This is a genomic window from Arthrobacter sp. NtRootA1 (assembly GCF_019976975.1).
GTDB lineage: Bacteria > Actinomycetota > Actinomycetes > Actinomycetales > Micrococcaceae > Arthrobacter > Arthrobacter aromaticivorans.
Genome location: NZ_AP024630.1, coordinates 2,928,116 through 2,984,962, shown reverse-complemented (window position 1 = coordinate 2,984,962; position 56,847 = coordinate 2,928,116). Strand labels below are relative to the sequence as shown.

Here is a 56,847-nt window from a genome sequence, read left to right as displayed (position 1 = left end):
ATACAGAGAACTGTATTGAATTCAAGATACCAGCCTTGTCCGCCCTCGATGGGCTAATTGGCGGGGCACCAAGGAGTCACCATGGCAACCGTGGAGGGCTTGGAGCGCCTTCCGGAAGGGCCCGTTCGCCGGATGTTCGCCGCTTCCGGACGCCACGACCTTGACGCATTAGTCGCCGAATTCGCCGACGACTATGTCAACATCACGCCGGTTCATCCCGAACGGAATTTCACCGGCAGCGCCCAGGTCCGTGCCAACTGGACCAGCATTTTTGCCGGTGTTCCTGACTTCACACCGGTGATCGTCGACGCTGCTGAAGGCAGGCACGGAACCGTTTGGGTTGAATGGGGTTCCCGGGGTACAAGACGCGATGCCACGCCGGTGGAACTTGCCGGCGTTGCGATCTTTACTGTGCGCCAGGAGCGGATCGCCTCCGTCCATTTCTATCTCGAACCTGTGGAACGTTCTTCAGGTGACATCGACGACGCCGTCCGGGCCACAGCGGGTGCGGGTCTTGAGCCGGGGGCCGTACTTCCGACATCGCAGGCGTCGTGATCCTCGTAGTGGGCGGCACCGGCCGCCTGGGTTCGCGGCTTAACGATGAGCTGGTTCGGCGCGGCGCTTCCGTGCGGATCATGGCCAGGGGCGAATCCCAGCCGTTCCCCGGGAAGGAGGTCGACGGCGTCGAGCTAGTCCGCGGGACGCTCGCCTCAGGCGCGGACTGCGACCGGGCCGTTGCGGGATGCAGCCAAGTGGTGTTTGCGGCGTCGGGCTTTGGGCTGAAAAGGGGCGGTAACCCGCGCAGTGTGGATCGCGACGGTGCACTTCGGCTCATCGAGGCCGCATCCCGGGCGGGCGTGGAGCATGTAGTCATGATGTCGATGCATGGGGCAGCTCCCGATGCCCCTCTGGAATTCCTGCGCATGAAGTACGCCGCCGAGGAGGCGTTGAAGGCCTCGGGCATGGCATGGACGGTGATCCGGCTGGGAGCGAACCTTGACCAGTTCCTCGATTCAATGAGCCAGCCCCTGCACACGAAGGGCCGGGTGCCTGTCTTCGGTTCGGGACGGGCACCTGTGACATTTACGTCGACGCCGGACGCTGCTGCCGCTGTTTTGTTGGCGCTTTTCGGCCCTTCCTTGCGTGGAAGGATCATTGAGTGGGGATCCGAAACTCTCCCCTTCAACACGCTCGCGGAAGCTATCCTCGCGGACGCTGGAAAGGGCTCTATCCAGCGGATACCAGTGGCAGCCTTACGGGTGATGGCCGCCGTGGCACGTCCGGTTTCGCCGTTTATGGCCCGGATGGCGAGGGCAGCGCTGTGGATGGAATCAGGCGCTGCGGCCTTCGATCCGGCTGTGGCACGTTCTGCTTTCCCTGACATTCCAGTGATCGGACTGCGTGAGAGTTTGGACCAGATCAGGAACGCGTGAGTCGTGGTGCAAACCGGCCTTCGGGAGGACAATGCTAGGCACAACCCGAATCCCGTGAGGAGCAGCCGTGGGCGAGCCAACTACAGAAGCGACATCAGCGCAGTTGATGGTGGACTTGATCATATCCCTGGATGGGTATGCCTCAGCGGAGGGGTGGCCCGGTTGGTGGGGACTTGAATCCCCGGAATACCTTGCCTGGCTCGAGGAAGAAGGGAAGAAGGATTTCACCACGCTTATGGGGGCCAACACCTATCGGGTGATGTCAAGCATGTCGGAGCAGGCCGCGGGCGAAGACTCCGGGTTCTCCGAGGAAGAGGGAGCGGCCCTGACCGGGCTGGCGGCTGTGCCAAAGGTCGTTTTCTCTTCCACTCTCCAAGAACCCCTGGCTTGGCCGAATTCCGAGCTGGTGAGCGGGGATGCTGTGGAAGCTGTCAAGGAGTTGAAGCGGACCCGGACCGGCACGCTGACCACGCTGGGAAGCCTCAGCCTTTGCCGTTCTTTGTTGAGTGCCGGACTTGTGGACCGATACAGGATTGTCGTTTTTCCGGTGATCACAGGCCGCACTGGCAGGGAGCGGATTTATGACGGCTATCCTGATGTTTCGCTTGAAATGGTGAACAGCAGGACATTCGATGGCCAGCTGCAGCTGCTGGAGTACATACCCACGCTGATCAGCGGTCCGCCTGTCCGGCGGCCGTGAAAAGAGGCTCCAGGGAGTCCGAATAGCTGGACAGTATCTCGGCAAATGTGAGCAGTTGGAATCCTTCAGCGCGGCAGAGGAGTGGTTCGCAGGTAGTTCCATTAGCGGTGAGCGTCGCGATTCCCCATGGATGGGTTGGTTCGCCCACCGAAATGCCGGCTGCGTCGAAGGTGTCCCGGAGCACGTATCGCGTGACGGTCCGCCACGACTGCAGGAACGGTGACCGTAACTGCTCAACGAGTTCTTCGTCGTTGGCATCATAGGCAGCCCACAGGTTCGTGGACAGTTCGTCCCACTCCTTGGCGTCGCGGACCATGAGGTGGGCCGCCCGGAGGCGCGCAATCGTTTCGGTCAACGTCATGGTCAGTCCCCAAACTTCCTGTCGTTATGAGTACGGCGAAACGGCCGTTGTAGAGATAGCGGGCCTGTGTAGATAACGGACCGGTGTTCCGCATGATTCCCGGCCGCCGCGAAGGCGACGAAGCTGGTGCTCACGCTGGGCCGGAAGTCTCCTGTAAAGCTGCTTTGATCTTCCGCCACCCACCTGCTCGATTGTTGGCGGCTATTAGTCGAAGCATATCGATGAGGGGTGCCGTGGGTACTTCGTCATCGACGTAAAAGCTGATCATTCGGCTGGTCTTGTTATCGTGCCCGGCTGTGATGATCCCGGCAGGGTCAGGAACGATAGCGCCATCGTAGAGAAAGAGATTGATGTGGTTCTTGGCCGCCAGCAACGCGCAGACGTTTCCATCCAGGACAAAGTAGGGCTGAACCCGTCTTTTGATTGTCTCCACGATGTCCGGTTCTGCCTCGTGGATCACGTCCCGCAATTCCTCACAAACTGCTTGTTGCCAGCCCGGAAGTGCGTTGATGTAACTATCGACTCCGGGATGGCGCGCGTAGTTCCCCATGACGTTATTAGGGCACCACGCCGCACGGCTTGTCCAGACGGGCGCTTATCCAGACGGGCGCTTGAAGGCGATGAGTAGGCTTGCTTACATGATCGACGTCGAGCGGTTCCGGGTTCTGCTGGAGGAGGAGCGCGGCCGGAAGGTTGCCCTGCTGAAGGCGCTGCGCAGCGACATCACATCGGTCAGCCTCGCCCGCCAGGACTCGAACGTCGACGACGAGCATGATCCTGAGGGCACCACCATCGCCTTCGAGCTCTCCCAGGCCTCCGCGCTACTTGAGCAGAGCCGTGTAGGCCTCGAGCAGATTGAGGCCGCACTGCAGCGGATTTCCGATGGAACTTACGGGATATGTGCGGTTTGTGGTGTCGTCATTCCGGACGGTCGGCTCGAAGCCAGGCCATGGACGCCCTATTGCGTCAGTCACGCCTCAGGCAAACAGTAGAACCCGGGCAAACAGTAAAACCGGGACGGACATGAACCCGCCCGGGCGCAATTCACGCCATGTCAGGGCTGATGGGCACGAACTCGATGCCCTGCTGGACCTTCTTTTTTGGCCCTCGTTTGAAGCCCTTGGCGTCGAGGTTGTTTCCTGCCCGGAACGCGGCCAGAGCGTCGTCGAAGATCTCGTTGAGCCGCTGGCCCGGGAAAACCTTTTGGGTGCCGTCGGCAAACGTGATGGACACGGAGGCGCTGGCGGGAAAATGCCTGCTCATTCGGATGAAACCTTGGGAATCCTGCCGAAGGGAGATCATTGCTTGTCCACGCTTTCACTATCCGGTTCCACCACATTTGCGCGATGAACTCCCACTCTGTCACTCCTACGGACCCGCAGCCTCATTTACATTCCCCTGACCGGGGGCAAGAATAGCGCCCATGTCCATTCTGAAGGTGCAATCCGAGTCCGAAGCCACAGGTCTGACCGCCGAAATCTACCAAGCCGATCTGCAGTCAATGGGCTACGTTCCAAGCCATACGAAGGCCATGAGCATAAACCCGGAGGCATACAAGGCGTGGCAGTCGCTGGTTAAGGCAATCGTCTCATCGCTGGGTCTGCGACGTTTCGAGCTTGTCACGCTTGCGGCCGCCCAGGCCATTGGGTCCTCCCATTGCAGATTGGCACATGGGAAGAAGACGTTGGCCATCATCGATGAGGAGCAGTTGCTCGCTGTTGCCCGGGACTACAGGGATGCCGGGCTGCCGCCGGAGGAAGTCGCGATGATGGACTACGCGGTCAAACTCAGCACCGATGCGGCTGCAATGAACGACGACGACACGCAGCAGCTTCGCGATGTGGGCTTCAGCGACCGGGAGATTGCCGACATCACCCTCGCTGCCACGGCCAGGAACTACTTCAGCCGCGCGCTACTTGCCTTAGCCGTAGACCTCGACGTGCCACCAGGAGTGACCACGGAGCTTCAGGACGCCTTGTTGACGCCGCTGCCGGCTCAAGGAGACTGAACGGCTTCGGTGTTGGCACGGTCCGCCGATGCCCCCTGCCTACGGCTTGCCAGCAGGAATGGCACCGAAATGAGCTCAATAATGCCCGCCATGGCCAGCGACGCCGGATAGCCGTAAAGGTCAGCGCCACGGCCAAGGAGCGGCTGTACCACCACACCGCCGCTGGATCCCATGAGCGAATCGAAGCTCAGAACCGTGGCGCGCTGCTTCGAGGGGATCATGTCATTGACGTACGCCTGCCGGACCGGAGTTGCCGCAGATCCGACCACAGCCCAAAATGCCAGCAGCACCAGGGCCACCCAGAAGACACGCGTGAAGCCCAGGACCAGCAAGATCACGAATCCTGCCAAACCGCCAAGGATCAGCACAGAGGTTCGTTTATGGAACAAGCGCCGGGCGTGCGGCGCAAGCCAGCCGCCCAGGATTTGCGAGCCAGCCACAATTGCAGCGGCGAGACCGGCGATGGAATAGGCCCGCGGGTCGCCATACAGGTCAAGAAGGAATGGCTGCAGGGCGTAAAACACGTAGATCCCGACGCCGGCACTAAAGGGAGCGGCCAGCATGACATACCGGACCGGCGGGTTTTTCAGGCCGTTCTCGATCGAGGCAGAGAGCACCGCGCGGGTGGCACGGAGGGGGTGGGTGGACCGCTCAGGTGAGAACCCGACGTCGTGCATTAACCCAAAGGCAACGGCGAACATGGCAACCAGAACGAAAACCCGAATAAGGAACGGCACACCAAGGTTGGTGGCTTGGGCAATCACTCCACCAGCCACCGAACCAAGCAGCATCGCCACACCCTGCACCATCTGGCCGCGGCCCAGAACGGTTTCAAGGCCGCCTTCATAGCCGGAGAAGCGCAAGGCATCCACCAGCCAGGCTTCCACGGCTCCGGAGAAGAACGTGAAGCCCAGGCCAAGGAGCACCGACACAACTGCCCACATCCAAAACGGTGCGGAAATCTGCCAAAGCACGTAGTACAAGTAGGTGGACGCGGCCAGCGTGATCGTACCAAGGAGGAATGACGCGCGGCGGCCCCAACCGTCGGCGATGACGCCTGTGGGTACCTCGAAAAGGACCATCCCCGCTGTGAAGAAGGCGTTGGCCGCGAAGGCCTCGAGGTTGCTCAAGCCTGCATCAAGCAGGAAAAGCGTGTTGATACCCCAGATGAAGGAAGCTGCCACCGTGTTGCCCAGCGTCAGCGTGAGATAGACACGTTGAATCTTTCTGGCGGCATCGTTCAGGCTGTCGCCGCCAGCGCTGGCAGGGGTGACCACAAGCCCATTGTCGTCCGCTTGCCCGGCCTCCGCCAGAGCCCGTGGGAGCCGAGCCCGTGGAACCAGCGGCCCCGGGAAGAGTTGGCTGTCAGAGTTTGCTACATTCCGTGCGCCGTTGGAATATCCTGGCGCCCCATGAGGGATATTCTGCCCGACCCCTCCGACGCTTTGGGAGAGCGCCGTGGCACCACTGCGAATTTGCTGCCGGGAGCCTGGTCCCGCTCCCGGCAGCTGCATTCATCCTTAGGCCTGGTGGCTAACCAGATCTGCCTCGGTTGCGTTCGACTTTGCCCGCTGCCCGGAATGCACGGTGGCGAAGAACGAGCCGAGTTCCGCCGTCGCGGTCAGGGGGAGGACGTTGGCAACGTATTGGTCCGGGCGGACGACCACCACCACGCCGTCGCGGCTGAGTCCGCGCAGCTCAAAGATGTCTGCTGTCGGGTCCGTGCCGAAGACCTTCTCAAGGTAGGTGAGCTTGAATGGTCCAACGGTGGGTTTGAACGCAGCGGGTACGGCGTTGATGTCTACGTTGGTGTGGTCTTGCTGGTAGATCACCTTCACGTCGAACCACGCGTCGCGGTCAGCGTCCGACGGCGTAGCGGCCAGCGGGGATTCCGGCGAGTTCGCGATCCACTCGGCAAAGTCCGCCACAGGTCCTTGGGCTCCTGCCTGCGCTGCGTCAGCGAAGACATAGATACGCCAGCGCCCGTCTGCCTTGGCGTGGTGGCCCAGGTGCATCGGGTTCGTGTCGCAGACCCGCAGGACCGGCGCCGACTTGAAGCGCTTACCGATGGGGAAGCCCGCGGCGAGTTCCTGGTGTGTGGGCTCGGCAACAAGCATCGACGCAGCGTATTGGGTCATGAAGCCGGCAGGGAACTCGGCGGTGCGGGTATAGAAGTTTTCCAGCTCTGTGGGGTCTTCGAACTCTTCGGGTTTCTTGGCCATCAGGGTGGACCACTGCTTGTCGAAGTCGATCAGGTTCTTGGCCACCACTTGACGCTCAGCGGAGTACGTGTCCAGCAGGCTCTCAGGGCTTCGGCCTTCCAGAATGTGCCCGAGTTTCCAGCCGATGTTGAAGCCGTCCTGCATGGAAACGTTCATTCCCTGGCCGGCCTTTGCGCTGTGCGTGTGGCAGGCATCGCCGGTGATGAACACCCTCGGCGTGCGCGTCCCGCGTTCCTCCGGCAGGACGTCGTCGAACCTGTCCGTAAGCCGGTGGCCTACTTCGTAAACGCTGTGCCACGCCACGTTGCGGACATCCAGCGTATAGGGGTGCAGGATGTCGTTGGCCTTCTGGATGATCTGCTCAATGGTCGTTTTCCGCACGGCGCCATGATCCTCAGGTTTAACCTCACCAAGGTCCACATACATGCGGAACAAGTGCCCACCCTCGCGGGGGATCAGCAGGATGCTTCCGCCGGCACCGGACTGGATAGCGCATTTGGTGCGGATATCCGGGAAGTCAGTGACGGCCAGGACATCCATGACACCCCAGGCATGGTTGGCCTGGTCGCCTGCGAGATGGCACCCGATGGCCTCGCGGACCTTGCTGCGCGCACCATCGGCACCGACGACGTACTTGGCCCGGATGGTGCGCTCCCCGCCTTCGTTGGGTCCCGTGGTGTGCCCAAGGGTGACACTGACCGGGTAGTCGCCAACACCAGTCACCTGGAGACCGCGGAACTCGTAGCCATAGTCAGGCTTCATGCGCGTGGGGGAGTTGGCCATGAACTCCGCGAAGTAGTCCAGCACGCGGGCTTGGTTGACGATCAGGTGGGGGAACTCACTGATACCGGTGGGGTCATCCACTGTCCGGGCCGCGCGCACGATGCGCGAGTGGTCAGCGGGGTCCGGCTTCCAGAACGCCATTTCGGTGATGCGGTAGGCCTCCGCGGTGATGCGTTCGGCGAACCCGAACGCCTGGAAGGTCTCCACGCTGCGGGCCTGGATGCCGTCGGCCTGGCCGATTGCGAGACGCCCGGGGCGCCGCTCGATGATGCGCGTCGTGATATCCGGGAACTGGGCCAGTTGCGCCGCAGCCAGCATCCCTGCAGGACCGGTGCCCACGATGAGGACGTCAACTTCGTCGGGAAGCTCGGCCGGGCGGTTGATTCCGACGCCGGCGGCCGGCTCGACTCGAGGGTCACCGGATACGTAACCGTGGTGGTGGAACTGCACGGGCTTTCCTCACTTCTTTTGTGGGTTGAAATCTTTTGATGTTCTATAGTTGAACACCTTGTTCTATTATCGCTCACATAATCGTAATGCGGCTCACATTGAGGATCAAGTCTTTGCCTGGCCCGCAGACGAGGTTTAGCCCAGGTTCACGGTGATTCCGGGCAGGACGTGTCAGGATCAGGTATGCCTCGACTCATGCTCCTGGACACTGCTTCCTTGTATTTCCGCGCCTTCTACGGTGTTCCGGACTCCATCCGGCGCTCCGACGGCACACCCGTCAACGCTGTCCGCGGCCTGATGGACATGATTGCCCGCCTCACCACGGAGTATGAAGCCACCCACGTGGTCGCTTGCTGGGACAACGACTGGCGCCCGAAATGGCGGGTTGAGCTCATTCCCAGCTACAAGGCGCACAGAGTGGCCGAAATCGTGCCGGCGGGCCCCGACGTCGAAATCGTTCCCGATCCTCTCGAAGCGCAGATCCCGCTGATCCGCCACGTGCTGGACCTCGCAGGCATTGCTGTGGTGGGCATCGATGACCACGAAGCTGACGATGTTGTAGGAACGTACGCCAGCCAGGCGCAACTGCCTACTGATGTGGTCACGGGTGATCGGGACCTTTTCCAACTCGTCGATGATGATCGGAACGTCCGCGTCATTTACACCGCTCGAGGCATGAAGAACCTGGAAATGGTCACCGACGTCGTCGTCGTTGGCAAGTACCGCGTGCTGCCGCAACAGTACGCCGACTACGCCACACTGCGCGGCGATTCATCCGACGGCCTGCCAGGCGTTGCAGGTATCGGCGAGAAAACGGCCGCGTCACTGCTCGCGGAATACGTCTCCCTTGAGGGCCTCCTGGAGGCAGCAGAGGATCCCGACGGCGGACTCTCCAGTTCCATACGCGCCAAACTTTCCGCAGCGTCCGGGTACCTCAAGGTGGCTCCCGCCGTCGTCAATGTGGTTCGCGACTTGAAGGTGCCCACCCTTGAGGAGGCAGGCGCCCAACTGCGCCCCGTGACAGGCGGGGCACGCGCTGAGCTCGAGCGCTTGGCTACGGAGTGGAACCTGGGTGGTTCAGTCAAGCGATTGCTTGCGGCCTTGGACACCCAACCACACCTTCACAGCTGATTTACAGCTTCACAACAGCGTGGGCTTGGGTGGGCGCCTCACTGTAGTAACAGGCGATGTTACAGATCGTCTGGAAGTTACCAAGCCGTTGGGACGGCTCAGCAGCCGTTACAGTGGCGGCGGATTGAGGAGAGGCACCATGTCAAAGACCAAGAGAATTACCCTTGGCATTACAGCCGGAGCGTTGGCGCTGGGCGCGGGGCTGGGTGTCACCAGCGTTGCATCAGCCACCACGACGCCGACGCCGACGCCAAGCACAACGTCGTCAGCCGATGCCACCACGCCCGGGCAGGGCCACGGAAGGCCCGGAGGCCACTTCCGCGGCCCCGACGGCGGTCAGCTCGCAGCGGACCTGGCCGCCAAGTTGGGAGTGGACCAGGCCAAGGTCACCGACGCGTTGAAGGCCTTCAGGGAAGCGAATAAGCCCACCACTCCACCAACTCAAGGCACCGAGGGAACCAAACCGGACCGAACGGCGCAGGAAGCAGCCTTGGCCAAGTCCCTGGCCTCAGCACTGGGCGTTGACGAATCCAAGGTCACTGCCGCCCTGGAAGAAATCCGTACTGCCGCCCAGGAGAAGCGAGCCGCTGCCCTTAAGACCCGGCTGGACAAGGCCGTGGCGGACGGCAAGCTCACACAGGCCGAAGCTGACGCCGTCACCAAAGCGGTTGAAGCCGGAGTCATCGGAGGAGGCGGCCGCTAGGGCCCTGCAACCTTCAACCGCAGAAAGGAAGCACGACGCCGCTACTTGGTAGCGAGGGGTCCCCCGGAGAGTTCCAGTAACAGTTCCGGGGGATCCTTCGTGTGCACCCTTGCCACCCGTGGCCACCTTTCCGGGCCTGAACCCAGCCGCGAAAGGACACTCAAAAAGGAACCGGAAAATTCTTTCGAGAGTTTGTCGATTTCGCCTCGCACTGTTCGACCCATGAATGAGAGGGTCGAAGGGCGACCTTCCACAACACAGGAGATTGAGTGCAATGGCCAAGTACATGCTGATCATGCGGGCAACCGACGAGTCGTTCGCCAAGTTCGAGAACATCGACTTCAACGAAATCCTCGAAGCGATGGGCAAGTTCAATGATGAACTGATTCGCGCTGGAGTGCTGCTGGCTGCTGAAGGACTGGAAGATGCAAAGGAAAGCGTCGTGGTCGACTTCACCGGCGACACCCCGGTGGTCACTGATGGTCCGTACGGTGAAACGAAGGAGCTGTTTGCCGGTTACTACATCCTGGATGTTGCATCCAAGCAGGAAGCCATCGAGTGGGCCAAGCGTGCGCCGATGACCGCGGGGACCAAGACGGAGATCCGGCGGGTGACCAGCATCGACGAATTCCCCCAAGACAACGAATGGATCCAAAAGGAACGGGCTTGGCGCGAGCAGACCGGACAGCTCTAGACCAGACGGCCACTGCTTTGGGAGCACCTGACATGCAGCAACTGACTTGAGCGGTAACTGATATGAGCAGCAACTGACGTGAGCAGTAACTGACATGAGCAGCAACGAGGCAAGGGCCGCCGTCGAAGCGGTGTGGCGCAGCGAATCCGCACGTATCGTCGGCGCCCTTGCCCGCTATACAGGAGACTTTCCACTGGCAGAGGATCTCGCACAGGAAGCACTCGCAGAGGCCCTCGTGTCATGGTCTGTCAACGGCGCACCTGCCGAGCCCGTGGGATGGCTCCTGACGGCGGGTCGTCGTCGTGCCGTCGATACTTTCCGGCGGCGGGCAGCCTTGGACAACAAGTACGCGCTGCTGGCACGGGACCTCACAGAGGAAGAACCGGGTGTGGATGCGCTGTTCAACCCCCAAGCCATAGACGACGATGTCCTGGCCCTGATGTTCATTTCCTGCCACCCCATGGTGTCCAGGGAAGCCCGGATTGCCATGACGCTTCGCGTTGTGGGCGGCATGACCACGGAAGAGATCGCCAAGGCATTCCTGGTCCCGGTGCCAACCATCCAGGCGCGCATTACCCGGGCCAAGAAGACGCTTGCCGCTGCCCGCGTGCCCTTCGCAGTGCCCGAAGCCGATCAAATTCCTGAGCGGCTTGGTTCGGTACTGAATGTCCTCTATCTGATCTTCACCGAGGGAGCCTACGCTTCCGGGGGAGAAAACTGGATGCGGACCGAGCTGGCAAGTGAAGCACGTCGACTTGCCCGGGTGCTGGTCCGCGTGGCGCCGGTGCCCGAAGCATTCGGATTGCTGGCACTCATGGAACTCACAGCAGCGCGGTTCCCGGCAAGGCTCAACGCGGCCGGCCAGCCGATCCTGCTGGAAGACCAGGATCGACGTCGATGGGACCAGTCAGCAATCCGGCGCGGTCGCGCAGCACTTTCGACGGCGGCAGGCTCCGGCCGCGGGCTCGGCGCCTACGGTCTCCAGGCTTCCATCGCCGAATGCCACGCTGTAGCGCATTCGGTGGAGGACACAGACTGGGATCGAATCGTGGTCCTGTACGAGACGCTCGGGCGACTCACGCCGTCGCCCATCATTGATCTGAACCTTGCCGTCGCCGTGTCCATGGCCTCTGGCCCTGCCGCAGGACTGGGACTCGTTGACGAATTGGCTGCCCGGGGCGAACTCAAGGGGTCGCATCTCTTGCCCGCAGTCAAGGGCGAGCTGCTGTCGCGGCTTGGGCGCCATGAAGAAGCGAGCGAGGCATTTCACCAGGCTCTTGAACTTTGCTCCAACGGCGCTGAGCGTTTGGCCCTTGAGCGGAAAATCCGGGACTTACAAACCAGAAAACGCCAGTAAGCGCCCAGACGGGTGCAGCCTGGCCCCTCAATATGCGCCGGGCACTCTTACGGTCGGAGGGCTCTTTTGTGTTCTGAGGCTCTTTTATGTTCTGAGGGGTGTGTGGTGGTGGTTGCGTCGTGGTGTTTGTTTGGGGTCGATGTGTGGGGGTGGGGTGAACCAGGGCACGCCGGTGGTGGTGGTGATGGTCCAGTTTTCTTTGTGGATGAGGTGGTGGTGGTGGCTGCAGAGCAGGGTGCCGTTGTCGGTGGAGGTGGTGCCGCCGTGTGACCAGTAGGTGATGTGGTGGGCTTCGCACCAGGGGGCGGGCATGGTGCAGTCGGGGAAGGCGCAGCCTTGGTCGCGGGCGGTGATGGCTTTGCGGATGTGGGGTGGGAAGATCCGGGTGGTGCGGCCGATGTCCAGGATGCGGGAGTCGGTTCCGAGCAGGACGGGGAGGATGTCGGCGTCGCAGGCGATTTTGCGGATGGTGTTGGGGTGCATCGGGCCGGTAAAGGTGGCGGCGCCGGAGCTGAGCCGGGAGTGGCGCGGGCCAGGTCCAGTCCCTGTGCCTGTGGTCTGGGTGGCGGCTGTGCCGGGTGCCGTGGGGGCTGCACCGGCTGGGGTGGCGGCGCCGGAGCTGAACCGGGGGCCGTGCGGGCCAGGCCCAGTGGTTTGTGTGCCGGGTGGCGTGGGGGCTGCACCGGCTGGTGTGGCTGTGCTTGGGGTGGGGGCCGTGCGGGTGAGTCGTTCGAAGAGGTCGTGGTGGTTGATGGTGACGGTGAGTTGGGGTCGGAGTCCGCCGTTGGAGGGCAGTTTCCCGGTGGTCATCGCGACGGCGCAGGCTCCGACGAGTCCGTCGAGGAGTTTCTGGGCCCGGGAACGCCGGTCCAGCTCCGGACCCGCTGGATTGTTCCCGCTATCGCTGTTCCCGCCCCCGTCCCCGTCCCCGTCAGTGCTCTCGTTGCTTTCCCCGGTGGCTGGGTTGTGTGCGGGGGTGAGTCGGGGGTTGGTGGCGGTGTTCATGGCGGTGGTGAGTGTTTCGTATTGTTCGGTGGTGGCGAAGATTTCCAGGTGGTGCAGTCCGTGGCGGGGTTTGCGGATGAAGGTGCCTTGGAGTTGGCGGAGGATTTCTTCGCTGGGTTCCGGGCCGTCTTGGTCGATGAGGTCGTTCCAGCGTTTGGTCATTTTCAGGACGAAGTCGGGGTCGGATTCAATGGCCGTGGCGGTGAGGGCGTGTTCCATCCGGGTGAGGGTTTCTTCGTCGGTGAGGAGCCGGGCTTTGTCCAGGGCGGCGCTGATGATGCTCGCGGACCGGGTGGGTATTTGTGTGGATTCGAGGGCTTGGGCCAGGATTTCGCGGCGGGCCGGGATGTGTTGGCCGGCGATTCCGGTCCGGGGGAGGACCTCGGAGGCCAGGGCGAGCCGGCGCCGGGCTTCGCTGATGCCGATCCGCAGGCGGGCCCGCAGGAACTGCGCGGCGTCCCGGTAACCATCATCGGCCACCGCGGCAGCGTCCGCCGCAGCAACACCACTGAACCCACCAGCAGTAGCGGATCCAACAGCAGCAGCAGCGGATCCAGCGACAGCATCGAAACCAGCAGCAGTGGCGAAACCTCCAGCAGTAGCGGATCCAGCAGCAGCAGCGGATCCACCGACAGCAGTAGACCCTGCAGCCGTGGCGGGGGCGGTGGCGGGGTTTGGTCCTGCTGCCGGGGCCGCAGGGTCTGTAGTTCCGCAGTCTGTGGTTGCGGGGTCGGTCCAGCCGGTCTGCCATCCCGTGCCCGCCGCGGAGGAGGGCCGTGCCTGCTGGGCTTGGGTACGGGTCCGTTCCACGGCGTGCGCCGCGATGACCTGCAGGTATTCCACGGTGCGGGAGATCTCCTCCACCCGCCCGGCGAACCCCGCGGCTTCCGCAAACCCGAACGACAGGGCACCGGCAACGGTGCAGGAACGCAGGCTCTCCAACGCCTCAACGCTGTCAGCCAGCGCCCCCTCAATTCCCAGCGCCCCCTCAATTCCCAGAGAACCATCAATTCCCCGCGCATCCTCAATTCCCCGTGCGTCCTCAAGCCCGTGGGAAACGCCGTGCCCGGGGAAATCGTTACGGTCCGTTTCATCGGGTTCAGGGACGGGCAGTGGTTTGACGCCGCGAAGCAGCGCCATGGCCCTTGGGCTCGCCGAATCGGTGACTGCCGCCGTCGGGCTTTCACAGCCGTCCTGCCCGTGGGCAGCACCGGAGTGGCTTCCGAGGGGAACGCGTCGGGGGCGCAGCGAGGCGCCAGTCACTGCTGCCCGCCGCGCCAGAATCTCCCCAATGCTTCCCATGAATAAACCCTCTCACCAGGGTCTGACATTATTAGGAAGCCCGATAAAAGCCCTCAGCCCGGATAGCCATACTCCTCATCTGTCACTAGCTCGCCCCACGTTGTTTCGGACCCGTCTGCGGCTCCGGTGGTTTCCCACATGGCAAGGTGGCTCATGAAATGCTCCGGAGCAGCACCGTGCCAGTGCCATTCGCCCGGCGGCGTGTAGATGGTGTCACCTTGGCGGACCACCTTCACCTCTGCTCCGCGCGCCTGGACCAGGCCTACACCGTCCGTCACGTGGAGCGTCTGACCAGCCGCGTGGGTGTGCCAGGCCGTTCTAGCGCACGGAGCGAAGCGGACGATGTTCACTCGAAGTCGGGAGGGCGCGTCTCCCTTGGCGATGACGTCGAAGTAGACGTCGCCGGTGAAGAGCCCTGATGGCCCCTTGGTGCTGGTGGTCTTCGGGGTAATGTCCATGGTTCCTTTTTCGTCCTGGAATTAGTTGCGTTTCGTCGTGCGGAGGTCGTGGCGGGTTTCAGTCGGTCCCCGACGATCGGACGCCGGAACTACTTCTTGCCGATGTAATGCTGCCGGACGTTGTGCGCCGCCAGCGAACACGGAAGTCTTCGCTGCGCCTGGACAACTCACCTACGAGGCCAGCGAGTCCACGGTCATAGGGGTTACGCCCCGCCTCGATCCGCATGTGTTTCCAACGGTATGGCTTTTGGCCTTCCAAGGGAGTCCCTGTCATTACCCCTAACAGCAGTAACTCCTTGCATTTCGGAAAAGGGGGTTAGATGGAAGCATCCACTAATCTTCATCACGCAGGAGAAACATGCCTTCCGCTAACGCTTATGCTTCACCTTCGGCCACGGGCGACCTCACCCTGACCACCATCGAACGTCGCGAGGTTGGACCTCACGACATCCACATTGACATCAAGTTCGCTGGTATCTGTCACTCGGACATCCACACGGTGCGCGGCGATTGGGGTCCCCAGCAGTACCCGCTTGTCCCTGGCCACGAGATTGCCGGCATCGTTACCGAAGTTGGCCAGAACGTCACCAAGCACAAAGTGGGCGACCGGGTTGGTGTTGGCTGCATGGTCAACTCGTGCAAGGAGTGCAGGAACTGCTTGGCGGGCGAGGAACAGTACTGCCTCAACGGCAACGTGGGCACCTACGGCGCAATTGACCGTGACGGCACCGTCACCCAGGGCGGATACTCGAGCAGCGTGGTGGTGAACGAGGACTTTGTGGTCACCATCCCCGAAGCGCTGGATCTCGACGTCGCTGCACCGCTGCTGTGCGCAGGCATCACGACCTTCTCCCCTCTGCATCACTGGGAGGCCGGCCCTGGCAAGAAGGTCGCGATCGTGGGCTTGGGTGGCCTGGGCCACATGGGTGTCAAGATTGCCCACGCCATGGGTGCAGAGGTGACTGTCCTCTCGCAGTCCCTGAAGAAGATGGAAGACGGCCTCAAACTGGGCGCTGACCACTATTACGCCACCAGTGATCCTGCCACGTTCGAGCAACTGGCGGGCACATTTGACCTCATCATCAACACCGTCAGCGCGTCCATCGACATCAGCGCCTACCTGCAACTGCTGAGCCTTGACGGCACGCTGGTGAACGTTGGCGCGCCGGCCGAGCCGCTGCCCGTGAATGCTTTCGCGCTCATCGGTGGGCGCCGCAGGTTCGCCGGCTCCATGATCGGCGGAATCCGCGAAACCCAGGAGATGCTGGACTTTTGCGCAGAGCACGGGCTCGGTGCCGAGATCGAGGTCATCCCGGCCAGCAAGATCAACGAAGCCTATGAGCGCGTGCTCGCCTCCGATGTGCGTTATCGCTTTGTCATTGACACGTCCACCATCGGCTAGCACGCCGACCGAATAGCAACACTACTGAGGGGCCACGCCTCCTCGCAGCCTTCAGGTTGATGGAGGGGCGTGGCCCTTTTAGTGCCACCAAGCAGGGACAATGGTGTGGTGACTTTCAGACTGGACACTATCGGCACAGGACTGGTCTTCGCTGATTCCTTGGGAAAGCTCACCGCCGCCCTCAAGAGCCAGGGCGACGGCGGAACGGTGGTCGTCCAGGCACCGCCCGGGACGGGAAAGACCACCTTGGTTCCTCCACTGCTGGCCAACCTTGTGGGGGAGAGGCGCCGGGGCCAGCCCCGCGTCGTCGTCACCCAGCCGCGCAGGGTGGCCGCGCGTTCAGCCGCCCGCCGCCTTGCCTCACTCGACGGCAGCCGTCTGGGCAGCCGGGTTGGTTATACAGTCCGCGGCGAGAGCAAGTCGGGTTCGGACACTGTGGTGGAGTTCGTCACTCCGGGTATTCTCTTGCGGCGCCTTCTGGTTGATCCCGGACTTGAGGGTACGCAAGCAGTGATCCTGGATGAGGTCCACGAGCGTGGCCTCGAAACTGACCTGCTCGTTGGCATGCTCGCGGAAGTCCGGGAACTCCGCGGCGACCTCACCCTCGTGGCCATGTCGGCAACTCTTGACGCCGCACGTTTCGCCGCCCTGCTGGGACGAAGCGCCGACGGCGGCGCGCCGGCTCCCGTCGTCGACTGTCCTTCCGCGCTGCACGCCCTGGAAGTCCAGTGGGTTCCGGCCGCGGGTCAGCGCTTGGACGATCGCGGCGTGGCATACAGCTTCCTGAACCATGTTGCCGAAACAACGGTGGCTGCCCACGAGGAAGCGCTCATGGTAAACCCCGACGTGGACGCTTTGGTCTTTCTCCCAGGTGTCCGTGAAGTGTCCGACGTCGCCAGCCGGCTCCGCGGGCGGGTCCAGGCCGGTGTTGAGGTGCTTGAGCTGCATGGCCAGATCGGTCCGGACGCTCAGGACCGGGCGGTTTCAGGCCGGGAACCCGGCGACACTCCTCGAATCATCGTGTCTACGGCGTTGGCCGAGTCGTCACTCACGGTGCCGGGCGTCCGGCTCGTTATAGATTCCGGCCTTTCACGTGAACCGCGTCGTGACGCGGGCAGAGGCATGTCCGGACTGGTGACGGTGTCCTGCTCAAAGGCTTCGGCCGAGCAGCGGGCCGGCCGCGCAGCGCGCCAAGGACCGGGCAGGGTGGTTCGGTGCTACGACCAGCAGGCCTTCGCCGCCGCGCCAGCGCACCAAACCCCCGAGATTTCGGTGGCCGACCTCACCAGCGCCGCTCTCGTGCTCGCTTGCTGGGGAGCCCCCGGGGGCCGTGGGCTTGCACTGCCCGACGCACCACCGCGCGCCGCTATGGATGACGCCGTCGAGGTCCTTCGGGAACTCGGTGCGGTGACAGTGGAGGGAACTGTCACGGACTTGGGCAGGACGCTCGCGAAGGTCCCGGCAGACCCTCGGCTCGCCCGCGCGCTACTGGACGGTTCTACGATGGTTGGCCGTCGCCTTGCCGCTGAAACAGTGGCATTGGTAGCCGGTGATCAACGCGCGGCTGGCGCCGATCTCACAAAACTCCTGGCGGCAGTTCGATCCGGATCACACCCGGCAGCCCGACGATTCGCCGAGGACGTCAAACGGATGGAATCGCTGGCGCGTCAGGAGACCTCCAACACCGTTGATCGACAAAGAATCGATTCACAACGGGCACTGGACGTTTCAGCGAGGGAGGCTCCGGGGTTCGTGGTCGCGTTGGCCTTCCCGGACCGTATTGCCAGGCGGGTTCCCGGCCAAGGGACACCAACGTATCTGCTGACATCGGGCACGAGGGCTGGCCTGCCCGCAGGTAGCGCCCTGGCCGGCCATGACTGGTTGGCCGTGGCGGAGGTTTCACGCGCCCAAGGCAGGGATGCCGCGGGCACTGGCGCCGTGATCCGATCGGCTGCGCCCCTGTCCGCCGAGCTGGCGGCGGCTGCGGCGCCCGAGTTGTTAGTGGAGGAAGAAACGGCACGTTTCGCCCAAGGGCGGGTGACCGCCAGGCTTGAGCGGAGGTTGGGAGCGCTGGTGCTGTCCATGACGCCCGTGCGCCCCAGTGCCGAGCAGGGCCGGCATGCTGTTGCGACTGCGCTGGAAAAGGCCGGACTCTCGATGATCGGGTGGTCCGCCGCGGCAGATGCGCTGCGCCGGCGTATGGCGTTGTTGTATCGGGAGCTCGGCGATCCGTGGCCGGATGTCAGCGAATCCGCACTGTTGGCCAGATTGGATGATTGGCTTGCTCCGGAGCTCGAATCCATGGCCACCGGCGCCCCGGCCACCACCATAGACCTCGCCGATCCACTCCGGCGCCTGCTCCCGTGGCCCGAGGCTTCCGCCTTGGACAGCCTGGTGCCTGAGCGCCTTCAGGTGCCCAGTGGCTCGCGGGTGCGAATCGAGTACCCAGAGGTCTCCGATGGCTCCGGAGGCCCGGATCGAACGAATATGGAGCCCGACGGCGGGAGCCCGGTTGTAGCGGTCAAGCTGCAGGAATGTTTCGGCTGGGACCGCACGCCTCGCCTTATTGAGGGAAGGGTACCGGTGCTTTTCCACCTTTTGTCTCCCGCCGGCAGGCCGTTGGCGGTGACAGCTGATCTCACGTCGTTTTGGTCCGGGCCCTACTCCCAGGTTCGGGCAGAGATGCGTGGGCGCTACCCCAAGCATCCCTGGCCCGAAGATCCGTGGACGGCACTGGCTACGTCCAAAACCAAGAACCGCATGTAGCCCGGCCGATCAAAGAATGCTAGGCAAGCCTTTCCAACATGAACTGGATCTCGCCGTCCACGAAAGTACCTACAACGCTGCTGGCGGCCAATTCATCCGGGGCCGTAGTCAGTGGATCGCGCTCGAACGCTGTGAAATCGGCGCGCTTGCCCACCGTGATCGAGCCCGAAACGTCCCACAGTCCTGCAGCGTGTGCCGCATGTGAGGTGTAGCCCTCAAGCGCTTGGAGCGCGGTGAGTGCCTGGGCTGGTGCGATGGGTTCCTGCTCCGGATGTCCGGAACGGCGCCGCAATTGGGCGTCTGCAATGATTGGCAAGGGTTCGTACGGAGCAATCGGCCAGTCGGATCCGATGCCCACGGTAACTCCAGCCTCGCGGAGGTCCCTGCAACGCCATGCCCGGTCGGCACGGACCTTGCCAAGCCTGGTAGACCAATTGTCACTTTGGTCTGCCACGGAATAATGCGTGCAGTGTGTCGGCTGCATACTCGCCACCACTCCGGCGTGCTGGAAGCGTTCCACCAGCTGGTCCGGCACCGTTTCGATGTGTTCAATCCTGTGAACCGTTTGGCGGAGTACGTCCGAGGGCACAACTCCGCGGAGCGACTCCAAGGCGTCCAGGACGTGTTCCACGCCCGCATCGCCAATGGCGTGGGTCGCCGTCGGGATGCCACGGGAGGCAAAGTAGCGAACCGCAGCTGTGTATTCTTCCGGCCGGGGCCAGAATGGCGCAATGGATTGGCCGTACAGATCCGGCTCGTAAAGCCACGCGGTCCCGTTGTCCACGGTTCCATCAACGAACAGTTTGATGGCCTCGATCGACCAGCGGTGTCCGCCGGTGCCTACAGTTCGGGCAAGTTCCTTCCACTCGGCCACGTCAGTGCCCGGCATGCACCACGGCGCACTCCGCAACCGCAGGGGCAGCTCGTCGTCGGCTTCCAAAGCCTGAAATAGAGCCGTCGACTCCTCGTCATGGTCCATGACATGCCCGCCGGTCAGCCCAGACCGGGCGAAGTCCCGGAGCAGGTTACCCAGGCGGGTCTTGCGTTCCTCGAACGATTCCTTGGGAATGTGACGCTGCACCAGTTCAATGGCCGCAGCTTCCAACAGCATCCCGGTAGGCACGCCATCGGCGTCGCAGACCACCTCGGCGGACTGGTCAAACTCAACACGGCCACGGATCCCGGCCAACTCCAGTGCCCGGGTGTTTGCCAACGCCGAATGGCCATCGAACAAACGGATCATCGCCGGCCGGTCTCCGGAGACTTCGTCGATCACGCTCCGGTGCAGGGGAACTGGGCCAAACGCGTTCGGATTCAGACCCCAGGCGCGCAACCAGCCGCCGTCGTTTCCTGATGCGGGATTTGCTAATGCGGGGCCTGCTGACTCTGCACGCAGCAGCGCGCGTACGTCAGCCAAAGTGGACGCGCCGGACAGATCGCAGCCAATGGTCAGGTCCAGGCCAAACACGGGGTGGATGTGGCAATCCACCAGGCCTGGCGTGAGTGTTGCACCGCCAAGATCCACTACCCGCGTGCCGGGCTTTCGCCACTGCTGGGCGTCCTCCCGCGTTCCAACGGCGGCAATCAACCCGTCGCTGACGGCAACGGCCTGAATGTCTGATCGGAAACCGTTATCCGGGTTGTCGTCGAGCGTGTGGATGGTGTCGGCAAGGACGATGAGGTCAGGAGTCATGGGTTTCGAAGCTTCCAATCCGGGCGAAGATGTCGGGACGGGCCCTGCGTAATCTGCGGGCTGTCAGCAGGCCTGCCAGGAAAACAAGGGGCGCCACCAAGAGGAGGATGGTGTTGGTGAGGGCATCGGCGAAGGTCAGGAGTTCGATGTTGATGGCGATCAGGGCCACCACGCCAAAGAGCAGGATGGCTGAAGCGATGCTCAAGGGAATGAGCAGTCGGTTGGTCACGGCCTCAGGGTTGCGCCGAAGGTAGATGAAAGCTGCCACGGACACCAGGCCCTGCAAGGCGACGATGCCGAAGATGCCGGGGGTGTTTACCCAGATCAGCAGCTGTTTGTAGGGATCAGCGCCGGCGATGGCGCAAATGATGGTGACGATGGCGGCGAGGGCTGTTTGGATCTGTCCGGCGCGGTGCGGGGACTTGTACTTCGGATGGGTCCTGGCGAGGAATGCGGGGAGGACGCCGTCTTTGGCGAGCATGTAAACGTAGCGGTTGATGGCATTGTGGAATGCAAGCTGGGAGGCATAGACGCTGGTCACGATCAGCACGTACATGACAACCTCTGCCCAGGGACCCACGTAGTGGTTGATCGTGGCGAAGAACATGCCATCGGCCAACTCACCGGCGGCGGCCATCACGTCACCATCGCCGTACGCCTGGATGACCGTCCACACGATGAACGCGTAGAACACGGACATGAATCCGACAGCAATGTAGGTTGCCCTGGGTACGGACTTGTCCGGGTTGCGGGCCTCACGGCGGTACAGCACGGTGGATTCAAACCCCATGAAAGCGGCGAAGCAGATGGCAAGGATGGCCAGGACGCCAGGCGTGAAGGCATGTTCGGGGGAGAAGGAGGCAACGCTGATGCCCTGTGCGCCGCCGTTCGCCAGAATGCCGGCACCCATGACGGCAAGAATGGCGGTCTCGGCAATGAGCAGGACACCCAGGACCTTGGCCCCAACGTCGATGCCCCGATAGCCAAGGAACCAGACGGCGGCGACGGCCACCAGTGCTACTGCGGGCCATGGGACGTCCAAGCCAAAGAGTGTCCGGAGCATGGCTTGGGTCTGGACTGCGAAGAGTCCGTAAACGCCGATCTGCAGGCAGTTATAGGAAATGATGGCGAGAATGGCGGAAGCCAGCCCCACCGTTTTTCCCATGGCAAGTGTGATGTAGGTGTAGAAGCCGCCGGCTGCTTTGACGTGCTTGGTCATGGCCATGAAAGCCACAGCGAAGATCAAGAGAACGGCGCCGGCGATGACGTAGCCCATGGGGGCGCCAATGCCCCCGATGCCAATGGCCACAGGTGCCACGCCGGCCATTACGGTCAAGGGGGCTGCTGCGGAGATCACCAGGAAGGCAATGCCGCCGGTGCCGATGGCATTCTTTTTGAGCCCGTTTGCAGCATCCGCTGCGGGAGGGCGGGTTTCGATTTCAGACATGGTGTCCTCGGAGGTCCGATGCGGGGAGATTTGATGGGGAGTCGGTCAATAAGCGAAAGGCTTTCGTTTATCGTAGGGCCTTGTGACTGGGCGCACAATACCTTTGCCCAAACTTCTGGCTAGAGTCGTAACAACACATTGATTGGAGAACCCCATGCCACGCCCGCTGGTTCCGCTGATATCCATCGACGCGCTCGTCACGGCTGCCTTGGAGCTGGTTGACGAGGCCGGGGACTTCAGCCTGCCCAAACTGGCCAAGAGGATCGGCGTCAGTCAATCGTCCATTTACAACCATGTCAGCGGCCGGGAAGAAATACTGGAACTGATGCGCGGACGGATCATCGCCGAGAACCCGTACACGCTCCATGAAGGGCAGGACTGGGAGGATGCCATCAGGGTCATCGTCCGCGCCTACCGCGACGCGTTCGACAGGCACCCCCGACTGGCGCCCCTGCTGGTGTTGCAAACGGTGCAGAACGATCAGGTACTGGCTCTCTACGAGAATTTGGCGGTTGCCCTGGAAAATGCCGGTTTCCAGGGGCAGGATGTGGTTTCGGCGATCTCCACGATCGACAGTTTTGCCTTGGGATTTGCCTTGGACCTGGCGGCTCCCGACGTCGTGTGGGCACCTCCGGTTCACGGCTACCCGGCCCTTACCCAGGCGTTAACGCACGCGGGTCCGCCGGATCAGCGTGGTGAAGCAGCCTTCGATTTCGGTTTGGAGATTCTGGTAGCCGGACTCCGTTCGCGCCTCAAATCCGGGGTGCTGTGAACGGTGCTGGGAACGCTGCTGTGAACCCTGTACAAGCCTGGTGGGCGGCTGTGGTCCGCGGCTTCACCGACGTTCACACTACTGCCGTGCCACTACCTGCGTTGTTGGTGATTCTCGCAGCAGCAACCATCTTGAGCATTCCTCGAGTCACGTGGCGATGGTTCGGTCTCTACGTGACGTTCGTCCATGAGCTTGGCCACGCCTATGCCGCCCTCATGACGGGGCGGTTTGTCCACAGCCTTCGCATTGGACTGGATCATTCGGGCCGCCTCGTCAGCAGCGGCCGAAGCCCTTTTGGTGCGGCCTGGTCAGGGTTTTGGGGCTATCCTGCGCCCGCAGTCGTGGGACTTGCCTTGATTGCTGCGTTCGCTGCCGGCCGATCAGGGGCCGCGATGTCTGTAGGCGCGCTGATCCTGCTGGTCTCCCTGATTTTCCTGCGCAACTTGACAGGGATCCTGGTGGCCGTGGTCAGCGCAGCTATCGCCCAGCTTTTGGTTGTCTTCGGATCGCCCACAACGATCAACTACGCTGTGCTGGCCCTGGGCATCGCCCTGTCAGTGGGTGCCGTGCGCGACCTTTTCAAGCTCGCCGGCGTCCATACACGGCGCCGGGACCGGCTCGGAGCATCGGACGCCTACATCCTTGGCCGCACCACGGGTGTCCCATCATTCCTGTGGCTGACAGGATTCTCCGTGGTCATCACAGGAAGCACAGTCACGTCAGCATGGTTGTTATGGGGGATGGTCCCGGCCTAGGACCCGTTGGCGGCTTCGCCGCCGGCTCTTCGTCCTCGGCTGGGGCTTGCCCTGTGGTCGCCTCAGGGTGTCCAATCCTCTTACACGTTCGAACCTTTCGGCGCGTTCGAACTCCGAGCTTGGATACGACACCAGGAGGTGCTCATGTCCGCGAAGGGCACACGGGAGACGGCTAAGGCGGCCGGACCCGGCACACCCGAGTCCCGGCGAAGCGAGAACGGCACGGCTCTGGCGGCAAGTGATCCCGCCAAGATCCGCAACGTGGCCCTCGTGGGGCATTCAGGTGCAGGGAAGTCGATGCTGGTAGAAGCGCTCTTGGCTGCGACAGGGGCCATCACCAGGATGGGCTCGATTACCGAGGGAACCACCGTCAGCGATTCAGACCCCTCAGCCATCCATCAGCAAAGGTCCGTCACCTTGTCGGTGGCCCCGATTCTGGTGGGCGACGTAAAGGTAAATCTGATCGACACTCCGGGATACACGGATTTCACGGGGGAATTACGGGCAGGATTGAGGGCCGCTGACGCGGCCCTCTTTGTCGTCTCCGCTGTGGACGGCATCGACGGCGCCACCATCGCCTTGTGGGGTGAGTGCGAGAAGATCCGCATGCCGCGGGCTGTCGTAGTCAGCCGCCTGGACCATCCCCGCGCGGATTTCAGTGCCGCCGTCGTGCGTTGCCAGGAAGCCTTCGGCGAGTCCGTCCTCCCGCTGTACCTGCCCTCTGGGGGAGAACTGGCTGGGGTGCTCCACGGGAGCAGCGATGATCCTGCCGTGGAGGAAGCCCGGGGCCCTTTGATTGAAGGGATTATTGCCGAAAGCGAAGACGAGACCCTGATGGACCGCTACCTGGGCGGTGAAGAGTTGCCGTTGGAGGATCTCATCAAGGATCTGGAGACCGCTGTGGCCAGGGGCTCCTTCTTCCCGGTAATGGCTACTTCGGCGGAGACGGGCCTAGGGCTTCCCGAGCTCATGTCACTGATGATTGATGCTTTGCCTTCGCCCCTGGAACGCACCGCGCCCCCAGTGATGAAACTCGATGGTTCGTCCTTGAAACCACTGGAATGCGACCCCGCAGGACGCCTGGCTGCCGAGGTGGTGCGGACTACAGTGGATCCGTTCCTGGGCCGCGTCTGCCTGGTCCGTGTTTTTTCCGGGACCCTCCGTGAGGATTCAGCCATCCACATAGGCGGCAGGGGATTGGCAGACAGGGGCCACGAGGACCACGACAGCGATGAGCGCGTCACCCATCTGTACTCGCCGGTCGGATCAAGCCTGAAGGCTGTTTCGCAGTGCATAGCCGGTGACATTTGTGCCATCAGCAAGCTGGCAAACGCGGAAACGGGGGACACTGTCTCGGACAAGGACGCCCCGCTGCTGATCGAAACCTGGAACATGCCTGAGCCGCTGATGCCCATAGCGATCGAAGGAGTGTCCCGTAGCGACGAGGACGCGCTGGCCAAGAGCATTGGCAAGGTAGTCGCAGCAGATCCGACGCTTCGGGTGGAACGCAATCAGGACACGCACCAGTTGATTCTGTGGTGCATGGGTGAGGCGCATGCTGAGGTGATCCTGGACAGGCTGCGCAACCAGGGCGTCAAGCTTCAAACAGTCGAGGTCATCACGCCGCTGCGGGAAACGTTCGCCAGCAAGGCCGCCGGGCACGGCCGGCATGTCAAGCAATCAGGTGGACATGGACAGTTCGCCATCTGCGACATCGAAGTTGAGCCCTTGGCACGCGGGGAGGGGTTTGAATTCGCTGACAAGACGGTGGGCGGTGTTATTCCCGGTACGTTCGTCACTTCCGTGGAAAAGGGCGTGCGTTCCCAGATGCTCAAGGGCGTTTCGGCAGGGTTCCCCGTGGTGGACATCAAAGTCACCTTGGTGGGCGGAAAAACCCACAGCGTGGATTCCTCGGACGCAGCCTTCCAGGCGGCCGGTGCGTTGGCGCTTCGCGAAGCCGCGGCAACGGCAAGGATCCAGTTGCTGGAGCCTGTGTCCGCAGTGGTGGTCAGTGTCCCGGACGAACACGTGGGGGCGGTGATGAGCGATCTGTCGGGCCGGAGGGGACGCGTGACCGGAACTACGGCAGCCAACGGCGAAGGTACTGAGATTACGGCAGAAGTTCCTGACCAGGAACTTCTGCGCTACGCCGTTGAACTTCGGGCACTGACAGCGGGTACCGGCCGCTTCCGGCGATCCTATCTGCGTCACGAACCAGTGCCGAAGTAGTTCCTCAACTGTTTTCCCTCATGAACCCCGCTGCCGCGGGTGCAAGCGAGGCACCTATTTCGGCGGCGCTGCGCTTGAGGCCCTTGACCACGAACGAATGGTCGGCGTCCTGGCTCCACTGGAGAGTCGCCGTCGGGCCAATTCTGGCAACCACAGACTCCAGGAGTTCCGGCGTCGCGAACGTATCGCGGGTGCCCTGGAGGAAGAGCATGGGCACCGTTATCCCGTAGAGGTGTTCATCGCGGAGCTTCTCCGGTTTACCCGGGGCATGCAAGGGATATCCCAGGTACACCAGGCCACTTGTGGGCATTCCCTCAGCCACGGCCATGGATGCCATCCGACCCCCAAAGGATTTTCCTCCTGCCCACAACGGTTCATCGCCTGCAAGCTCTGCGGCCTTTTCCATAACAGCGCGCCACGTGGCTATGGCTGCCGGCGGGCGGTCGGGGAAACGTCGTCCTGCTTCCCGGTACGGAAAATTGAAGCGCAGAGTACTGACGCCGTCCACCGCCATCGCCTCGGCAAATCCCTGAAGGAAGGGGTGTTCCTTTCCCGCTCCCGCGCCATGGGCAACTACGAGGGTGGCGAACGACTCCTCCGGACGGACATGGATTCCTGAGACCTTGGTGTCTCCCACGGCAACGGTCAGGGCGGTTTCAGTGTTTGGCATGTATCCATCATGGTGCAGTTTGGCCTGGAGCTGTCAGGCGCTACGTCACGCCGTCCGAAAAAAGGAACCCAGGATGCTGACGTGAACGCCCTTGACGGGGTAGCTTGTGGCCATGGCGAGCGAATCAGCAACAGTCTCCGTGCCCGGTCCCGAAGGCCCCCGCGAAGTTCGGATTTCAAGCCCAAGCCGCGTCATGTGGCCTGAGGCCGGGCTGACGAAACTGGACCTGGCCAACTATCTCGTGGACGTGGGGGACGCTTTTGTGGCGGCCAACGGCAACCGGCCCGTCAGCCTCCAGCGGTACTCGGGCAATATCGAGGGCGAGATGTTCTTCTCCAAGAACCCTCCCAAAGGTGCGCCGGACTATGTCCGCTCGGTCATGGTGACGTATCCGAGCGCCCGGACCCATCCGCAGTTGGTGATCGACGAGCCCGCCGCCGCGGTGTGGGCAGCGCAAATGAACACGGTCGTTTTCCACCCGTGGGCTTCCCGTGCCAACGATCCCGACAATCCCGACCAGCTGCGTATCGACCTCGATCCCCAGCCGGGAACCGACTTTGATGACGCCATACCGGCTGCGCAGGAACTGCGTGCGTTGTTGGACGAAGCCGGGCTGAGGGCCTTCATCAAGACCTCGGGCAACCGGGGACTGCATGTGTATGCGCCAATCCATCCCAAGCATGAATTCCTGGAAGTGCGCCACGCGGTGATCGCCGCCGGCCGGGAGTTGGAGCGGCGGATGCCCGAGAAGGTCACCACTGCATGGTGGAAAGAAGAACGCGGGACCAGGATCTTCGTGGACTTCAACCAGGCCAACCGGGACCGGACGATCGCCGGTGCCTATAGCCCGCGCGCAGTGCCGAATGCACAGGTATCCTGCCCGCTGGCGTGGGAAGAGCTGGAGAATGCAGACCCGGCTAAATACACCATCACCACTGTTCCGGACCGGCTGAAGACGACAGGCGACCCGTGGGCCACTATGCATGAGAAGCCCGGAGACATCGACGTCCTTCTGCAATGGTGGGAGCGCGACGTCAAGAACGGCCAGGGCGAGATGCCGTTCCCACCGGAATTTCCCAAGATGCCGGGGGAACCCATGCGGGTACAGCCCAGCCGGGCGCGTAAGCAGGAGGAGTAAACGCAGGAGCAGGTGTGCATCGAGGTTCACGCGGGGGCATTGTGACCGCAACGCTTGTGTGCGGCCTGTTCCTCGCTGGCTGCACGGGCGAACCGCAGCCCAATCCGCTTCCGCCGGGGCCAGTGACAAGCTCGACGCCGGCCCCTCCCACGGTGCCCGTGCCGCCATTCACAGGCACCTCTCCCGCACCACCGCCAACACCCGCCTTTCGTGAGTTGCAGGCAACCTTGGAACTCTTTAGCCGGGAGATGCTCCAGAACGGTGCGCCGGCGGTGCTGATAGAGGCCAGGGCCGGGCAACAAGTGTGGAGGCACGCGGCAGGTGTCAGGAGCCTCGGGGGAGGTGCTCCTGTGCAGGCGGATGATCCGATCCGGGTGGGCGGACTCACACGGACCATGGTTGCAGTTTCCGTGTTGAAGCTGGTGGAAGAAGGCCGGGTGGCACTTGAGGATTCGATCGCCAAGTACCTGCCGGGGATCGACGTCCTCCTTCCGCCGGAGCCAGAGTCGGTGACGGTCCGGCAATTGCTGGGCCACACCGCAGGCACTCCCTTAGCCAGTGGACTTTCGGATTATGCAGTGCTTGGTTTTTTGGTGGAGCGGCTCCGAGGCGCTCCACTGGGCGCGGTGCTGCGCATGGACATCCTGGATCCCTTGGATTTGCACTCAACCATCGTGTTGGACGAGAGCCCCCTTCCGGATGCCCTGGTCCACGGTTATGCGGTGGTGCGGGGTGAAACCGTGGACGTCACGCGTTCCGCGCAGCCAGGCGGCCCGGCTTCAGAGGGCGTCATCGCCAGCGTGGGGGACATCAACACCTTCTACGCAGCGTTGCTCAAGGGGCAGCTGCTGTTACCGCAGAGCCTCGTGGAGATGAAGGGATCGGTTTTCGCCGATTACGGATTGGGCCTGGACCACTGGAATGACACGTGCACCAACGGCTTCTATTACGGCCATTCAGGTGACGTACCTGGCTATGGCACCATCTCGATCAGCAGTGCTGATGGAAACCGTCAGCTCACCATCTCATTGGCCTACCCGCCGCTGCCCCTGTCCACACGGCCCTCGGCCATCGCCTTGGAACTGACAGGACTGGCCCAGGTTGCTTTGAACGCGAGCTGCCGCTTTCAGTTCCGCTGATCCGCCCGGGGGGATGGACGGATGGGCCCCTATTCGAACCGTGAAGGATCGCCGGTTCCGCGGCGCACCACTTCTGCCGTGCCGCTGGAGAAGTCGATCACTGTGGTTGGCTCTGAACCGGTATCGCCGGAATCGATCACTGCGTCCACTTCGTTGTCCAGCCGTTCCTTGATTTCCCAGCCCTGGGTCAGCGGCTCCTCCTGGTCAGGCAGAAGGAGCGTGCTGGACAGCAATGGTTCACCGAGCTCCGCCAGGAGCGCCTGGACCACTTTGTGATCCGGAATGCGCACCCCAACGGTCTTCTTTTTCGGGTGGAGCAGGCGCTTGGGAACCTCGCGGGTGGCCGGAAGGATGAACGTGTAGCTGCCGGGGGTGACGGCCTTGATGCTGCGGAATACATCGTTATCGATCATCACGAACTGCCCCATTTGGGCAAAATCCTTGCAGACCAGCGTGAAGTGGTGTTTGTCGTCCAGTTGCCGGATGGTCCGGATGCGATCCAGGGCTTCCCTGTTGCCGATCTGGGCGCCCAGGGCGTAGCAGGAGTCGGTGGGGTAGGCGATGAGCCCACCGCTTTGCAGCATGTTAACCACTTGGCCGATGGCGCGTGGTTGGGGATCTTCAGGGTGGACGTCAAAGAATCTGGCCATGGAGAGAGCCTACGTCAAAGCTAGGACAGGATGTCTTTGGTGGTGAACTTCCCGTAGGCCAGCGCGCCACAGACGGCAATGTACCCGGCTTGGAGCAGCGCGTTTTCGCCGAAGGATGTCCAGGAGACCGGTTGCCGCAGGAGGTCCGCGAAGCCAAGCCAGTGGTGGCTGAACAGCCAAGGATGCAGCCATTCCAGTTGTGGCAGGTTGTCCAGCACCTGCGAGACCACCGAGAGGACGATTGTGGCAGCCATAGCGCCCACGGGTACGTCCGTGAAGGTTGAGATGAGCAGTCCAATCGCCGACAAGCCTAGGAGCGAGACCGTGATGTAAGCAGCGATCAGCAGCGAACGCAGTACTGACTCGCCAACCCCGATCGTGTCACCGGAGAGTAGCGTGACGGGACCGATGGGGAAGAACACGACGCCGGCCAAGGCACCTGCGGCTGCGACCGTGGCCGTAGCGGCACAACAGAAAGCGACGGCCCCGGCGTACTTGACCAGGAGCAGGCGGATACGCCCCGATGGTGCAAGGAGCAGGTAGCGCAAGGTGCCGAGGTTGGCTTCTCCGGCGATGGTGTCCCCTGCCACCACTCCGACGGTGAGGGGCAGGAACAGCGGGACACACACCACAAGGGCTGTCACGGCAACAAAGAGGCCGTTCTGGGTGATGCGATCCAGGAACAGTGGTCCGCGGCCAGGTGTCGCTGGCCGGGACGAGAGTTTGACGGCAAGGGCAATCAGGATGGGAACGGCGGCAAGGGCCACCAGCATGGCCCACGTCCTGAGGCGACGAAACAGCACGGATAATTCCGAGCCAAGCAACGCCCACCCCATCCCGGGACGGACGGCACTGTCTTTCCGGGCGCCAGTTGTTCCGGACGTACCAGCAGCCTCCCGAGTGTCACCAGTTTCAGCCGACAACGTCAAACCCCTCTCCGGTCAAGGACACGAACCGCTCTTCCAGGGTTGCGTTCTCCACAGAGAAGCCCCTGACCCGGACGCCGTCGGCCACCAACGCTGCAACGATCTCTTCAGGCTCAATGCCGTCGAGTCCGTTTCCTTGGATCACCCCGTGGCCAGGCGCTTCGCCGGGTACCAGACCCAGGCGGGCCAGGACGCGGGCAGCACGTTCGCCGTCGGGCGTTCGTACCAGAACGTGCGCTTGCCCGGCAGACCGCAGTTCATCCAGCGGTCCTTGGGCCACCAGCCGTCCGGCACTCATCACCCCCACATGGGTACACATTTGCTCCACCTCGGCCAGGAGGTGGCTGGAAACGAAGACGGTGGCCCCGCCGGCGGCAAGGGACCGAACCAAGCTGCGCACCTCCCGGGTGCCTTGGGGGTCCAGCCCGTTGGTTGGTTCGTCGAGCACAAGCAGTTCGCGCGGCCGGAGCATGGCGTTGGCCAGCCCGAGGCGCTGTTTCATGCCCAATGAGTAGGCACGTACCTTCTTTCCGGCGGCGTGACCCAGCCCAACGCGGTCCAACGCCTCATTGACGCGGCGGTGGCGGGTGGCAGAGGATCCATGGCGGTCCGCTGAATCCAGCCGCAGCAGATTGTCCGCTCCGGAAAGAAACGGATAGAAGCCCGGCCCCTCCACCAGTGCGCCGACCTCGGGTAGCACGGAAGCCAACTGCTGGGGCATCTCCCTGCCCAGAACCCGGATTTCACCACCGTTCGCGGAAGCGAGGCCCAGCAAAACCCGGATGGTGGTGGTCTTTCCCGAACCATTGGGCCCCAGGAAGCCGTAAACCGCACCACGGGGGACCGCAAGGTCAATGCCGTCCACCGCGGAACGGTGCCCAAAGCGCTTCACGAGGCCATGGGTTTCTATGGCAAGGTCAATCGGCAGGGAGCCGGGAGCAGCTTCACGGGTTTCCGTCACAGGTTGCCGATCATGGGGCGCCGTTCATTGCGCCGTCGCGGCTGACTGCAGCCGGTCCGAAGGCACCAACCCGGCAAACACGCGGCCGTCGTCGAGAATGAGGACGCTCACCAGAGACGTAGTCAGCGCTCGTCCTCCGCTTACGGGTTGCAGGGCCTGGGCGAGTTGCGGGTTGGATGTGAGTTCGGCAGGCGCCGTTCCAGCGGGCAAGCCGACCACGGCGTCCCACCCTTTGCCGGTCACTGAAGGGCTGGGGTGGGGGAGCATGGGACTGGATGATCCCTGAGGTGTTGGAACAACAGCATCCGGTGCTGGCGCAGAGTCATCCGGAGCTGCGCCGGCAGGACCTTCCATCGGGGGCGGCAATGGCTTGATGGGGACCGGCTTCTCTGTGACAGTTGCACCGGCCGGAGGAGTGAAGTTAAACAGGGCCGCGTCAGGTGCGGAGAAGTTCACGTCCGTATAGGCAAGTGAGTAGGCTGGCTCCGGCTGGCCCTTCGCGCGGACCTCGACTCCCAGTGGCCAACCGGTCTCGGAGTCGACCTCGATCGAAACGGAATCAACCAAAGTTCCGTCGCTGCGCGGCACGAGGCTCAGCCGGTACGCGCTGCGACCCGCCACAGTGGAAGCTTCTCCCACCGTTACTTCAGTGCTGGAGTCAATGGCTGACAGGAAGTGACTGGCCATTGCCTCAGGAGTGGGCATGCCCGCATGGGTTGTTTCACTTCGAAGGGAGTCCTTCTGCCCAGTGTTTGAGGGCACAGGGACGCTCAAGTGTGTCGCGCTGTTGTCCGCGGAGTTGTAGAACCAGGCGTCGCTGCCATTGACCACAAAGTCACGTTCGGCCATCCGGTCCAGTATCTGCAGCCTGGCCTTGGAGGGCCCGTCCAGGTATACCCGTGCTGTATGCGAGCCCGTGAGCAACTCGAGTGCCGACGTAGCTCCGGGCACGATTCCCGGGCCAGCCGTGGGAACTTCAGGCAGCCCCAACTCCGCAGTCTGCACCACAGTGCCGGATAAAGCGTGCACCTCGGTGCGGGCTATCATCGCCAGGATCTCGTTAGCCGTTTTGGGCGGCAAGGAGACACTTGCGCCGGCCTGGACGGAGCCAATAAGCGCCGCCAGTGCCAATGCAAGGGGAATCAGGAGAGCTGGCAGCCACCGCTGCCTGGCCCGCGCCATTGCTACCGACCACCACGCGTGAGAGGCATGAGTCCAGACTACTCCGGTTACCTGAACGCATCATCGGTCCTCGTGGCTGGATGCGGCGTGCACATCCAGCCACGCACCCACCGGCGCCTACCAGGTTTCAGTGACCTTCAGCAGGCCTCGCGGCGCATCGGGATCGTTGCCGCGCTCCACCGACAACTGCAGGGCCAGGCGCTGGAGGGGCAGGATCTGCAGGATAGGAGAAAGCTCCTCCGGCACGCCGGCAGGCAAAGGAAGAACCAAGCTGCCCGGAGCGGCGGCAGAGGGATCGCCCACAACGCACACGTGCGCACCGCGGTCTTCGAGCCTCTCCAGGACAGGGCGCATGGCCGTGCCTCCGATTCCCTCCGGAACAACGGCAATCACCGGGTGCTGGGAGTCGATCATCGCGAACGGCCCGTGCAGGAGGTCCGCGCCAGAGAAAGCCTGGGCAGGAAGGTAGGAGGTTTCCATGAGCTTCAAGGCACCCTCCCTCGCCGTGGGGTAGGAATAGCCACGACCCGTAGTGATGATGCGGTCGGCGAAGCGGTAACCACCAGCGACCTCCAGCACGGTGTCGTCGGCAAGAACGGAAGCGGCCCACTCCGGAAGGCCCGCGGCGCCGTTGGACGTCCCACCACGCCACGCATCAACCAACAACCACAGGGCCAGAAGCTGCGCCGTGTAGCTCTTGGTAGCGGCAACGGCAGTTTCGCTGCCCGCCCGGATATCCAGGTGATGCTCCGCGGCCTCGGCAAGCGGGGATTGCGGTGAGTTGGTCACTGCAACAGTCAGGGCGCCCAGACGACGCGCTGCCGCCGTGGACTCCACCAGGTCCGGCGAGCCGCCGGACTGGCTAACCGCCAACCACAGCACGCCCTCAAGCTGCGGGTTGGCACCGTAGGCAGTAAGGGTCGACGGCGACGCGAGGCCAACAGGCAGGCCCAAGCTGATTTCAATGAGGTACTTCGCGTATAACGCCGCATGGTCGCTTGTGCCCCGGGCAGCGAGCAAGACAAAGCGTGGGGATGCCTTCTTGATGATGTCCGCCAAAGCCACGAACTGGCGGCGGTCCGAGTCCAGGAGTCCGGCGAGCACCCGGGGCTGCTCGCCGATCTCGTTGGCCATCTTGATGCCCGGAGCCTGGTCCGGGACGTTCGGAGAGGTAAGAGTGATGGTCATGGTTCCTGTCTGTTGTTAGAAGGGTCAAAATCCCTGGGAGTCAGGGCTGTATCAACTGCCGTGCGAGCTTTACGGCTCCGTGCACTGGAGCATCGCCCAGGATCCTGATCAGCGACGGATCCTCCACGGCAACCTTGCGGCCAACCGCGCCCGCCAACTGCTGTTGATTGACCAGGAGGCCACCAGCCATCACCAGCGGCAGGTCCAACCCGAGCTCGCCCAGTACTTGCCTGGCCAACGTGGCCAAGGAATGAGCGGCTTCGGCCTGAATCCGCAACGCAGCCGGATCACCTTCAACCGCAAGATCCAGGACCAACGGGGCGAGGCCCGCCCAATGGTCCGGCTCCGGCTTGGCATAGAAGAGATCCATGAGCTGCAGCGCGTCCGCGCTCGCAGTCGCCGCCAAAAGGGCGCTGACCATCGTGCCGGGTTCCAACCCCGCGTAGTACTCCCGCAGGGCCTCACGAACGGCGTCACGGACCACGGAGTACCCTCCGCCTTCATCCCCGAGCAAGTAGCCGTAGCCTCCGCTGCGCGCTTCCCGTCCCTCCCGGTTCCGGCCCCAAGCTACCGAGCCGGTACCTGCGACCAGGACCGCTCCGGCGTCGAGGTCTGCTGCGGCGAGGACGATGCGGGTGTCATGGACCACCTCGATCCTGGCGCCGGGAAAATACCCGGTAAGCAAAGCACTGAGGACTGCCCTGCTGGCAGGAGTATCCGCCCCCGCGGCACCGGCGCAAACCGCCTCAACACCCTCGCCGACGGCAGCCGCGATCCGCCGCAGCACGGCATCTGCACCCTGATGACCCACCGAGGACAGGTTCGCGCTCGCCTCGGTGATCTCGAGAGGAGCCCCATTGCTTGCGTCCGCGCCCTGCCCTGGGTCCGAGTTCACGTTCGGGTCCAGCTTCAGGTCCGAACGGACAGCATGTGTCTTGGAACCTCCAATATGAAGTCCCAACACCGCGGGCGTCACCGGACAACCGCCGGTTCGGTGTTTTCCTGTGCGGGGATGTGTCCGACCGCGTCGGGCTCCGGCCACTTCCCACCGTTTTCCCAGTACTGCTGTATTTCCTCCAAGGGGCGGCCCTTCGTCTCGGGAGCGAACTTGCGGACAAACATAAAGCCGAGGATAGCCAGAACACCGAACACTGCGAAGGTGCCTGCCCCACCCAAACGCTGAAGCATGGTCAGGAAGAACGCTGCCACAAGGACGTTGGCCACCAGATCGGAGGTCAGCATGGCGCTGGCTCCGAGCGAGCGGAGACGGGAAGGGAAGCTCTCGCCGGCGTATACCCACACCAGTGCGCCGAAGCCGAATGTGAAGCCCACCGTGAAAAGAAGGACCCCAAGGAAGCCAAGAACGGTGAGCAGGCCACCAAAGTCCTGGCCGGCCATGAACACTCCTACCAGCAGGACGTTGGCTGCCACCATCATGCCGATGCCGGTCAACAGCACGGGGCGGCGTCCCAGCCGATCCACCAGGGACAAGGACACGAAGACAGCGATGAGGGAGGCCACTTGCACCGCCGCGGGAAGCAACAGGAGGGCTGCGTTGCCGCTGAAGCCCATGGCTTCGAAGATCCTGGGGCTGTAGTAGACCACAGCGTTGATGCCGGTGATTTGGATGAAGAATCCCAGGCCAACCACAAACACTGTGGCCCGGAGATAAGGAACGCGCAGCATCTCGCGGAGGCCGCCGCCCCGTTCTTCGCTGATGGCCCGCTGCATCTCGGCCAACTCTGCATCTACGTCTGTGTGGGGCTCAATGGCGAACAGGGTGCGCCTGGCGTCGTCAGTCCTGCCCCGCATCATGTACCACCGGGCAGTGTCCGGGAGCTTGATCACGATGGCGAGGACAATGATTGCCGGGATCGCAGCAAGGCCCAGCATCCAGCGCCACGAGCCCGTGCCCGCGAGGGCATACGCAGCCAGGTAGCCGACGATGATGCCGAAGACGGTCGCCACTTGATACGCCACCAACAGGGCGCCGCGGACCTTCGCCGGCGCTGACTCGGCAACGAATACCGGAACAACCACAACGGAAACGCCGATGGTGAGCCCCAGCAGGAGGCGGGCGATAAGCAGTGTGGGCACATCGCTGGACATGGCGCTGAGCACGGCGAACAGGGCGTAGCCGATCGCAAGGCCCACCATGCAGGCTTTCCGGCCCACGCGGTTGGATAGCCAGCCTCCCACCAGCGCGCCAAGTACTTCACCGGCAACCACTGCCGTGGTTACCAGTTCCTGCTGGGATGTGCTGAGGCTGAACTGCTTGGTGATGAACAGCAGGGCGCCGGCAATGTTGGACATGTCGTAGCCGTAAATCACACCGATGGTGGCGGCGGCACCGCCCACCAGGAGCCCGAGCTTGGGTGTTTGCCGTAGGTCTTGCAGGATCGACATCTTTGTCCCTTGGATCTGTGGAAATGTAGGGGTTTTGCGGAGTTTCATCGAAATTGGTTTAGACCAACCTGCACAAGATTGGCATAGACCAATAACGTTGTCTACAAGTAGGATGTCCAATATGTCCACAGATGTCCCGGCGGCAATGCCTAAGTACTACCTCCTCAAGACCGAGCTGCTTGCCGCGATCGCCGGCGAGCAGCCGGGCACGCTCATACCCACCGAGCGGGCGCTCGCAGAGAAGTACAAGACGTCGCGCACCACAGTGCGGCAAGCCATCAGCGAGCTCGTTGCAGAAGGGAAACTGGGCCGCATCCAAGGGCATGGCACCTTTGTCGCACCGCCAAAGATCACCCACGTCCGGCAGCTCACGTCCTTTTCCGACGACGCGAGGAACCAGGGCCTGCGGCCTGACTCGCAGCTCCTGTCCCTGGCCATGGCGAAAGCGGACATCGACGTCGCGGCGCACCTGGGGCTCGACGACGGCGCTGTTGTCACCCGGCTTGAGCGAATCCGGTTGATCGACGGCGAACCCCTGGCCCATGAGATCGCCTACCTCCCGGGCAAGCTCCCGCGCTTCAAGGCAAACCTGGAGAAGGCCGGTTCGCTCTACGCCGCCCTGACGGACGTGTACGGCATCCATATCTCCGACGTCGAGGACACCGTAGAGACAGCACTGGCAGGGCCGGAGGAGGTCCGGCTGCTCGGAATCGAGATGGGGGCGCCGTTGCTGGTAGTCCACCGCCTGGCAAGGGATGCTGCAGGCGTCCCTGTCGAATGGACGCGCAGCACGTTTCGCGGCGATCGCTTCCGGTTCGTTTCGAGGGTCAAGAGCACCACCTAAAAACGGCACCACCTAAGAGCAGCACTACCTAAACAGCGGCTGCCGGCGAACCGCAACTGCCGACGAACTGCAACTGTTGGCGAACGGCTCAGGGAGCCGCGACCGCCACGTCGCTCCCGAGCGTGCGTCGCACGAACTCCGAACTGGGCTGGGCGTACGCGTCCATAATCCGCTTGAACAACGCGGTCCCTTCAGCCCCGGGCCAGTCTTTGGGCAGGAACGTCGCAGGCAACCCCGGGTCCAAGTAGGGGATGATCCGCCAACGATCGATGCACTGGACAAAAGTGGCGAACGCCTGGGCTGTCGGCTCAACGCCCGCGCTGTCCTCCCCGAGCACTGCGGCGCCGTGCTGGCGGATGAAATCCTTGTGCAGCTCTGCCACCGAGTCCAAATCCCACCACACGGACGCAGCGTCCCGCAGGGTGCCGCCCACCAGTGGGGTTTGCGTGACGAACAGGGTGGCCATCCCTCGGAGTTCGAGGTCGTTGAGAATTTCCTCCACCTCGCCTCGAAGGGTATCCGGGCAGATCCACAGGCCGGCGGCCACAGTCCCGCAACCAATCCAGTGGAGCCTGCGCCGCAACTGGTGGCGCTTCTCCCGCTCCGTCTCCGGAATCGAAAAGGAGACCAGGCACCATGGATCGGACGGTGACATGCTGATGGGGTTGTAAATCCTGCGGTCGCCGCGGGCCAGCATGGTGGCGGCTCCCTCCGTCAGGGTGAACCCGGGGAGCCCGTCGCGAGTCTCCTGTAGGACAACGTCCTTCTTCCTCAGGCGGCCCAGGGCTGTCCGGGTCACTGTGCCGGACGTGCCCAGGGCCTCCATGAGGACCACAATGTCCCTGGCCGACATCCATCCACCGGCTTCGCGCAAGTACAGGCCGATGACTGTTCGCAGCAACGACGTGGTACTCCCTGGACGGGAGTCCATGTCGTCAAGAACGGCACTCACAGGAGTTCGGCGAGGGCGTCGCGGATGGCGGTCACTCCCAGCTCAACCTCGGCATAGCTCGTGCTCAAGGGAGACAGGCCGATGCGCAGGCCATGCGGGGGACGGAAGTCCGGGATGACGCCCTTCTCCCAGAGCCTGGCGGTGACGTCGGCAAAGAGCGGATGGTCCACTGTGATGTGGGAGCCACGCTCGGCGGCATTGCGGGGGCTCACGATGTGGACTCCAAGTGGTACCAAGAGCTCATCTGCAAGGGCAATCGCGTACTCCGTGAGTTTGACCGACTTCTCCCGGACCGAATCCATGCCCACAGAGGCGATCAGCTCCACCATGTCCTTGATCGGCTGCATGGCTAGAACCGGCGGAGTACCCGTAATGAACCGGCGGATTCCCGCTGCGGGACGGTATGAATCCGTCATGCCGAACGGATTGTCCGCGCCCATCCAGCCCCAAATTGGCTGCTGGAGCATGTCTTGCCGTGAGGCGTTGACGTATGCGAACGCGGGGGAGCCCGGACCACCATTGAGGTACTTGTAGGTGCAGCCGACGGCCAGGTCAACGTCCCAGACATCAAGGTCCAGCGGCACGGAACCTACGGAATGGCACAGGTCCCAGAGCATGAGGGCACCTGCAGCATGTACCTTGCCGGTGATTGCCTTCGCGTCTGCCAGGAACCCGGAGCGATAAGCCACATGGCTGAGGACCACGACGGCGGTCCGCTCGCCAAGGAGCCCGTCGAGGTCAGCGGTACGGACGCCACTGGAGGGGTTGGCTGCGATCCATTTGATGCTTGCCCCGCGTTCCTTGGCGATCCCTTCGATGATGAAGCGGTCCGTAGGGAAGTTGTCGCGATCAATGATGATCTCGTCACGCCCCGGCTGGGCATCTACCGCTGCCCGGATCAGCTTGTACAGCATGACCGAGGTGGAGTCGCCCACTGTGACCTGCCCGGGAGCAGCCCCAAGCGTCACTTCGCCGATGCGGTCGCCCACGCGCGTAGGCTCATCCATCCATTGTTCGTCCCAGCCGCGGATCAGCCGGCTGCCCCAGGAGTCCTGGACAAACGACTGCAGGTTGGCAGCAGTTGCCTTCAAGGGGCGCCCGAGAGAGTTGCCGTCCAGATAAGAGGTGAGCTGGCCGGCGTCGGGCGTGTAGAAGGCCTCACGCTGGGCGGCGAGCGGATCTGCGGCGTCCAGTTCGGCCGACGTTGGCCGTTGGGTTTGCTGAGCGGTAGTCATGGTTCCCTCCTTGGGAGTGGTGGCCGGAAGTTTGTTAGTTGCCGATCTCAGTGCGGACGGCGTAAAGCTCGGGGAAGAAGGTGAGATCAAGGGCTCGTTTGAGGAAGTCAACACCCGAGGAGCCTCCGGTGCCCACCTTGAACCCGATGGTTCGCTGGACCGTGCGCAGGTGGCGGAACCGCCAGGCCTGGAAGTTGTCTTCGACGTCCACCAGGTCTTCGCACGCCTCGTACAGTCCCCACTGGGTATCGTCCGATTCGTAGATCTTCTGGAAGACGGGGACCAGATCCTTACGGAATGTCCACGGCTCGCTGGTGTCCCGCTCAAGGATGTCTGCCGGGATCTCGTAGCCGGCGCGGGAAAGCACCGCCAGGAAGGCGTCGTACAACGTGGGCTCCTCCAGGAGCCGGCTGAGCAGCGCATATGCCTCGGGGTCGCTTTCGAAGACCCGCAGCATGCCCCTGTTCTTGTTGCCCAGCAGGAATTCAACCCCGCGGTATTGATACGACTGGAAACCTGAGGAACTACCCAGGAATCCGCGGAACTGCGCATACTCGCGGGGCGTGAGGGTACCCAGGACGGACCACTGTTCGGTCATGGTGCGCTGGATGGCCTTGACGCGGGCGATGCATTTGAGCGCCTTGCCAAGGTTGTCCTGGTCGAAAAGCCTGCGGGCTTCCAGGAGCTCATGCAGCACCAGTTTGAGCCATAGCTCACTGGTTTGGTGCTGGATGATGAAGAGCAGTTCGTCGTGGTGCTCGGGCTGGCTGAGCGGATGCTGCGAGTTCAGCAGGTGGTCCAGGTCCAGATAACCGCCGTAGGACATTGCATGCCGGAAATCGGTGCGCACTGAGTCTTCTATGTGGCGGACACTTTGGGGGGAATGGACTGGGGGCTTTTCCATACTTTCGAGATTATCACTTCTATGACGAACGTCAAGAGAATGATTCTGTCAGTATTTTCTTCCCCTGAAGTTCTCCGCCGTACCGTACGCTGGGCTTGATACACGGGAACCTGGGGGAAGGGAAGGCGGCCATGGCCTCCAATATGCCGGTGTCCATATATTTGGACGTCGACGGCGTGGTGAACCCGTTCGGTCCCCAAGGCGTCACTGATTGGGGTGGTGAATGGAAGATCGCCGACGCCGGCATCCTTGACGTCGCGTTCGCGCCCGAGGCAGTGGCCGAACTCAACGAGCTGGCAGAGCATCCCTTCGCCCGCTTTGTATGGCTCACCACCTGGGAGCGCCTTGCCCCGGAGTTTCTCTGTCCTGCCATTGGACTGAAGGGCGAGGATTGGCCTGTCCTGTCCAGCCAGGGGTGGGACCAAAGCGCAGAATGGTGGAAACTCGGGGCGCTCCAGAAGGACTTGGCCGAGATGGGAGCCGAGCGCTTCGTCTGGCTGGACGACCAACTTGGCCAGGAGTCAGACGCCCGTTCCTGGGCTGAATACCACCAGGACCGTGTGCTTTGCATCTCACCGGATCCGCGCAGGGGGCTCTCCCGCCGCGATCTTGCCGCGGTCCGGACCTTCCTCGGCTGACCGAAGCGCTGGCACATGTTTGTCCGCCCGGTGGTTGGCACGTAGGATTCTTAAGGTTTCAAGCCCGCCGGATAGAGTGCGGCAAGTCCAGTCAGTTGAACAATGGCTGAACTATGCTGTGCATGGCAGGTATGGGGAAGTGGAACTGCTGAACGTCGACTCTGCAGATTGGGCAACAGGTGGAAATCACCTTCATGGTCGCGCTTGTCATAGCGTTGGCCCTATTCTTTGACTTCACCAACGGCTTTCACGACACAGCCAATGCGATGGCCACGCCTATCGCTACGGGGGCGATCAAGCCCAAGACGGCGGTTGCCCTGGCAGCCGTGCTCAACCTTGTTGGGGCGTTCCTTTCAACTGAAGTGGCAAAGACCATTTCCGGGGGACTCATCCGCGAAGGCTCGGACGGTATCCACATCACGCCGGATATCATCTTCGCCGGCCTGATGGGTGCAATCCTCTGGAATATGATCACGTGGCTTAAAGGCCTGCCCTCCAGTTCCTCGCACGCATTGTTCGGCGGCCTCATCGGCGCCGCCGTGGTAGGTATCGGACTGCACTCCATCAACTTTGAAACAGTGCTGCAGAAGGTGATCCTGCCAGCTGTCTTTGCACCACTCATCGCCGGGGCCGTGGCGTACCTTTGCACTCGTCTGGCCTACGCGCTGACCTCCCGGCATGACCCCGAAACCGGTGACAAGCTCACGCAGAAGCGCGGTGGTTTCCGGACCGGCCAGATCTTCACCTCCAGCCTCGTGGCCCTCGCGCACGGCACCAATGATGCCCAGAAGACCATGGGCATCATCACCCTGGTCCTCATCGCCGCGGGCACACAGGCACCGGGCTCGGGTCCACAGTTCTGGGTCGTGGCTGCTTGTGCGTTGGCCATCGCCATCGGCACTTATGCTGGCGGGTGGCGCATCATCCGCACCATGGGTTCAGGCCTGACCGAAGTAAAGCCGGCGCAAGGCTTCTCGGCCGAGACCAGCACGGCCTCAGCCATCCTGGCTTCTTCCCATCTGGGTTTCGCGCTCTCCACCACGCAGGTCGCCTCCGGTTCGGTCATTGGCTCCGGCCTGGGCCGAAAGGGCACCTCCGTGCGCTGGGGCACTGCCGGCAAGATCGCTTTGGGTTGGCTGTTTACCCTGCCGGCGTCGGCCATCGTGGGCGGGCTTACCGCGCTCCTGGTGAACATCGGCGTCGTGGGTGTGGTCATTGCCGCGGTCGTCGGTAGCGCCGCCGTCGTGTTCATGTTTGTTGCCTCGCGTAAATCGCATGTTGGCCACCACAACGCAGTGGAAGTCGAAGAGGCCGGCCACGCCGTCAAGTTCAGCAAGAAAAAGAAATCCCGAAAGTCCGTCAACAACAAGGATGTGCAGCGATGAAGTGGCTGGAATTGCTTCAGGTTGCCGGCGTCACGCTCGTTGCTGCTGTGACCCTGGTAGTCCTGTACTCCCTGGGAGTACGCCTCACCGCAATCGCAGGTGACGCCCAGCAGAAGTCGCCCGGACTTGTTCGCTCGCTGGCGGCCGTGTGCTTTGGCATCTGCGGACTCGCCGTACTGTTCGGCATCTACTTGATCGTGCCCTACTTCGGAAAGTAACCGCCTCTCTGGCAGCAAAGTCCGTTCGGGAGAATAATCAGCAGTGAAGTTACATCACTGCGTGGTCGTGATCCGGCAGATGTGGGGCTGTCATGAAGTGCCATTCCCGAAGCCATCTCATCGGACTGGCGCTGATTCCGGTCCTGATGCTGGCACTTTCTGCCTGCGTTCCCAATACCGCTCCACCAGGCAGTCCTTCTCCCAATCCGGCTCCGCCCGTCACCACCGCAACATCACCAGCGGCTCCCACCGGCGTCGATCCCACCGCCGGGCAGCCCGCAGGTCCGGCCGGACCGGGTGCACCGCAAGCAGAAGCGCCGGTGGTCCGCTGGGTACCCATTGGGCCGATAGGCCCCAACGATCCCACCTCGGGCCAGCGCTATCTCCTGCTGCAGCAATTCCAATGCGATGCGCTGGCCCAGAGCCTGGAAGGCGCGGAAGATGCTGCCGTGTGGCAAGCGGCCGCCGCTGTCTGCAAGGCACTGCAAAGTGGTGCGCAGCAGGACTGGCAGCGGGCTTCAAACGCCGTTGCGGCAACACCGCGCATACCGCAGACCCAGTGTCTTGAGTTCACGGTCGCCGCAACGTCAGCGTCTGCGATCGCCCAACACCGCAGCAACCCGGGGGTTACGCTAAAGACCGAGACCGCCCCGGGTGAAGCTTGCCCGCGGCACTTGAGCGGCCTCACGGTAGTGGACAACGACCTGAGGCCGGTGGCAGGCACAGCGCGCGCCTCCGGCCCCCGGTCAGGCGGAACTGTCGTCAGGTTGGATGGCTATTACGTCAGGGTTGGGGACGTCCTGTTCGACGGCGTCCCTGCAGCTCCCGAAATCGTTGCCGGCGGAGGGGATTACGAAACGCTGTACCTGCGGATGCCGCCGTCCGACGGCCGCGATTCCGTCCGCATTTCCATTACGGACACCGTAGACGTCAGCGGAACAGTGACGTTCTTCTATGAAGATTCCACGCCCGCCAGCCCGGGTGGAACGCCCAAAACCCCTGGAACCGGGCCAGGCGCTGAACCCACGCAGAGCACCCCGCCGGCCATTCCTTCTGTCGGCGCGACCCCCACGGCAACTCCATGAGCGTCGCCCAGGAACCCGCTGCATCGGAAGAAGCCGATGAGCGGAGCCTGGTCAACAACCGCTGGCAGCGTACCCTGGACGTCCTCTCCGTCATTGGTCCGCCGCTGACCGTGGCCACGGCCTTGTTGGTCTACTTCGGCTGGGCGCGGACGGATGCCCAGTCGAAGGCAATGGGCCTGGACGTCAGCCTGTTTGGTTATACCGTGCAGGACTTCATCCTGCGGAGTATCCAGTCCCTCTTTCAGCCGTTGGCCTGGCTGGTGGTGATCGGGTTGCTGTGGCTCATGGTGGACCGGCTCGTTTCCCGGCTTCTGGGCGCCGCACGCTACCGGACGCTCCTGCGAAGGGCCGCCCTGGTAGTGCTGATTCTTGGCTTCGCCTACGCGGCTGTGATGTGGGTGGCGATCGTGACACAGCCGGAACGGATCCTGCTCTATGCACCCTTCCTCATAGCTGCCGGTTTGCTGGTGGGGGCATGGGGACTGAGCGTGCATCGCCGGGCCGCTGATCCGGCCCAACGGGTACTCCGCGCCACTACTCCGCGCTCGCTCGAAAGATCCCTCGTGTTCGTCCTGGTCACCCTGCTGCTTTTCTGGGGAACCTCCGATTACGCGCAAGCACTTGGGCGGGGAGCAGCTATCGATTACCAGGAAAGATCCAGCCTGCTGCCAACAGCCGTGGTGTACAGCAAGGAGCGGTTGGCCGTGACAGCGCCGAACGTCCATGAGGACTCGGCTGGTACTGATGCTGAGCCGTTGTACCGGTACACGGGCCTGCGACTGCTGGTGGTCAGCGGAGGAAGGATCTTCCTGCTCAACGATGGATGGACGCTCGCCCAGGGCCGGGTGGTGGTTCTCCGCGATGATGGCAGTGTGCGTGTGGAGTATGGGAACGCCAGCGCCAACTGACTAGTCTGGGGCCATGTCCATCTTCCAGTATTACGTGGCGTCCACCGTTGACGGTTTCATTGCATCTGAGGATGACGATCTCGGCTGGCTCCTGCAATTCGACCAGGTTGAAGGCGTGAGCGGCAGCTATGAGTCCTTCTTCGCAGGTGTGGGTTGCATCGCGATGGGCGGCGGGACCTACCGGTGGCTCCTGGAGCATGAGCCCGGCAAGTGGCCGTATCCGGATACCCCCTGCTGGGTGTTCACGCATCACGAATACTCGGCTCCCGCCGGTTCCAATGTCACGTTCGTCCGTGGGGACGTTCGCGAGTTCGCGCCGGATCTGCTCGCCGATGCCGGAGACAAGAACGTCTGGCTGGTGGGCGGAGGGGACCTCGTGGCCCAGTTCGCCAACGCCGGTTTGCTCCACGAGATGATCGTCACCATCATCCCCGTTGTACTCGGCTCCGGTAAGCGCCTACTGCCGCTCAAGGGTCCGACGCCGCCACTTGAGTTGCTCTCCTCGCGCATCCTTGGCGGAGCCGCGGCTGAACTGCATTACCGCATGCCGCCGCGGTAACTATTAGCGCCGTAGCTGTTTGGCAGTAACTCCCGGATCAGTGGCGGTTGTTCCGGATCATGTTGGTAATCCGGGCAGTGGAAAGCCGGCGGCCTTTTTCGTCGGTGATTACGATCTCGTGCGTGGCTAACGTCCCGCCCAGGTGGATCGCCGTACATGTGCCGGTTACCGTTCCGCTGGCAATGGAGCGGTGATGCGTCGCGCCGACTTCGATTCCCACGGCGTGCCGTCCTCTGCCCGCATGAAGCGAGGCAGCAAATGAACCCAGGGTTTCGGCGAGGACCACGTGGGCTCCGCCGTGAAGGATGCCGGCTACTTGCGTGTTCCCTTCCACCGGCATGGTTGCCACAGTCCGTTCGGCACTGAGCTCGGTGAACCGAATACCCATTTTCACTACAAGGGAGCCAACCCCATGCCCGGAAAGCCAATCATGGAACTCTTCGGGCACACCTGCCTGGTTGAGCTCGTCGACAAACCGGTTCGGCGTGAAATTGTCCATCATGCCAACTAGGCTGGCACCTGTGAGTGAAACAACCAAACCGGACCAGGTTCCAACGGCCCAAGCTGCTGCCATTGCAACAGCACCCACCCCCTCTTCCACCGCTTCATCCAGCACCACGGGGGAGGGCCGGCCCAGGTTGCTGGTCCTGGATGGCCATTCCATGGCATTCCGGGCCTTCTACGCCCTTCCTGCTGAAAACTTCTCTACGGCCAGAGGCCAGCACACCAACGCCGTGCATGGATTCACCTCCATGCTCATCAACCTGATCAAGGATCAGAAGCCCACGCATGTCGCCGTAGCGTTCGACGTCTCTGACGACACCACCTTCCGCAAGGCGGAGTACAGCGAGTACAAGGGCGGCCGCAACGCGACGCCAGCGGAATTCCAAGGCCAGATCGCCCTGATCGCGAGGGTCATGGAGGCGTGGGGTATCAAGACCATTGCGTTGCCCGGCTACGAGGCCGATGACATCCTGGCCACCCTTGCTGCCCAGGCGGATGCCGCCGGCTTTGAGGTCCTCCTGGTCTCGGGGGACAGAGACTCCTTCCAGCTCATCAATGACAACGTGTTCGTGCTTTACCCCAAACAGGGCGTGAGCAACATCCCCAAGCTGGATGCCGCGGCCATTGAAGAGAAGTACTTCGTCAAGCCTGCCCTGTATTCGGACCTGGCGGCGCTGGTGGGCGAATCCGCGGACAACCTTCCGGGCGTACCGGGTGTGGGGCCAAAGACTGCCGCCAAGTGGATCAACCTCTATGGTGGCCTGGACGGCATCCTGGAGAACCTGGACGCCATCGGTGGCAAGGTGGGCGGAGCTCTCAAGGAGAACCTTGAGAACGTCAAACGGAACCGCAGGCTGAACCAGCTGCTGACAGACCTCGAACTGCCCGTCCAGCTGGAGGACCTCCACGAGCCGCGCCCCGACCGGCAGGCCATCGAGGAACTGTTCGAGGAACTGGAATTCCGTACCTTGCGCGCCCGGTTGTTCGATCTCTACGGCGATGAAACCACCGGTGCTGCCCCGGACACCATCGAAGCCCCTGAGTTTGCCACGCTCAAGGACGCTGCTGAGCTGGAGGCCTTCTTCAGCGCCGGTTCCGGCACGCGTTCCGCGATAGCCATCCAGCCCGTCCAAGGCCGTATAGGCGAGGATGCCGGTGCGTTGGCTGTGGTCCGGAACAATGGTGCTGCGTATATCGACCTCACGGAGTTGGATTCTGCGGCCGAGTCGGTGCTGGCAAACTGGCTCCGGGATCCTGAAGAAGCCAAGGTGGTGCACGAGTTCAAGGCCGCCCTCAAGGCCCTGCATAACCGCGGCCTGGGCCTGGAAGGCGTGGTTGATGACACCTCGGTTTCCGGATACCTGATCCAGCCTGACCGCCGCAGCTACGGCCTCCCTGAGCTCGCCCAGGTCCACCTCAAGATCTCCCTGGGCGTTGTGACCGCCGCGGCCGGGCAATTGGAGCTGGATCTTATGGGAGGCAGCGACCAAGCGGCAGCTGCAGCGCTCGTCCAGCAGGCCGCCGTCGTGCATGCCCTCAGCAAGCACTTCGAGAAGGAACTCGCCGACCGCAAGGCCGACGCCCTGCTGACCACGCTGGAGCTTCCGGTGTCCCGCGTCCTGGCGCAGATGGAACTGACCGGCATCTACGTCTCCATGGATCGCATGAACGAGCAGCTTGCGGACCTCACCAAGGTGATCGAGAATGCCCAGGAGCAGGCCTTCGCCGCGATCGGGCACGAGGTAAACCTGGGGTCACCCAAGCAGCTGCAGACCGTCCTTTTTGAGGAACTCGGCCTCCCGAAGACCAAGAAGATCAAATCCGGCTACACCACGGATGCGGCATCCTTGAAGGCCCTGCTGGAGAAGACCGGCCACGAATTCCTGGTGCAGCTCATGGCGCACCGGGAGTCGTCCAAGCTCGCCCAGATGGTGGAAACGCTCAAGAAGTCCGTGGCGGACGATGGCCGCATCCACACGACCTACGCTCAGAACATTGCGGCTACGGGCAGGATCTCCTCGAACAACCCCAACCTGCAAAATATCCCGGTGCGCAGCGAAGAAGGCCGCCGGGTCCGCGGAATCTTCGTGGTCAGCGAAGGGTATGAATGCCTGCTGTCCGCTGACTACTCCCAGATTGAAATGCGCATCATGGCCCACCTCTCGGGCGACGAAGCACTGATCCAGGCGTACAGGGACGGCGAGGATCTGCACCGTTTCGTAGGCTCCCGGATCTTCAACGTCGCTCCTGCCGACGTCACCAGCGCGATGCGTTCCAAGGTGAAAGCCATGTCCTATGGCCTGGCTTACGGGCTGACCTCGTTTGGCCTCTCAAAGCAGCTGGAAATTTCCGTGGACGAGGCCAGGACCCTGATGAAGGACTACTTCGATCGCTTCGGCGGTGTGCGTGACTACCTCCGGGGCGTTGTGGACCAAGCGAGGGTGGACGGTTACACAGCCACCATTGAAGGTCGCCGCCGTTACCTCCCGGACCTCACCAGCACCAATCGCCAGGCCCGGGAAGCCGCCGAGCGCATTGCCCTTAATTCGCCCATCCAGGGTTCCGCCGCCGATATCATCAAGCGGGCCATGTTGGGCGTTTCGGCCGAACTTGCGGGCCAGGGCTTGAAATCGCGCATGCTCCTCCAGGTCCACGACGAACTCGTCCTCGAGGTTGCACCGGGAGAGCGCGACGCCGTCGAGAAACTGGTGGTGGAGCAAATGGGGGCTGCGGCTGAGCTATCCGTCCCGTTGGACGTTCAACTCGGCGTAGGCTCCAGCTGGTACGAGGCCGGCCACTAACAGCCGTACGTTCCTAAGGATCGCCGGAGGGCGCGCCGCCTGGATGGTGGCGCGCCCTCCCGCGTCTGGCTAGGCTCGGGGCGTGGCTGATCCCAATGAAAGTTATTCCGAAACGAACTCCGCCGAAAAATATGCCGAGAAGTATAGGGTTCAACAATTCCCTGCTGTAGCTGATCGCGAGGACCCTGCCTACTCCCGCTGTGCCGCGTGGGTCCAAGCAGTCTCGCACGGCTTCCACCAGCACAGGCGCGACGACGACTACATCGCCAAGACCCTGCGGGCCTACCGCACGGACCACCGTGAATTGACCGGTGTGTACATCAACGGTGAAGTACCCGAGCACGCTGTGGGTCCAGAGGTCCCGGTGGCCACGTACGCCACCATGCGCAAATCCCTGAACATCGGGTTTGGCCGACAACTGGAATCAAACCTGGTAACTGCCGTGACCGTACGTGGAACGCACCGGCGCAAAGGGCTGCTCCGGGGCATGATTACCGCTGACCTGGCGGGCGCAAAGGACGACGGTCTCGCCATGGCGGCGCTGACTGCCTCGGAGGGATCCATTTACGGCCGCTTTGGTTTTGGAGTGGCTACATTTGAGCGCAGCATCAAGGTCGACACGGGTCCACGTTTCCGTCTCAGGGGGCTGGCGACGGGAACGGTAGAGGTGGCTGATCCGGCCGTGCTGCTGGACGTTGCGCCACAGGTCTTCGATCACGTCCAGCGGGCAACTCCTGGCTCAGTAGACCGCCAAGAGTACTATCGCTTGCTGGCTTCCGGAGCGATTGGCCATGACGGGAAGCCGGACACGGGTGTCAGAAGTGCCCTGCACTACGACGCCTCCGGGACACCGGACGGCTACGTTTCCTATCGTTTCAAGGGCTGGGATGCCAAGCCCTACACCATGGAAATTGTGGACCTTGTTGCTGGTACCAATGCGGCGTATCTGGATCTCTGGCGCTTCCTTGGGAGCATCGATCTCATTGACCAGGTGACGTGGGCCGAGGCCCCCGTGGATGATCCGTTGACGTGGGCCCTGGAAGATCCCAGATGCATAGACTCCTCGGACGTGCGGGACATGCTGTGGTTGCGGATCCTGGACGTTCCGGCAGCGCTTTCCGCCCGCCGGTACCCGGTTGCCGGAAAGCTCGTCATGGAAGTCTCGGATACGCTTGGCATGGCTGGTGGCACCTGGGCGTTGGAGTCCGACGGCGGTGCTGCCGCGGCCGTCACCGAGGCATCCGGCCGGGAACCCGATCTCTGCATGGATGTCGCCGATCTCGCGTCCATCTATCTTGGTGCTGTGTCCCCAGTGACGCTCACTGCTGCCGGGCGGATGAGTGAAGGCAAGCCCGGTGCCGCGTTCGCAGCCCAACAGCTTTTTGCTGTGGAACGGCCGGCACACTGCCTCACCCACTTCTAGAAAAAGCTCCTGCAAGAAGTACCTTCACAACTCAAAGACTCAATAGACAGGGACATCCATGGGGGATTCCAAGCGGCGGCCGTTGGCCGGCCGGCGCTCAGTGCTGCTTGGAATGGCTGGGCTGGCAACTGCAGCCCTGACGGGCTGCGCGGACAACGGGAGGGCGGCGTTCCCGGACGCCGCTGGACCAGGGCAGACGACGCCTGGCACCCCACCAAACGGGCCCGGGGCCGGCCCCGCGACGCCACCGCCCTCCATCGCCGCGCTGTCCAGCGAGCAGGCTGCTACTGCCCTCGCCGCAAAACCCGGCAGCGGCGAGGGAGGCAGTGGCGACACGGGAGGCAAGACTCCAGTGCCGCCGTCGAGCGCTCCTGGATCGCCAGCCACAATCCCAGGCAAACCGCAGATCCTGGCAGAATTTGGACACTTGCGGCCACAGGAGTGGGGCCTTCACGTTACGGGTGTGGTGAACAATTCTGACTCCCGGCATGTTGCCCTCACGTTCGATGCCTGCGGCGGCCCCGGTGGAACCGGCTGTGACCACAAATTGCTGAAGTCGCTTCGCAGCCTCAACGTCCCGGCCACCCTTTTCATTAACAGCCGCTGGATTACCGCGAACAGGTCACTTGCCGCGGAACTGGCCGCCGACCCCTTGTTCGAGCTCGCGAACCACGGCACACTCCACCTGCCGTTGTCTGTCAATGGCAAGTCCGCATACGGCATTGCCGGAACGGCGAATGCAGCCGCGGTATACGAGGAATTAATGGGCAACCAAGCCCTGATGCAGGAGTTGACCGGTGTTACGCCGCGCTTCTTCCGGCCCGGAACGGCGTTCTACGACGAAGTCGCCGCGAGCATGACCCGCAGGCTGGGGATGCTCCCGGTCAATTTCACGCTGAACGGCGACGGGGGCGCTACCTTCGCGCCGCCTACCGTCGCCGGGGAAGTGGCCAAGGCAGTGGCGGGAGACATCGTCATCTCGCACTTCAACAGACCGGCCGCCGGAACCGCAGAGGGTTATGCGAGGGCTTTGCCTCGCTTACTGGACCGGGGTGTTACGTTCGCGCGGCTCGGAGACGTCCTGCCTGTGTGAAGGGGTTCTCTGGTCCTGCCGCGGTCCTTTTGACCCTGCTTTGCAGATGCGACTAGAATAAACGGGCGTGTACTACGTGCATGCGTCCATTTTGTATTAATCCACAAATCAGGATGACCCGGTATTTTGCCGTGTTCTGCCGTCCGGACCCGGGCGGCAGCGGTTTGCCTGACCGACATACTATCCACAACGGAGCCCCTACTACATGACCATCACCTCCACCGAGAAGCCCGGTACCCCCGTAGTCGCCATTAACGACATCGGTACCGCTGAGGACTTCCTCGCAGCTGTCGACGCCACCATCAAGTACTTCAACGACGGCGACCTCGTCGAAGGTACCGTCGTCAAGGTCGACCGCGACGAAGTCCTGCTCGACATCGGTTACAAGACCGAAGGTGTCATCCCTTCCCGCGAGCTTTCCATCAAGCACGACGTTGACCCCGGCGAAGTTGTTGCCGTTGGCGATCAGGTCGAAGCTTTGGTTCTCACCAAGGAAGACAAAGAAGGCCGTCTGATCCTCTCCAAGAAGCGTGCTCAGTACGAGCGCGCCTGGGGAGACATCGAGAAGGTCAAGGAAGAAGACGGCGTCGTTACCGGTACCGTCATCGAGGTTGTCAAGGGTGGCCTCATCCTGGACATCGGCCTGCGCGGCTTCCTGCCCGCATCCCTCGTCGAGATGCGTCGTGTTCGCGACCTCGCTCCGTACATCGGTCAGCAGATCGAAGCCAAGATCATCGAGCTGGACAAGAACCGCAACAACGTTGTGCTGTCCCGCCGTGCATGGCTCGAGCAGACCCAGTCCGAGGTCCGCTCCACGTTCCTCAACAAGCTGGAAAAGGGCCAGGTTCGTCCCGGCGTCGTTTCCTCCATCGTCAACTTCGGTGCATTCGTGGACCTTGGCGGCGTAGACGGCCTGGTCCACGTTTCCGAGCTCTCCTGGAAGCACATCGACCACCCGTCCGAGGTTGTCGAGGTTGGCCAGGAAGTCACCGTCGAGGTCCTCGAAGTGGATCTGGACCGCGAGCGTGTCTCCCTGTCGCTCAAGGCTACGCAGGAAGACCCGTGGCAGACCTTCGCCCGCACCCACGCCCTCGGCCAGGTTGTTCCGGGTAAGGTCACCAAGCTGGTTCCGTTCGGTGCGTTCGTTCGCGTCGAAGACGGCATCGAAGGCCTCGTTCACATCTCCGAGCTGGCTGTCCGCCACGTTGAGCTCGCCGAGCAGGTTGTCTCCGTTGGCGACGAACTGTTCGTCAAGGTCATCGACATCGACCTCGAGCGTCGTCGCATCTCCCTCTCCCTCAAGCAGGCTAACGAGGGCGTTGACGCTGACAGCACCGAGTTCGATCCCGCTCTGTACGGTATGGCCGCTGAGTACGACGAAGAGGGCAACTACAAGTACCCCGAGGGCTTCGACCCCGAGTCGAACGAATGGCTCGAAGGCTACGAGACCCAGCGCGCCGCTTGGGAGCAGCAGTACGCTGACGCCCAGACCCGTTGGGAAGCCCACAAGAAGCAGGTTGCACAGCACGCTGCTGACGACGCTGCCGCTGCAACGTCCGGTGAGAGCGATTCCGGCACCACCAGCTACTCCTCGGAGCCGGCTGCTGCTGAGTCCAACGCCGGCACCCTGGCGTCCGACGAAGCTCTCGCAGCACTGCGTGAGAAGCTGACCGGCAACTAATTCCGCCGCCCCTCACGGGATGCGCTGAATAGCCAAAGAAGGACCCCTGCCATGCGGCAGGGGTCCTTCTGCTTTAGTCAGGTGCGAGGAGCCCTGCCAGTTAAAAGAGCACTGCCTAGCGGAGCAGTAGCCGAGCCTTAACCAAAGTCCCCTCGAAGATGAGTTCGGCGCCGAGGGAAGCCAGTAGGGATTGTGCAGCCTTGTTTCCTGGCGTGGTGGAGGCTTCCAGGACGGCGAAGCCGCGAGCACGGGCTTCGTCTGCCACAAGCTGGAGGGCCAGCCGCCCCACGCCCTGGCCGCGGAAGCGAGTGGCCAGCCAGATGCCAGTTTCTACGGCACCGGGTTCTACGGCATCGGGCCCGACCGACTTCAACCGAACGGACCCCACCACTGTTCCGCCTGCCACCACAGCCCAGGTCTTCTCACGCGCAGGCCCTTCAAGTCCGGTTGCAGCCGCCCGGTGATAGTCGCGGAACCAGGCGATCCGCTCAGGGTTCCAAGCCGACGTCGAGCCCAGCGGCGGAGTGACCTCATCGGCCGTGGCCTGCACCAGCGCCACGGCAAGCAATTCTTCGAGCACGTCTTCGTCAACGTCTGCAAGTGCAACCTGGGGTTCCACCGTTGATTCAGGGCACATCGATCCACTCCGTCCCTTGGGGATTAAGTCTGCCCGCGCCTGCAGTGAGGGCGCGTACGCGGGCTTGGGCGTCCGCGATGGTGTTGCTGCTGTCCGGCAGCGCTACCCGAAGGACCGTGTGCTTGGCTTCATAGCTGGTGTTCGCCATGACAAAGCCGGAGCCACGCAGTTCGTTCTCCAATCGTCCGGCGTCCACGTGCGGCACCTCGATCTCACAAAGCCGTAGCCGCCGGCGCTGCACGAGTGGCGCCAGTTCCAACGCTGCTGATACCGATTCGGAGTAGGCGCGGACCAGCCCGCCCGCCCCCAGGAGGATTCCACCGAAATAGCGGACGACGACGACGCTTACGTCGCTAAGGTCCGTTACCCCGGGTGCTGTCTCACGCTTGAGCAGTGCCTCCAGCATGGGGACACCCGCCGTGCCCGACGGTTCGCCGTCGTCACTGGAACGTTGAGTCATCCTGTCCGGACCTACAACGAAAGCCGAGCAGTGGTGCCGTGCGTCATGGAACTCGCGTCGCAGCGCGGCCACCAGGGATCGTGCAGTATCTTCGTCCGGCGAGCGGCGGAGGACGGTGATGAAGCGTGAACGCCGGATCTCCAGTTCGTGTCGGAAATCCGGACCTTCAGCGAGCGTTGTGTAAATGGTTGCACGGCTGTCATCCTCAATTTCCACCGCTTCAGTCTAGTGTGGAGGGGTGTTGAAGATCGGGCTGACGGGCGGCATCGCCTCAGGAAAATCGCTGGTGGCGGCCAGGCTGCAAGAGTTGGGTGCCGTGCTCATTGATGCTGACCTCATCGCCAGGCAAGTGGTGGAGCCTGGAACTCCGGGCCTTGCCCGTGTAGTGGAGGCCTTTGGACCCGGAATCGTGGACGGGCAGGGCAGACTCGACCGCCCTGCCCTTGGCGCCATAGTTTTCCAGGATCCCGCTCGGCGGGAGGTGCTTAATGGCATCATCCACCCGTTGGTCCGGGAGTCAGCAGCGGCAATCGTCGCGGAGGCCGCCGACGAAGACATTCTCGTCCAGGACATTCCCCTCTTGGTCGAGACAGGCCAGGGGAGCGCATTCCATCTGGTGGTTGTGGTGGATGCTCCCGAAGACGTGCGGATCCAACGGATGGTGGACCTACGCGGAATGAGCCTGGAGGACGCGCGTTCCCGAATGGCGGCCCAAGCCAGCCAGGAGGCAAGAAACGCTGCCGCGGACGTCGTCCTGGAGAATTCAGGTAGTCGGGAGGAACTGCTCGCCAAAGTGGATGCCTTGTGGTTCGGGCGACTGGTGCCTTTCTCGGACAATTGCCGGCGTGGAGTTCGTGCCCGGCGGACAAATGGGCCGGTCCTGTCCGCCTCGAGATCCGAATGGGGCCTGCAAGCAGCCCGGCTCTCCTCGCGCATCCAGGCGGCAGCACCGGAGGACATCCTTGCCGTGGACCACATTGGGTCTACGTCGGTGGCCGGGTTGGCTGCCAAGGATGTGATAGACCTTCAACTGACTGTTGCCGACCTTGAGGTGGCGGATCGCATTGCCCCACGTCTGGCCGCAGCAGGATACCCACGTGTTCCGGGCGTTTTCGCTGACACCCCGAAGCCGTCGGAACCTGATCCAGCCCAATGGCAGAAGCGTTTCCATGCCAACGCGGATCCGGGACGCCCGGCCAACCTGCATGTGCGGGTTGCCGGCTCGCCCGGATGGAGATACGCCCTGCTGTTCCGCGACTGGTTGAGGGCGGAACCTTCTGCGGTTGCCCTGTATGAGGCACACAAGCGCCACCTTGCTGCGCAGCATGCCACTGACCCCGGCACCGCTGCCTATGCCGATGCCAAAGAACCCTGGTTCACGGATGTGGCCTGGCCGCTGATGGATGAGTGGGCAAACCACACCGGCTGGCAACCGCCGTCGTATTCTTCTGTCGCAGCGGGACATTAATCCGGACAAAAACTGTCGGGGTGCGGGGGTAGATTGGTGTCATGAGCCTTGCCCAGGAGATCAACCGTGTCGTCGCGCCCTTCGAAGTCGTCAGCGATTACAAACCAGCCGGGGACCAGCCGGCAGCCATTGCGGAACTGACAGAACGCATCAATAACGGCGAGAAGGATGTTGTCCTTCTCGGCGCCACGGGTACGGGCAAGAGCGCCACTACAGCCTGGCTTATTGAGCAGGTGCAGCGGCCCACACTGGTCATGGTTCAGAACAAGACCCTGGCAGCCCAGCTGGCCAACGAGTTCAGGGAACTCCTGCCCAACAATGCAGTGGAGTATTTTGTCTCGTATTACGACTACTACCAGCCCGAAGCGTACGTACCCCAGACGGATACGTTCATCGAAAAGGACTCCTCGGTCAATGAGGAAGTCGAGCGCCTTCGGCACTCGGCCACCAATGCACTGCTGACCCGGCGCGACGTCATCGTGGTGGCCACAGTCTCCTGCATCTACGGCCTGGGAACACCCGAAGAATACATTGCGGGCATGGTGACGCTCACCAAAGGCGCGGAAATGAACCGTGACCACCTCCTTCGCAAGTTCGTTTCCATGCAGTACACGCGCAATGACACAGACTTCCACCGGGGCACCTTCCGCGTCCGTGGAGACACCGTAGAGATCATTCCGATGTATGAGGAACTCGCACTCAGAATCGAATTTTTCGGTGACGAGATCGAGAACATCTACACACTGCATCCGGTCACCGGCGAAGTCATCCGCGAGGAAACCGAAATGTACGTCTTCCCGGCTTCCCACTATGTGGCAGGCCCGGAGCGAATGGGCCGTGCGATCACCGCCATCGAAGACGAACTCGCCGAACGCCTGAAGGTGCTGGACAGCCAGAACAAGCTGGTGGAAGCCCAGCGCCTGCGGATGCGGACCACCTACGATCTCGAAATGATGCAGCAGATGGGTTTCTGCAACGGCATCGAGAATTACTCCCGGCACATTGACGGCCGCGCAGGCGGTACGGCACCACACTGCCTGCTGGACTACTTCCCTGACGACTTCCTCCTGGTCATCGACGAATCCCACGTCACCGTCCCGCAAATCGGCGCTATGTACGAAGGGGACATGTCCCGCAAGCGCACGCTGGTGGACCACGGCTTCCGGCTGCCCTCGGCCATGGACAACCGGCCTTTGAAGTGGGACGAGTTCCTTGAACGCATCGGGCAGACCGTGTACTTGTCGGCCACGCCTGGAAAGTACGAGCTCGGGAAGGCGGACGGCTACGTCCAGCAGATCATCCGGCCCACAGGCCTCATCGACCCCGAAGTGATCGTTAAGCCCACCAAGGGACAGATCGATGACCTCCTGGGTGAAATCCGCCAACGTACTGAACGCGATGAACGCGTCCTGGTCACCACTTTGACCAAGCGGATGGCGGAAGACCTCACGGACTACCTCCTGGGCCACGGCGTAAAAGTCCAGTACCTTCACTCGGACGTGGACACTCTTCGCCGGGTCGAGCTACTGCGTGAGCTGCGGATGGGAGTCTTTGACGTCCTGGTCGGCATCAACCTTCTGCGTGAAGGCCTGGATCTGCCCGAGGTCTCGCTGGTCAGCATCCTGGATGCGGACAAGGAAGGTTTCCTGCGTTCCTCAACCTCGCTTATCCAGACGATTGGCCGTGCCGCTCGAAACGTGTCCGGCCAGGTCCACATGTATGCGGACAAGATCACGGACTCCATGGCCCACGCTATCGAGGAAACCAACCGGCGTCGCGCCATCCAGGTCAAATACAACACCGACAACGGCGTGGACCCCCAGCCGCTTCGGAAGAAGATCGCTGATATCACGGACCAGCTGGCCCGCGAAGACGCCGATACCCAGGAGCTCCTGAACAACAACAGGCTGGCCAAGGGAGCCAAACGTACGTCGGGCAGCAAGGGTGCAGCCACGGTCCGGAAGGACGGGCTGGCCGCGGCTCCGGCGGAAGACCTGGTTGGCCTCATCGAACAGCTCACGGAACAGATGCACGGTGCTGCTGCCGAGCTGCAGTTCGAGGTCGCCGCCCGAATCCGTGACGAAGTGGGGGAGTTGAAGCGGGAATTGCGTCAAATGCAGT

At 62.7% G+C, this 56,847-nt stretch carries 52 protein-coding genes and 1 pseudogene (1 of these 53 running past the window's edge); 29 read left to right on the top strand and 24 right to left on the bottom strand.

The annotated features are described in order from the left end of the window. The first annotated feature begins 81 nt into the window (after positions 1–81). The 3 genes from LDN90_RS13380 to LDN90_RS13370 all read left to right on the top strand — a co-directional run bounded on the left by LDN90_RS13380 (position 82) and on the right by LDN90_RS13370 (position 2,133). The gene (locus tag LDN90_RS13380) at positions 82–555 is read left to right on the top strand and encodes a nuclear transport factor 2 family protein (RefSeq protein WP_223946132.1); all 474 of its coding nucleotides are present in this window, start codon (positions 82–84) and stop codon (positions 553–555) included. Beyond that, complete coding sequence (locus LDN90_RS13375) at positions 552–1,433, top strand: NAD(P)H-binding protein (protein ID WP_216925632.1); 882 nt, start codon at positions 552–554, stop codon at positions 1,431–1,433. The genes LDN90_RS13380 and LDN90_RS13375 overlap by 4 nt, the downstream gene beginning before the upstream one ends. 106 nt (positions 1,434–1,539) lie before the next feature. Further along, positions 1,540–2,133 carry a dihydrofolate reductase family protein gene (locus LDN90_RS13370; protein WP_223949294.1) on the top strand — a complete coding sequence of 198 codons (594 nt, stop codon included), beginning with the start codon at positions 1,540–1,542 and terminating at the stop codon, positions 2,131–2,133. On the opposite strand, the gene LDN90_RS13365 is transcribed toward LDN90_RS13370, so the two are convergent. Then, positions 2,105–2,494, bottom strand: a complete 390-nt coding sequence (locus tag LDN90_RS13365; RefSeq protein ID WP_223946131.1) for a hypothetical protein — start codon at positions 2,492–2,494, stop codon at positions 2,105–2,107. The two genes, LDN90_RS13370 and LDN90_RS13365, sit on opposite strands and share 29 nt — an antisense overlap. 130 nt (positions 2,495–2,624) lie before the next feature. After that, positions 2,625–3,044: a DUF1801 domain-containing protein gene (locus LDN90_RS13360; RefSeq protein ID WP_216925634.1), complete on the bottom strand. Its 420-nt coding sequence runs from the start codon at positions 3,042–3,044 to the stop codon at positions 2,625–2,627. A gap of 88 nt (positions 3,045–3,132) precedes the next feature. Between LDN90_RS13360 and LDN90_RS13355 the strand changes: the two genes are divergently transcribed. Further along, a complete protein-coding gene (locus tag LDN90_RS13355; protein ID WP_223949293.1) occupies positions 3,133–3,486 on the top strand; it encodes a TraR/DksA C4-type zinc finger protein in 354 nt (117 codons plus the stop codon). 52 nt (positions 3,487–3,538) lie between these two features. Here LDN90_RS13355 and LDN90_RS13350 read toward each other — a convergent pair whose 3' ends face one another. Then, on the bottom strand, positions 3,539–3,757 hold the full coding sequence (locus LDN90_RS13350; RefSeq protein WP_308169381.1) for a hypothetical protein: 219 nt from the start codon (positions 3,755–3,757) through the stop codon (positions 3,539–3,541). Positions 3,758–3,917: 160 nt separating this feature from the next. On the opposite strand from LDN90_RS13350, the gene LDN90_RS13345 reads away from it, so the two are divergent. Continuing rightward, a complete protein-coding gene (locus tag LDN90_RS13345) occupies positions 3,918–4,502 on the top strand; it encodes a peroxidase-related enzyme (RefSeq protein WP_216925637.1) in 585 nt (194 codons plus the stop codon). On the opposite strand, the gene LDN90_RS13340 is transcribed toward LDN90_RS13345, so the two are convergent. Continuing rightward, positions 4,490–5,779, bottom strand: a complete 1,290-nt coding sequence (locus LDN90_RS13340; protein WP_223946130.1) for an MFS transporter — start codon at positions 5,777–5,779, stop codon at positions 4,490–4,492. The two genes, LDN90_RS13345 and LDN90_RS13340, sit on opposite strands and share 13 nt — an antisense overlap. A 243-nt stretch (positions 5,780–6,022) precedes the next feature. Then, positions 6,023–7,957 carry an FAD-binding monooxygenase gene (locus LDN90_RS13335; protein WP_223946128.1) on the bottom strand — a complete coding sequence of 645 codons (1,935 nt, stop codon included), beginning with the start codon at positions 7,955–7,957 and terminating at the stop codon, positions 6,023–6,025. A 183-nt stretch (positions 7,958–8,140) separates the two neighbouring features. Between LDN90_RS13335 and LDN90_RS13330 the strand changes: the two genes are divergently transcribed. The 4 genes from LDN90_RS13330 to LDN90_RS13315 all read left to right on the top strand — a co-directional run bounded on the left by LDN90_RS13330 (position 8,141) and on the right by LDN90_RS13315 (position 11,842). Beyond that, complete coding sequence (locus LDN90_RS13330; RefSeq protein WP_223946126.1) at positions 8,141–9,088, top strand: 5'-3' exonuclease; 948 nt, start codon at positions 8,141–8,143, stop codon at positions 9,086–9,088. 139 nt (positions 9,089–9,227) lie between these two features. Then, complete coding sequence (locus tag LDN90_RS13325) at positions 9,228–9,791, top strand: hypothetical protein (protein WP_216925639.1); 564 nt, start codon at positions 9,228–9,230, stop codon at positions 9,789–9,791. Positions 9,792–10,065: 274 nt separating this feature from the next. Beyond that, positions 10,066–10,485 (top strand): YciI family protein, encoded by a 420-nt coding sequence (locus tag LDN90_RS13320; RefSeq protein WP_216925640.1) that lies wholly within the window; start codon positions 10,066–10,068, stop codon positions 10,483–10,485. A gap of 94 nt (positions 10,486–10,579) precedes the next feature. Beyond that, positions 10,580–11,842 carry an RNA polymerase sigma factor gene (locus LDN90_RS13315; protein ID WP_223946124.1) on the top strand — a complete coding sequence of 421 codons (1,263 nt, stop codon included), beginning with the start codon at positions 10,580–10,582 and terminating at the stop codon, positions 11,840–11,842. 84 nt (positions 11,843–11,926) lie between these two features. On the opposite strand, the gene LDN90_RS13310 is transcribed toward LDN90_RS13315, so the two are convergent. From LDN90_RS13310 to LDN90_RS13300, 3 genes and pseudogenes are all read right to left on the bottom strand, one after another. Then, positions 11,927–14,149, bottom strand: a complete 2,223-nt coding sequence (locus LDN90_RS13310) for an HNH endonuclease signature motif containing protein (RefSeq protein ID WP_223946122.1) — start codon at positions 14,147–14,149, stop codon at positions 11,927–11,929. 53 nt (positions 14,150–14,202) lie between these two features. Next, entirely contained in the window at positions 14,203–14,607 is a 405-nt protein-coding gene (locus LDN90_RS13305; protein ID WP_223946120.1) for a cupin domain-containing protein, read from the bottom strand. Positions 14,608–14,699: 92 nt separating this feature from the next. Beyond that, positions 14,700–14,833: pseudogene (locus tag LDN90_RS13300) on the bottom strand (transcriptional regulator); the annotation flags it as partial. Between the two features lie 132 nt (positions 14,834–14,965). On the opposite strand from LDN90_RS13300, the gene LDN90_RS13295 reads away from it, so the two are divergent. Then, on the top strand, positions 14,966–16,009 hold the full coding sequence (locus LDN90_RS13295; protein ID WP_223946118.1) for an NAD(P)-dependent alcohol dehydrogenase: 1,044 nt from the start codon (positions 14,966–14,968) through the stop codon (positions 16,007–16,009). 69 nt (positions 16,010–16,078) lie between these two features. Next, positions 16,079–18,775, top strand: a complete 2,697-nt coding sequence (hrpB, locus tag LDN90_RS13290; protein ID WP_346346988.1) for an ATP-dependent helicase HrpB — start codon at positions 16,079–16,081, stop codon at positions 18,773–18,775. A 19-nt stretch (positions 18,776–18,794) separates the two neighbouring features. Here hrpB and LDN90_RS13285 read toward each other — a convergent pair whose 3' ends face one another. Continuing rightward, the gene (locus LDN90_RS13285; RefSeq protein WP_223946114.1) at positions 18,795–20,468 is read right to left on the bottom strand and encodes an amidohydrolase; all 1,674 of its coding nucleotides are present in this window, start codon (positions 20,466–20,468) and stop codon (positions 18,795–18,797) included. Continuing rightward, positions 20,458–21,915 carry an APC family permease gene (locus tag LDN90_RS13280; RefSeq protein WP_223946112.1) on the bottom strand — a complete coding sequence of 486 codons (1,458 nt, stop codon included), beginning with the start codon at positions 21,913–21,915 and terminating at the stop codon, positions 20,458–20,460. The genes LDN90_RS13285 and LDN90_RS13280 overlap by 11 nt, the downstream gene beginning before the upstream one ends. A 154-nt stretch (positions 21,916–22,069) precedes the next feature. On the opposite strand from LDN90_RS13280, the gene LDN90_RS13275 reads away from it, so the two are divergent. The 3 genes from LDN90_RS13275 (at position 22,070) to LDN90_RS13265 (ending at position 25,671) form a co-directional block, all read left to right on the top strand. Then, a complete protein-coding gene (locus tag LDN90_RS13275) occupies positions 22,070–22,687 on the top strand; it encodes a TetR/AcrR family transcriptional regulator C-terminal domain-containing protein (protein WP_216925831.1) in 618 nt (205 codons plus the stop codon). Positions 22,688–22,707: 20 nt separating this feature from the next. Then, on the top strand, positions 22,708–23,442 hold the full coding sequence (locus LDN90_RS13270; protein WP_223946110.1) for a M50 family metallopeptidase: 735 nt from the start codon (positions 22,708–22,710) through the stop codon (positions 23,440–23,442). A gap of 144 nt (positions 23,443–23,586) precedes the next feature. Continuing rightward, the gene (locus LDN90_RS13265; RefSeq protein WP_216925829.1) at positions 23,587–25,671 is read left to right on the top strand and encodes an elongation factor G-like protein EF-G2; all 2,085 of its coding nucleotides are present in this window, start codon (positions 23,587–23,589) and stop codon (positions 25,669–25,671) included. Between the two features lie 4 nt (positions 25,672–25,675). Here the strand turns inward: LDN90_RS13265 and LDN90_RS13260 are convergent, their stop codons facing one another. Beyond that, positions 25,676–26,341, bottom strand: a complete 666-nt coding sequence (locus LDN90_RS13260) for an alpha/beta family hydrolase (protein ID WP_223946108.1) — start codon at positions 26,339–26,341, stop codon at positions 25,676–25,678. Between the two features lie 112 nt (positions 26,342–26,453). Here LDN90_RS13260 and ligD point away from each other — a divergent pair, with 112 nt between their 5' ends. Beyond that, a complete protein-coding gene (gene ligD, locus LDN90_RS13255) occupies positions 26,454–27,479 on the top strand; it encodes a non-homologous end-joining DNA ligase (RefSeq protein ID WP_223946106.1) in 1,026 nt (341 codons plus the stop codon). Positions 27,480–27,631: 152 nt separating this feature from the next. Further along, positions 27,632–28,618 carry a serine hydrolase domain-containing protein gene (locus LDN90_RS13250; protein WP_346347010.1) on the top strand — a complete coding sequence of 329 codons (987 nt, stop codon included), beginning with the start codon at positions 27,632–27,634 and terminating at the stop codon, positions 28,616–28,618. 29 nt (positions 28,619–28,647) lie between these two features. Here LDN90_RS13250 and LDN90_RS13245 read toward each other — a convergent pair whose 3' ends face one another. The 7 genes from LDN90_RS13245 to LDN90_RS13215 all read right to left on the bottom strand — a co-directional run bounded on the left by LDN90_RS13245 (position 28,648) and on the right by LDN90_RS13215 (position 35,931). Continuing rightward, a complete protein-coding gene (locus LDN90_RS13245) occupies positions 28,648–29,268 on the bottom strand; it encodes an L-threonylcarbamoyladenylate synthase (protein ID WP_216925826.1) in 621 nt (206 codons plus the stop codon). A 20-nt stretch (positions 29,269–29,288) separates the two neighbouring features. Continuing rightward, on the bottom strand, positions 29,289–30,104 hold the full coding sequence (locus tag LDN90_RS13240; protein ID WP_216925846.1) for an ABC transporter permease: 816 nt from the start codon (positions 30,102–30,104) through the stop codon (positions 29,289–29,291). A gap of 76 nt (positions 30,105–30,180) precedes the next feature. Further along, the gene (locus LDN90_RS13235; RefSeq protein WP_223946104.1) at positions 30,181–31,155 is read right to left on the bottom strand and encodes an ABC transporter ATP-binding protein; all 975 of its coding nucleotides are present in this window, start codon (positions 31,153–31,155) and stop codon (positions 30,181–30,183) included. Between the two features lie 24 nt (positions 31,156–31,179). After that, positions 31,180–32,337 carry a DUF2092 domain-containing protein gene (locus tag LDN90_RS13230; protein WP_223946102.1) on the bottom strand — a complete coding sequence of 386 codons (1,158 nt, stop codon included), beginning with the start codon at positions 32,335–32,337 and terminating at the stop codon, positions 31,180–31,182. Between the two features lie 117 nt (positions 32,338–32,454). Further along, entirely contained in the window at positions 32,455–33,525 is a 1,071-nt protein-coding gene (locus LDN90_RS13225; RefSeq protein ID WP_223946100.1) for an SIS domain-containing protein, read from the bottom strand. Between the two features lie 40 nt (positions 33,526–33,565). Then, positions 33,566–34,489: a BadF/BadG/BcrA/BcrD ATPase family protein gene (locus LDN90_RS13220; RefSeq protein WP_223949291.1), complete on the bottom strand. Its 924-nt coding sequence runs from the start codon at positions 34,487–34,489 to the stop codon at positions 33,566–33,568. An 8-nt stretch (positions 34,490–34,497) separates the two neighbouring features. After that, positions 34,498–35,931, bottom strand: a complete 1,434-nt coding sequence (locus tag LDN90_RS13215; RefSeq protein WP_223946098.1) for a sugar porter family MFS transporter — start codon at positions 35,929–35,931, stop codon at positions 34,498–34,500. Positions 35,932–36,043: 112 nt separating this feature from the next. On the opposite strand from LDN90_RS13215, the gene LDN90_RS13210 reads away from it, so the two are divergent. Next, entirely contained in the window at positions 36,044–36,775 is a 732-nt protein-coding gene (locus tag LDN90_RS13210) for a GntR family transcriptional regulator (protein WP_223946096.1), read from the top strand. Between the two features lie 88 nt (positions 36,776–36,863). Here the strand turns inward: LDN90_RS13210 and LDN90_RS13205 are convergent, their stop codons facing one another. The 3 genes from LDN90_RS13205 to kynA are packed head-to-tail and all read right to left on the bottom strand — an operon-like array spanning position 36,864 to position 39,866. Beyond that, entirely contained in the window at positions 36,864–37,706 is an 843-nt protein-coding gene (locus LDN90_RS13205; protein ID WP_223946094.1) for a PaaX family transcriptional regulator C-terminal domain-containing protein, read from the bottom strand. 17 nt (positions 37,707–37,723) lie between these two features. Continuing rightward, positions 37,724–38,962 carry an aminotransferase class V-fold PLP-dependent enzyme gene (locus tag LDN90_RS13200; RefSeq protein ID WP_223946091.1) on the bottom strand — a complete coding sequence of 413 codons (1,239 nt, stop codon included), beginning with the start codon at positions 38,960–38,962 and terminating at the stop codon, positions 37,724–37,726. Between the two features lie 34 nt (positions 38,963–38,996). After that, on the bottom strand, positions 38,997–39,866 hold the full coding sequence (kynA, locus tag LDN90_RS13195) for a tryptophan 2,3-dioxygenase (RefSeq protein ID WP_223946089.1): 870 nt from the start codon (positions 39,864–39,866) through the stop codon (positions 38,997–38,999). Between the two features lie 131 nt (positions 39,867–39,997). Here kynA and LDN90_RS13190 point away from each other — a divergent pair, with 131 nt between their 5' ends. From LDN90_RS13190 to LDN90_RS13165, 6 genes are all read left to right on the top strand, one after another. Then, a complete protein-coding gene (locus LDN90_RS13190; protein ID WP_223946087.1) occupies positions 39,998–40,504 on the top strand; it encodes an HAD domain-containing protein in 507 nt (168 codons plus the stop codon). A 179-nt stretch (positions 40,505–40,683) separates the two neighbouring features. Beyond that, positions 40,684–41,889, top strand: coding sequence for an inorganic phosphate transporter (locus LDN90_RS13185; protein ID WP_216925816.1), 1,206 nt, complete (start codon positions 40,684–40,686; stop codon positions 41,887–41,889). Beyond that, the gene (locus LDN90_RS13180) at positions 41,886–42,107 is read left to right on the top strand and encodes a hypothetical protein (protein ID WP_216925815.1); all 222 of its coding nucleotides are present in this window, start codon (positions 41,886–41,888) and stop codon (positions 42,105–42,107) included. Before LDN90_RS13185 ends, LDN90_RS13180 begins: the two co-directional genes overlap by 4 nt. 92 nt (positions 42,108–42,199) lie before the next feature. Then, positions 42,200–43,192, top strand: coding sequence for a hypothetical protein (locus tag LDN90_RS13175; protein WP_223946086.1), 993 nt, complete (start codon positions 42,200–42,202; stop codon positions 43,190–43,192). Beyond that, entirely contained in the window at positions 43,189–44,100 is a 912-nt protein-coding gene (locus tag LDN90_RS13170; RefSeq protein WP_223946085.1) for a hypothetical protein, read from the top strand. Before LDN90_RS13175 ends, LDN90_RS13170 begins: the two co-directional genes overlap by 4 nt. A 13-nt stretch (positions 44,101–44,113) precedes the next feature. Further along, positions 44,114–44,659, top strand: coding sequence for a dihydrofolate reductase family protein (locus LDN90_RS13165; RefSeq protein ID WP_216925813.1), 546 nt, complete (start codon positions 44,114–44,116; stop codon positions 44,657–44,659). A 37-nt stretch (positions 44,660–44,696) separates the two neighbouring features. Here LDN90_RS13165 and LDN90_RS13160 read toward each other — a convergent pair whose 3' ends face one another. Then, positions 44,697–45,161: a hotdog fold thioesterase gene (locus tag LDN90_RS13160; RefSeq protein ID WP_223946083.1), complete on the bottom strand. Its 465-nt coding sequence runs from the start codon at positions 45,159–45,161 to the stop codon at positions 44,697–44,699. A 160-nt stretch (positions 45,162–45,321) separates the two neighbouring features. Here LDN90_RS13160 and polA point away from each other — a divergent pair, with 160 nt between their 5' ends. The 4 genes from polA to rpsA all read left to right on the top strand — a co-directional run bounded on the left by polA (position 45,322) and on the right by rpsA (position 52,161). Beyond that, positions 45,322–47,964 carry a DNA polymerase I gene (polA, locus tag LDN90_RS13155; protein ID WP_263426294.1) on the top strand — a complete coding sequence of 881 codons (2,643 nt, stop codon included), beginning with the start codon at positions 45,322–45,324 and terminating at the stop codon, positions 47,962–47,964. Positions 47,965–48,046: 82 nt separating this feature from the next. Then, positions 48,047–49,387, top strand: coding sequence for a GNAT family N-acetyltransferase (locus LDN90_RS13150; protein WP_223946081.1), 1,341 nt, complete (start codon positions 48,047–48,049; stop codon positions 49,385–49,387). 58 nt (positions 49,388–49,445) lie between these two features. Then, positions 49,446–50,480 (top strand): polysaccharide deacetylase family protein, encoded by a 1,035-nt coding sequence (locus tag LDN90_RS13145; protein WP_223946079.1) that lies wholly within the window; start codon positions 49,446–49,448, stop codon positions 50,478–50,480. 205 nt (positions 50,481–50,685) lie between these two features. After that, complete coding sequence (gene rpsA, locus LDN90_RS13140; protein WP_216925808.1) at positions 50,686–52,161, top strand: 30S ribosomal protein S1; 1,476 nt, start codon at positions 50,686–50,688, stop codon at positions 52,159–52,161. A gap of 115 nt (positions 52,162–52,276) precedes the next feature. Here rpsA and LDN90_RS13135 read toward each other — a convergent pair whose 3' ends face one another. Both LDN90_RS13135 and LDN90_RS13130 read right to left on the bottom strand, forming a co-directional pair. Further along, a complete protein-coding gene (locus LDN90_RS13135) occupies positions 52,277–52,798 on the bottom strand; it encodes a GNAT family N-acetyltransferase (RefSeq protein ID WP_223946078.1) in 522 nt (173 codons plus the stop codon). After that, positions 52,788–53,474: a YigZ family protein gene (locus tag LDN90_RS13130; RefSeq protein WP_216925806.1), complete on the bottom strand. Its 687-nt coding sequence runs from the start codon at positions 53,472–53,474 to the stop codon at positions 52,788–52,790. Before LDN90_RS13130 ends, LDN90_RS13135 begins: the two co-directional genes overlap by 11 nt. Before the next feature lie 22 nt (positions 53,475–53,496). On the opposite strand from LDN90_RS13130, the gene coaE reads away from it, so the two are divergent. Both coaE and uvrB read left to right on the top strand, forming a co-directional pair. Next, positions 53,497–54,726, top strand: coding sequence for a dephospho-CoA kinase (coaE, locus tag LDN90_RS13125; protein ID WP_223946076.1), 1,230 nt, complete (start codon positions 53,497–53,499; stop codon positions 54,724–54,726). Positions 54,727–54,767: 41 nt separating this feature from the next. Next, positions 54,768–56,847 carry the 5' portion of an excinuclease ABC subunit UvrB gene (uvrB, locus tag LDN90_RS13120; RefSeq protein ID WP_223946075.1) on the top strand. Its footprint extends 17 nt past the window's final position, so the window shows 2,080 of its 2,097 coding nt (coding positions 1–2,080); the start codon lies at positions 54,768–54,770; its stop codon lies beyond the right edge, outside the window.

What these genes read in the sequence shown, in the direction of transcription:
- LDN90_RS13205 (WP_223946094.1), bottom strand. Translation starts at nt 37,706, where the DNA reads ATGGACTCCCGTCCAGGGAGTACCACGTCGTTGCTGCGAACAGTCATC.
- LDN90_RS13180 (WP_216925815.1), top strand. Translation starts at nt 41,886, where the DNA reads ATGAAGTGGCTGGAATTGCTTCAGGTTGCCGGCGTCACGCTCGTTGCT.
- LDN90_RS13230 (WP_223946102.1), bottom strand. Translation starts at nt 32,337, where the DNA reads ATGGCGCGGGCCAGGCAGCGGTGGCTGCCAGCTCTCCTGATTCCCCTT.
- LDN90_RS13350 (WP_308169381.1), bottom strand. Translation starts at nt 3,757, where the DNA reads ATGAGCAGGCATTTTCCCGCCAGCGCCTCCGTGTCCATCACGTTTGCC.
- LDN90_RS13365 (WP_223946131.1), bottom strand. Translation starts at nt 2,494, where the DNA reads ATGACGTTGACCGAAACGATTGCGCGCCTCCGGGCGGCCCACCTCATG.
- LDN90_RS13280 (WP_223946112.1), bottom strand. Translation starts at nt 21,915, where the DNA reads ATGTCTGAAATCGAAACCCGCCCTCCCGCAGCGGATGCTGCAAACGGG.
- LDN90_RS13315 (WP_223946124.1), top strand. Translation starts at nt 10,580, where the DNA reads ATGAGCAGCAACGAGGCAAGGGCCGCCGTCGAAGCGGTGTGGCGCAGC.
- LDN90_RS13310 (WP_223946122.1), bottom strand. Translation starts at nt 14,149, where the DNA reads ATGGGAAGCATTGGGGAGATTCTGGCGCGGCGGGCAGCAGTGACTGGC.
- LDN90_RS13260 (WP_223946108.1), bottom strand. Translation starts at nt 26,341, where the DNA reads ATGCCAAACACTGAAACCGCCCTGACCGTTGCCGTGGGAGACACCAAG.
- LDN90_RS13165 (WP_216925813.1), top strand. Translation starts at nt 44,114, where the DNA reads ATGTCCATCTTCCAGTATTACGTGGCGTCCACCGTTGACGGTTTCATT.
- rpsA (WP_216925808.1), top strand. Translation starts at nt 50,686, where the DNA reads ATGACCATCACCTCCACCGAGAAGCCCGGTACCCCCGTAGTCGCCATT.
- LDN90_RS13285 (WP_223946114.1), bottom strand. Translation starts at nt 20,468, where the DNA reads ATGACTCCTGACCTCATCGTCCTTGCCGACACCATCCACACGCTCGAC.
- LDN90_RS13380 (WP_223946132.1), top strand. Translation starts at nt 82, where the DNA reads ATGGCAACCGTGGAGGGCTTGGAGCGCCTTCCGGAAGGGCCCGTTCGC.
- LDN90_RS13345 (WP_216925637.1), top strand. Translation starts at nt 3,918, where the DNA reads ATGTCCATTCTGAAGGTGCAATCCGAGTCCGAAGCCACAGGTCTGACC.
- kynA (WP_223946089.1), bottom strand. Translation starts at nt 39,866, where the DNA reads ATGGAAAAGCCCCCAGTCCATTCCCCCCAAAGTGTCCGCCACATAGAA.
- LDN90_RS13355 (WP_223949293.1), top strand. Translation starts at nt 3,133, where the DNA reads ATGATCGACGTCGAGCGGTTCCGGGTTCTGCTGGAGGAGGAGCGCGGC.
- LDN90_RS13160 (WP_223946083.1), bottom strand. Translation starts at nt 45,161, where the DNA reads ATGATGGACAATTTCACGCCGAACCGGTTTGTCGACGAGCTCAACCAG.
- LDN90_RS13320 (WP_216925640.1), top strand. Translation starts at nt 10,066, where the DNA reads ATGGCCAAGTACATGCTGATCATGCGGGCAACCGACGAGTCGTTCGCC.
- LDN90_RS13325 (WP_216925639.1), top strand. Translation starts at nt 9,228, where the DNA reads ATGTCAAAGACCAAGAGAATTACCCTTGGCATTACAGCCGGAGCGTTG.
- LDN90_RS13265 (WP_216925829.1), top strand. Translation starts at nt 23,587, where the DNA reads ATGTCCGCGAAGGGCACACGGGAGACGGCTAAGGCGGCCGGACCCGGC.
- LDN90_RS13295 (WP_223946118.1), top strand. Translation starts at nt 14,966, where the DNA reads ATGCCTTCCGCTAACGCTTATGCTTCACCTTCGGCCACGGGCGACCTC.
- LDN90_RS13145 (WP_223946079.1), top strand. Translation starts at nt 49,446, where the DNA reads ATGGGGGATTCCAAGCGGCGGCCGTTGGCCGGCCGGCGCTCAGTGCTG.
- ligD (WP_223946106.1), top strand. Translation starts at nt 26,454, where the DNA reads ATGGCGAGCGAATCAGCAACAGTCTCCGTGCCCGGTCCCGAAGGCCCC.
- LDN90_RS13275 (WP_216925831.1), top strand. Translation starts at nt 22,070, where the DNA reads ATGCCACGCCCGCTGGTTCCGCTGATATCCATCGACGCGCTCGTCACG.
- LDN90_RS13370 (WP_223949294.1), top strand. Translation starts at nt 1,540, where the DNA reads ATGGTGGACTTGATCATATCCCTGGATGGGTATGCCTCAGCGGAGGGG.
- LDN90_RS13305 (WP_223946120.1), bottom strand. Translation starts at nt 14,607, where the DNA reads ATGGACATTACCCCGAAGACCACCAGCACCAAGGGGCCATCAGGGCTC.
- LDN90_RS13200 (WP_223946091.1), bottom strand. Translation starts at nt 38,962, where the DNA reads ATGACTACCGCTCAGCAAACCCAACGGCCAACGTCGGCCGAACTGGAC.
- LDN90_RS13245 (WP_216925826.1), bottom strand. Translation starts at nt 29,268, where the DNA reads ATGGCCAGATTCTTTGACGTCCACCCTGAAGATCCCCAACCACGCGCC.
- LDN90_RS13330 (WP_223946126.1), top strand. Translation starts at nt 8,141, where the DNA reads ATGCCTCGACTCATGCTCCTGGACACTGCTTCCTTGTATTTCCGCGCC.
- LDN90_RS13215 (WP_223946098.1), bottom strand. Translation starts at nt 35,931, where the DNA reads ATGTCGATCCTGCAAGACCTACGGCAAACACCCAAGCTCGGGCTCCTG.
- LDN90_RS13190 (WP_223946087.1), top strand. Translation starts at nt 39,998, where the DNA reads ATGGCCTCCAATATGCCGGTGTCCATATATTTGGACGTCGACGGCGTG.
- LDN90_RS13175 (WP_223946086.1), top strand. Translation starts at nt 42,200, where the DNA reads ATGAAGTGCCATTCCCGAAGCCATCTCATCGGACTGGCGCTGATTCCG.
- LDN90_RS13135 (WP_223946078.1), bottom strand. Translation starts at nt 52,798, where the DNA reads ATGTGCCCTGAATCAACGGTGGAACCCCAGGTTGCACTTGCAGACGTT.
- LDN90_RS13240 (WP_216925846.1), bottom strand. Translation starts at nt 30,104, where the DNA reads ATGGGGTGGGCGTTGCTTGGCTCGGAATTATCCGTGCTGTTTCGTCGC.
- LDN90_RS13210 (WP_223946096.1), top strand. Translation starts at nt 36,044, where the DNA reads ATGTCCAATATGTCCACAGATGTCCCGGCGGCAATGCCTAAGTACTAC.
- LDN90_RS13225 (WP_223946100.1), bottom strand. Translation starts at nt 33,525, where the DNA reads ATGACCATCACTCTTACCTCTCCGAACGTCCCGGACCAGGCTCCGGGC.
- polA (WP_263426294.1), top strand. Translation starts at nt 45,322, where the DNA reads ATGGCATTCCGGGCCTTCTACGCCCTTCCTGCTGAAAACTTCTCTACG.
- LDN90_RS13170 (WP_223946085.1), top strand. Translation starts at nt 43,189, where the DNA reads ATGAGCGTCGCCCAGGAACCCGCTGCATCGGAAGAAGCCGATGAGCGG.
- LDN90_RS13360 (WP_216925634.1), bottom strand. Translation starts at nt 3,044, where the DNA reads ATGGGGAACTACGCGCGCCATCCCGGAGTCGATAGTTACATCAACGCA.